This is a genomic window from Streptomyces sp. NPDC051976 (genome assembly GCF_040680795.1).
Lineage (GTDB): Bacteria > Actinomycetota > Actinomycetes > Streptomycetales > Streptomycetaceae > Actinacidiphila.
The window spans coordinates 228,755-280,539 of the sequence record NZ_JBFAXL010000007.1; the positions used below are offsets into that span (position 1 = coordinate 228,755).

44 protein-coding genes and 1 riboswitch are annotated in these 51,785 nt (G+C 69.7%); of the genes, 30 read left to right on the plus strand and 14 right to left on the minus strand.

The annotated features are described in order from the left end of the window. Window positions 1-358: 358 nt before the first annotated feature. Complete coding sequence (locus AB0M29_RS11105; RefSeq protein ID WP_365381904.1) at window positions 359-1,141, plus strand: hypothetical protein; 783 nt, start codon at window positions 359-361, stop codon at window positions 1,139-1,141. A 71-nt stretch (window positions 1,142-1,212) separates the two neighbouring features. Here the strand turns inward: AB0M29_RS11105 and AB0M29_RS11110 are convergent, their stop codons facing one another. Next, window positions 1,213-2,202, minus strand: a complete 990-nt coding sequence (locus AB0M29_RS11110) for a hypothetical protein (RefSeq protein WP_365381905.1) — start codon at window positions 2,200-2,202, stop codon at window positions 1,213-1,215. Window positions 2,203-2,239: 37 nt separating this feature from the next. Further along, on the minus strand, window positions 2,240-2,584 hold the full coding sequence (locus AB0M29_RS11115; protein ID WP_365381906.1) for a hypothetical protein: 345 nt from the start codon (window positions 2,582-2,584) through the stop codon (window positions 2,240-2,242). A gap of 157 nt (window positions 2,585-2,741) precedes the next feature. On the opposite strand from AB0M29_RS11115, the gene AB0M29_RS11120 reads away from it, so the two are divergent. The 14 genes from AB0M29_RS11120 to AB0M29_RS11185 all read left to right on the plus strand — a co-directional run bounded on the left by AB0M29_RS11120 (window position 2,742) and on the right by AB0M29_RS11185 (window position 14,698). Beyond that, window positions 2,742-3,527, plus strand: coding sequence for a glycosyltransferase family 2 protein (locus tag AB0M29_RS11120; protein ID WP_365381907.1), 786 nt, complete (start codon window positions 2,742-2,744; stop codon window positions 3,525-3,527). 520 nt (window positions 3,528-4,047) lie between these two features. Next, window positions 4,048-5,238 (plus strand): hypothetical protein, encoded by a 1,191-nt coding sequence (locus tag AB0M29_RS11125; RefSeq protein ID WP_365381908.1) that lies wholly within the window; start codon window positions 4,048-4,050, stop codon window positions 5,236-5,238. 18 nt (window positions 5,239-5,256) lie between these two features. Continuing rightward, on the plus strand, window positions 5,257-6,525 hold the full coding sequence (locus tag AB0M29_RS11130) for an MFS transporter (RefSeq protein ID WP_365381909.1): 1,269 nt from the start codon (window positions 5,257-5,259) through the stop codon (window positions 6,523-6,525). Between the two features lie 47 nt (window positions 6,526-6,572). Continuing rightward, window positions 6,573-7,070, plus strand: coding sequence for a hypothetical protein (locus AB0M29_RS11135; protein WP_365381910.1), 498 nt, complete (start codon window positions 6,573-6,575; stop codon window positions 7,068-7,070). A 100-nt stretch (window positions 7,071-7,170) separates the two neighbouring features. Further along, entirely contained in the window at window positions 7,171-7,599 is a 429-nt protein-coding gene (locus AB0M29_RS11140; RefSeq protein WP_365381911.1) for a hypothetical protein, read from the plus strand. Continuing rightward, a complete protein-coding gene (locus AB0M29_RS11145; RefSeq protein WP_365381912.1) occupies window positions 7,596-8,441 on the plus strand; it encodes a relaxase/mobilization nuclease in 846 nt (281 codons plus the stop codon). The genes AB0M29_RS11140 and AB0M29_RS11145 overlap by 4 nt, the downstream gene beginning before the upstream one ends. An 11-nt stretch (window positions 8,442-8,452) precedes the next feature. Beyond that, window positions 8,453-9,148, plus strand: coding sequence for a hypothetical protein (locus AB0M29_RS11150; RefSeq protein WP_365381913.1), 696 nt, complete (start codon window positions 8,453-8,455; stop codon window positions 9,146-9,148). A gap of 21 nt (window positions 9,149-9,169) precedes the next feature. Continuing rightward, on the plus strand, window positions 9,170-9,916 hold the full coding sequence (locus AB0M29_RS11155; protein ID WP_365381914.1) for a hypothetical protein: 747 nt from the start codon (window positions 9,170-9,172) through the stop codon (window positions 9,914-9,916). A gap of 73 nt (window positions 9,917-9,989) precedes the next feature. After that, a complete protein-coding gene (locus AB0M29_RS11160; protein ID WP_365381915.1) occupies window positions 9,990-10,397 on the plus strand; it encodes a hypothetical protein in 408 nt (135 codons plus the stop codon). A 274-nt stretch (window positions 10,398-10,671) separates the two neighbouring features. After that, the gene (locus AB0M29_RS11165; RefSeq protein WP_365381916.1) at window positions 10,672-11,055 is read left to right on the plus strand and encodes a hypothetical protein; all 384 of its coding nucleotides are present in this window, start codon (window positions 10,672-10,674) and stop codon (window positions 11,053-11,055) included. Then, the gene (locus AB0M29_RS11170) at window positions 11,052-11,852 is read left to right on the plus strand and encodes a DUF317 domain-containing protein (RefSeq protein WP_365381917.1); all 801 of its coding nucleotides are present in this window, start codon (window positions 11,052-11,054) and stop codon (window positions 11,850-11,852) included. Before AB0M29_RS11165 ends, AB0M29_RS11170 begins: the two co-directional genes overlap by 4 nt. 175 nt (window positions 11,853-12,027) lie before the next feature. Beyond that, entirely contained in the window at window positions 12,028-12,543 is a 516-nt protein-coding gene (locus AB0M29_RS11175) for a hypothetical protein (protein WP_365381918.1), read from the plus strand. A 68-nt stretch (window positions 12,544-12,611) separates the two neighbouring features. After that, window positions 12,612-14,405, plus strand: a complete 1,794-nt coding sequence (locus AB0M29_RS11180) for a TraM recognition domain-containing protein (RefSeq protein WP_365381919.1) — start codon at window positions 12,612-12,614, stop codon at window positions 14,403-14,405. Further along, window positions 14,402-14,698 carry an XF1762 family protein gene (locus tag AB0M29_RS11185; protein WP_365381920.1) on the plus strand — a complete coding sequence of 99 codons (297 nt, stop codon included), beginning with the start codon at window positions 14,402-14,404 and terminating at the stop codon, window positions 14,696-14,698. The genes AB0M29_RS11180 and AB0M29_RS11185 overlap by 4 nt, the downstream gene beginning before the upstream one ends. A gap of 315 nt (window positions 14,699-15,013) precedes the next feature. Here AB0M29_RS11185 and AB0M29_RS11190 read toward each other — a convergent pair whose 3' ends face one another. Next, window positions 15,014-15,178, minus strand: coding sequence for a hypothetical protein (locus tag AB0M29_RS11190; RefSeq protein ID WP_365381921.1), 165 nt, complete (start codon window positions 15,176-15,178; stop codon window positions 15,014-15,016). Window positions 15,179-15,636: 458 nt separating this feature from the next. On the opposite strand from AB0M29_RS11190, the gene AB0M29_RS11195 reads away from it, so the two are divergent. The 7 genes from AB0M29_RS11195 to AB0M29_RS11225 all read left to right on the plus strand — a co-directional run bounded on the left by AB0M29_RS11195 (window position 15,637) and on the right by AB0M29_RS11225 (window position 22,241). Next, window positions 15,637-15,795: a hypothetical protein gene (locus AB0M29_RS11195; RefSeq protein WP_365381922.1), complete on the plus strand. Its 159-nt coding sequence runs from the start codon at window positions 15,637-15,639 to the stop codon at window positions 15,793-15,795. Window positions 15,796-16,276: 481 nt separating this feature from the next. Continuing rightward, window positions 16,277-16,558 carry a hypothetical protein gene (locus AB0M29_RS11200; RefSeq protein WP_365381923.1) on the plus strand — a complete coding sequence of 94 codons (282 nt, stop codon included), beginning with the start codon at window positions 16,277-16,279 and terminating at the stop codon, window positions 16,556-16,558. A 26-nt stretch (window positions 16,559-16,584) separates the two neighbouring features. After that, window positions 16,585-17,037: a hypothetical protein gene (locus tag AB0M29_RS11205; RefSeq protein ID WP_365381924.1), complete on the plus strand. Its 453-nt coding sequence runs from the start codon at window positions 16,585-16,587 to the stop codon at window positions 17,035-17,037. A 426-nt stretch (window positions 17,038-17,463) separates the two neighbouring features. After that, a complete protein-coding gene (locus tag AB0M29_RS11210) occupies window positions 17,464-18,432 on the plus strand; it encodes a hypothetical protein (RefSeq protein WP_365381925.1) in 969 nt (322 codons plus the stop codon). Next, window positions 18,429-19,706 (plus strand): DNA cytosine methyltransferase, encoded by a 1,278-nt coding sequence (locus tag AB0M29_RS11215; RefSeq protein WP_365381926.1) that lies wholly within the window; start codon window positions 18,429-18,431, stop codon window positions 19,704-19,706. The genes AB0M29_RS11210 and AB0M29_RS11215 overlap by 4 nt, the downstream gene beginning before the upstream one ends. Beyond that, window positions 19,706-20,815: a DnaB-like helicase N-terminal domain-containing protein gene (locus tag AB0M29_RS11220; RefSeq protein WP_365381927.1), complete on the plus strand. Its 1,110-nt coding sequence runs from the start codon at window positions 19,706-19,708 to the stop codon at window positions 20,813-20,815. Before AB0M29_RS11215 ends, AB0M29_RS11220 begins: the two co-directional genes overlap by 1 nt. Window positions 20,816-20,885: 70 nt before the next feature. After that, on the plus strand, window positions 20,886-22,241 hold the full coding sequence (locus AB0M29_RS11225) for a DUF317 domain-containing protein (RefSeq protein WP_365381928.1): 1,356 nt from the start codon (window positions 20,886-20,888) through the stop codon (window positions 22,239-22,241). 176 nt (window positions 22,242-22,417) lie between these two features. On the opposite strand, the gene AB0M29_RS11230 is transcribed toward AB0M29_RS11225, so the two are convergent. From AB0M29_RS11230 to AB0M29_RS11245, 4 genes are all read right to left on the minus strand, one after another. Further along, window positions 22,418-23,314, minus strand: coding sequence for a DUF5655 domain-containing protein (locus tag AB0M29_RS11230; protein WP_365381958.1), 897 nt, complete (start codon window positions 23,312-23,314; stop codon window positions 22,418-22,420). A 545-nt stretch (window positions 23,315-23,859) separates the two neighbouring features. After that, window positions 23,860-27,009: a DEAD/DEAH box helicase family protein gene (locus tag AB0M29_RS11235; protein WP_365381929.1), complete on the minus strand. Its 3,150-nt coding sequence runs from the start codon at window positions 27,007-27,009 to the stop codon at window positions 23,860-23,862. After that, window positions 27,009-28,259, minus strand: a complete 1,251-nt coding sequence (locus AB0M29_RS11240) for a restriction endonuclease subunit S (RefSeq protein WP_365381930.1) — start codon at window positions 28,257-28,259, stop codon at window positions 27,009-27,011. Before AB0M29_RS11240 ends, AB0M29_RS11235 begins: the two co-directional genes overlap by 1 nt. After that, window positions 28,256-30,001 (minus strand): class I SAM-dependent DNA methyltransferase, encoded by a 1,746-nt coding sequence (locus AB0M29_RS11245; RefSeq protein WP_365381931.1) that lies wholly within the window; start codon window positions 29,999-30,001, stop codon window positions 28,256-28,258. Before AB0M29_RS11245 ends, AB0M29_RS11240 begins: the two co-directional genes overlap by 4 nt. 566 nt (window positions 30,002-30,567) lie before the next feature. On the opposite strand from AB0M29_RS11245, the gene AB0M29_RS11250 reads away from it, so the two are divergent. After that, on the plus strand, window positions 30,568-32,850 hold the full coding sequence (locus AB0M29_RS11250) for a Piwi domain-containing protein (protein ID WP_365381932.1): 2,283 nt from the start codon (window positions 30,568-30,570) through the stop codon (window positions 32,848-32,850). Continuing rightward, window positions 32,847-34,166, plus strand: coding sequence for a hypothetical protein (locus tag AB0M29_RS11255; protein WP_365381933.1), 1,320 nt, complete (start codon window positions 32,847-32,849; stop codon window positions 34,164-34,166). Before AB0M29_RS11250 ends, AB0M29_RS11255 begins: the two co-directional genes overlap by 4 nt. Here the strand turns inward: AB0M29_RS11255 and AB0M29_RS11260 are convergent, their stop codons facing one another. The 3 genes from AB0M29_RS11260 to cobN form a co-directional block, all read right to left on the minus strand. After that, the gene (locus AB0M29_RS11260; RefSeq protein ID WP_365381934.1) at window positions 34,167-34,643 is read right to left on the minus strand and encodes a GNAT family N-acetyltransferase; all 477 of its coding nucleotides are present in this window, start codon (window positions 34,641-34,643) and stop codon (window positions 34,167-34,169) included. A gap of 447 nt (window positions 34,644-35,090) precedes the next feature. Beyond that, window positions 35,091-36,434, minus strand: a complete 1,344-nt coding sequence (locus AB0M29_RS11265; RefSeq protein ID WP_365381935.1) for a TRAM domain-containing protein — start codon at window positions 36,432-36,434, stop codon at window positions 35,091-35,093. A gap of 151 nt (window positions 36,435-36,585) precedes the next feature. Next, entirely contained in the window at window positions 36,586-40,224 is a 3,639-nt protein-coding gene (cobN, locus tag AB0M29_RS11270; RefSeq protein ID WP_365381936.1) for a cobaltochelatase subunit CobN, read from the minus strand. An 84-nt stretch (window positions 40,225-40,308) separates the two neighbouring features. Then, window positions 40,309-40,385, minus strand: a riboswitch (cobalamin riboswitch). A 105-nt stretch (window positions 40,386-40,490) separates the two neighbouring features. On the opposite strand from cobN, the gene AB0M29_RS11275 reads away from it, so the two are divergent. The 3 genes from AB0M29_RS11275 to AB0M29_RS11285 are packed head-to-tail and all read left to right on the plus strand — an operon-like array spanning window position 40,491 to window position 43,935. Further along, window positions 40,491-41,780 (plus strand): cobalamin biosynthesis protein CobG, encoded by a 1,290-nt coding sequence (locus AB0M29_RS11275; protein ID WP_365381959.1) that lies wholly within the window; start codon window positions 40,491-40,493, stop codon window positions 41,778-41,780. Then, a complete protein-coding gene (locus AB0M29_RS11280; RefSeq protein ID WP_365381937.1) occupies window positions 41,777-42,448 on the plus strand; it encodes a precorrin-8X methylmutase in 672 nt (223 codons plus the stop codon). The genes AB0M29_RS11275 and AB0M29_RS11280 overlap by 4 nt, the downstream gene beginning before the upstream one ends. Further along, on the plus strand, window positions 42,445-43,935 hold the full coding sequence (locus tag AB0M29_RS11285; protein ID WP_365381938.1) for a precorrin-2 C(20)-methyltransferase: 1,491 nt from the start codon (window positions 42,445-42,447) through the stop codon (window positions 43,933-43,935). The genes AB0M29_RS11280 and AB0M29_RS11285 overlap by 4 nt, the downstream gene beginning before the upstream one ends. A 46-nt stretch (window positions 43,936-43,981) precedes the next feature. On the opposite strand, the gene AB0M29_RS11290 is transcribed toward AB0M29_RS11285, so the two are convergent. After that, the gene (locus AB0M29_RS11290) at window positions 43,982-44,743 is read right to left on the minus strand and encodes a cobalt-precorrin-6A reductase (RefSeq protein WP_365381939.1); all 762 of its coding nucleotides are present in this window, start codon (window positions 44,741-44,743) and stop codon (window positions 43,982-43,984) included. A 42-nt stretch (window positions 44,744-44,785) separates the two neighbouring features. Here AB0M29_RS11290 and AB0M29_RS11295 point away from each other — a divergent pair, with 42 nt between their 5' ends. Then, on the plus strand, window positions 44,786-45,940 hold the full coding sequence (locus AB0M29_RS11295) for a cobalt-precorrin-5B (C(1))-methyltransferase (protein ID WP_365381940.1): 1,155 nt from the start codon (window positions 44,786-44,788) through the stop codon (window positions 45,938-45,940). Window positions 45,941-45,946: 6 nt separating this feature from the next. Here the strand turns inward: AB0M29_RS11295 and cobM are convergent, their stop codons facing one another. From cobM to AB0M29_RS11310, 3 genes are all read right to left on the minus strand, one after another. Next, complete coding sequence (gene cobM / locus AB0M29_RS11300; protein ID WP_365381941.1) at window positions 45,947-46,723, minus strand: precorrin-4 C(11)-methyltransferase; 777 nt, start codon at window positions 46,721-46,723, stop codon at window positions 45,947-45,949. Further along, window positions 46,720-47,982 carry a precorrin-6y C5,15-methyltransferase (decarboxylating) subunit CbiE gene (gene cbiE, locus AB0M29_RS11305; RefSeq protein ID WP_365381942.1) on the minus strand — a complete coding sequence of 421 codons (1,263 nt, stop codon included), beginning with the start codon at window positions 47,980-47,982 and terminating at the stop codon, window positions 46,720-46,722. Before cbiE ends, cobM begins: the two co-directional genes overlap by 4 nt. Before the next feature lie 81 nt (window positions 47,983-48,063). Continuing rightward, the gene (locus tag AB0M29_RS11310; RefSeq protein ID WP_365381943.1) at window positions 48,064-50,139 is read right to left on the minus strand and encodes an APC family permease; all 2,076 of its coding nucleotides are present in this window, start codon (window positions 50,137-50,139) and stop codon (window positions 48,064-48,066) included. A gap of 208 nt (window positions 50,140-50,347) precedes the next feature. On the opposite strand from AB0M29_RS11310, the gene AB0M29_RS11315 reads away from it, so the two are divergent. Together AB0M29_RS11315 and AB0M29_RS11320 are read left to right on the plus strand one after the other, a co-directional pair. After that, entirely contained in the window at window positions 50,348-51,013 is a 666-nt protein-coding gene (locus tag AB0M29_RS11315) for a TrkA family potassium uptake protein (RefSeq protein WP_365381944.1), read from the plus strand. After that, a complete protein-coding gene (locus tag AB0M29_RS11320) occupies window positions 51,013-51,690 on the plus strand; it encodes a TrkA family potassium uptake protein (protein WP_365381945.1) in 678 nt (225 codons plus the stop codon). Before AB0M29_RS11315 ends, AB0M29_RS11320 begins: the two co-directional genes overlap by 1 nt. Window positions 51,691-51,785 lie beyond the last annotated feature (95 nt).

A 51,785-nucleotide genomic window follows, 5' to 3' on the forward strand; every position in this document is an offset into this window, starting at 1 on the left:
ACCACCGCGGCCCTTCCGCCGACATCTCCGACGGCAGCGCCCACGACCAGCCGTACTCGCTGAATCCCTTTCCGTCCAGCAGATCCTTGGAGTCCCTATCCGCACCGCCCGCCGTACCCTGCCGCTGCTCACCGGCGCCGTCTGCCTCGCCCTAGCCGTCACCGGCTGTGCCAGCGGAGACCGCCCCGCCCACACCCGACAGACGCCCAGCGCCAGCACCGTCTCCAAACCCCTCCCCGCACTCAGTCCTGCCCAGGCCCGCGACATCATCAGGCACTACTCCCAGGTCAACAACCGGGCCAACGCCCACGACAACGCACGGCTGCTGGACACCGTCGAGAACGACGCGCTGTTCGCGATGTCGGCGGGCGGCTACAAGCAGGACTCCGGCATCCCGGCAAAAGACCGCAAGCCGTACAAGCCCTGGTCATACGACGTGTCCACCGCCCGTCTGTACATCCCGAAGTTCTTGCCCGGTGTCCCGCGGTGGTTCGCCGCCGGGCTCACCCAGACAGGCACCAAGTACCAGAGTCTGGTCGTGTTCGCGCAGCAGCCCGACCACAGCTGGCAGATGGTCCTGGCCCCGGGCCTGGACGGGATGCCGCTGCCGGACATCGCGCTGGACGCCCAGGGCTACGCCACCGCGGTCGCGGCCGACGGCAGCGACCACCCCGCCTTCGACGCCGACAAGCTCCGGACCGGGATCACCGACAACTTCGCCACCGGAGGCAAGAACAGCAGTCTCCAGTTCTTCATCCCCACACCGGCCAGCAAGCGGCAGACCGGCATCCACGACAAGGACATCCACCGGCTCGGCGCGAAGGGCACCACCACCTTCGCCGCGGCGAACAACGTGTGGACGGATGCGTACGGCCTGAAGACCGTCGGCAGCGGAGCCGTCGTGTTGTTCGCGCACACCCACACCCAGACCGACACCCTCACCCCCGGCTGGCAGATCACCCCCGACGCCGCAACACGTGCCTGGCTCGGAAAGACCCCCCGAACCGCGGTCACCGATACCTTCGTCTGCGACGACGCCACCCTGATCCCCGCCCCGACCGCGAAGGCCCAACTCCTGGGCTACAGCTGCGAGCTGACCGGCGCCGACGGCCCGCCCGCAGCCCTCATGATCCGCACGTAGCCGCAACGCCCGCACCCCCGAAGGACTCGCCGCTGGCTGGTCCCTGTGCAGCGATACCCAAGAAGACACGGCTAGTTGGTGCTGGCATTCACCAGGTGGTCTCCAACGTAGCCGATGACGACAGTGCTGCTCGGGGTACCAGTGGCGTCGTGGAAATACAGTCGCGGCGCGGGGGGCTGACCGTCACCAATGCGTACGTGCGCCACCATGAGCATCCGGCCGCTCGGGTCGACATGGTCCGGTACCGGCAAGGTCCTTTGGCTTCGCGCTCGCGGCGCTGTACGAGCCGTCTGGGAGTCGCTCAGTTTGATCTTGTCCGGCGAGATCAGGGGGTTATCACGTGAAGCGCAGTATGCCTGGAAGCTGGCCAGGTCCGAACCAGCTGGCTTTCCCTGGGCCGTGGCGAGAAGCTTGGCCTCGGCATACGACTGCATGGCGGCGAGGGTGTCGCCGAGACGGGCCCGCCACTGCTGGGACTTGGTGTGATGCTCCAGCTCGTCGACATCCGCGATGTCCGCTGTGATCGTCAGCAGAGTGCAGTGCTGCAGCGCCTGCTCCAGAACGCCCCGCATCGATTCCGCGTTCAACAGATCGCGCACGGCCGGTGCGCCCGCAGCTCCAGGCTCCTGATGGGCCCGGAGTCGAACTTCGAGGACATCTCGCATGCGAATGGCTGCATCACGCTCACGTTCGGCCTCCACGAGTAGCCCTCGGACCACCGCCGCTTCGCTCTCCGCATCGGCCAGCCTTGCCTGCAGCGCGCGCACCTCCGGCTGCTCGTGGGCTGCGTCCACGCCTTGTCGGATCTCGGCCAGCACTGACTCCCACTCCGCCTCCAGACCAATCTTGCGGGAGTCGATCTGATCGACGTAGCGGCGCAGCCGAGCCTCGGCCTCCGTTCGCTTGGCCTGCTCCTCTTCCGCCTTGCGCCGGTAGCGGTCGACCAGCCGCAGCGAGGAGTCTTTGAGCTCCTCCATCAAACGGAGGGCCTCCTGGACGGTGATCGCCTCCTGCTCTTGGCGCGCCCGGTCGGCTGCCAGCCCGAAGGGACTCATCGACATCCTGGACACCACTTTCGCTTCGCGACATTGAGACGTCTCAGCCGCACACGATCTCCCGAATTTGCCGGAGCTGTTCCTGGGCCTCGGACGTACCGACAGACCGCAGTGCCTCGTCGCCCTTCGCGTTCGGGCTCAGGACGGCCTTGACGATGTCCGCGATCGGGCTGCCCAGCAGGTAAAGCCGCACCTCGTCGTACTGGTTACTCGGCAACTCGCCCGGAATGTGCCCCATGCCGTGCGATTCAAGCGCCCGAGTGATGGCGTCGCGCACGTGGACGCCCAGCCTGCCGGCTCCCTGCAACTGGCGCAGCGTCCCCATGTCGACCACATGCAGCCCCCCGTTGCCCTCGACCTCGCCGCGCAGCGAATCGAATGCGCTCATTGACCCCACCCTTCTACAAGATTACCTGAGATTCTTTTGTAATCCTGCACGATAGATCCTGATGAGGCTGCCTTGCAAGGGAGTTGGAGACCCCGCGGTCCTCACGTCAGGCCCCTTGAACGTTCCGCTGCCCACCCCACTACCGCCCTGGAGTCCCATGCTGATGTACGCCCTCGACGAACCAGCCGTCGCTGTGATCACCCCAACCGCCCTTCGGTCGAACCGGCTTCCCTTTCTGGATGAGCTCTACGACAGCCTCCTTGCCCAGGAAGACGTGACCTGGGAGTGGATCGTCGCTCCCAACGGCCCCGAGGCCACACCGGACTTGATCCCGTCGGCAATCACCAAGGACCCGCGCGTGCGCGTGGTCACGCGGCCGTGCGGGGGCCCAGGCCCAGCTCGTAATACGGCCTTGAACTACGTACGAGCGCCACGCGTAGCCTTCGCGGACGACGACGACCGGCTGCCGCCGCAGTCCTTGGCCATCCGCAACGATCACGCGATCACCACGGGGTTCCACTGGGTCGCTGGCCGGTCAGCGGACTGGCACGCCGAGTCCGGCAGCCTCACCACCTGGATGTGTCCAACGCCCGTGGGCCGACACGCGGCCGGTGACGTCTGGACGTTCTGGCCCGACCCGATGGCGAGCAAGCCGCCGATGGGCCACTGCATGCTGCTGACCGACACCCGTCTCGCGCGGACGGTCGGTCACGGTGGTCTCCACAAGGGAGAGGATTACAAATTCGCCCTCGGCGTCTGCAGTCGCAGTGACGGCCTCATGCTGAGCGACGTCGTGTACCACCGGAGGTCCCATGATCAGCAGTGGAGTTCGCAGAGCACATACCGGGACCAGATCGAGTTCGATGCGCGGCAGCACGCGTGGCTCGTGGGTCTGGCTGAGCGTGAGCTTCGGGCCGAGCAGTCGGGGGCTCGGGCGGCATGATCTCAGCTGCGAGAGTCGAACGGAGGCTGCCCCCGTCGGGGTGGCTGTGGTCGAGTGGGCAGAAGTCGGACGACGGGATCCGGCGCCGTCAGCTTGGTCCATTTGCCGCAGGGCCTTGAGTTTGACGACCTGCTTGCGAGCCTCACCTCGACGTCCGTGGACTGACCCTGTTCCTTGACCTCGGCGTAGAACTCGTTCTCCAGGGACAGGTGGCGCTGGGTGAGGGTGTTGCGGGGAACGCCGACTTCGGTCGCGAGTGCGACGACGGCCTGCGCCGCCACGGCTCCAGCGTGCAGGCCGACATTAGCCGCGACCCGTCCTTCTCGGCCGACCCGCCACGTCCCGCCCGGCCCAACGGACTCCAAGAGCGCCGCAGCCGTCTCGCCCAGGCCCACGCCGACCGTACGGCGCACCGCTGCGCACCGCCCGCCATCTCCCCATCGGAGGCACGGCCGATCCCGCCGCAGCCCGCTTACCCTCCGACCGTCCGACCGAAGGCCACGACCGGCGGGCGGTCCCGATGACAGCCGCGAACGCCTCCGTCCCCGACAGCCCCGCGCCGGCAGCTCGCGAACTGGCCAACGCAGCACGCACCTTCCGCTTGCGGATGGCGGTCATCGACTGCGAGACCCAGGCCGTGCTCGACACGACACGCGACCGCTACGGGCGCACCGTCCAAGCGGGCGCCGCGGCAGCCGCACGAGCCCACCGCGACGAGGCGGCAGTGGAGGCGTACGCCACCTACCTCGCCCCGCACGCCGAGGCTCTCCTGGACGCCGCCCGTCTCGCGCTCGACGAGCTGCCCCCAGCCCGGCACCTTCCCGGGTGGTGTGCCGTCCTGGACGGCCTGGCCGCCTCCGCCTCCGAGATCCGCCGAACGCTCGACCGGCCGGCCGCCCCCGGTTCTCAGGCCGAACGCGCTCAGCACGCGGCCTTGTGGCCGCGCCTCACCGCCTGGGCGGACCACGGCTTCATCGCCAGCAACCTCGCCGACCAGCGCGACGGCCAGCACCACCAGGCTCCGCTGACCGACGAGGAACAGCAGCTGTGGACCGAGAAGGCCCAGGCCGCGCGGCGGCGCGGCGAGCTGGAGCTGACCGAGTCGTGGTACGCCGCCGACGGGCAGCCGATCACCCTCGCCTACCTGGTCGAGGACGACGACTCCACGGTCGTCGCGCTGCGCGGCGACCCCGATGCACCGGGCTGGCAGGTGATCGGGCACTACGCCTATGAGTACGAGGCGGGGAAGGCACTTCCCGCTCCGGTCCCGCCCGGCGTGCTGCGCGCGGACGTCTCCCGGTTCAACCGCCCGGTTCCGGCGCCGGAGGTGTCCCTTCTGGACCTCATCCGCGACGTTGTCGAGGGCCACAGTGCCGGTGACGCATCGAACGCTCTCCTCGGCGCCGTCCAGCGCGGCTACGACGCAGGCCCCATGATCCGCCTGCAGGAACTACTGGAGACCAGCGGCCAGTTCGCCAGCGCACTGGAGACCGTGCAGGGCCGTCAGATAGCCGCCCGCCTCTCAGCGCTGAGCCGGCAGATCGAACTCCTCACCTGTGAAGTCGAAGAGGCAGCTGAGGACCTCGGCGCGACCGTCGCCGTCCTGCCTCCGCACCGCACCCCCGTGCTGAGCGCCCGCCCGCGCCCGGCCGTGGACGCCACACCGCCCACGGCGGCGCCCCGCGCCGGCACGACCGCCCGCCACCGCTAGACCCCGAGAAAGCTCCCGTTGCCCCCGACCGCACTCCCGGCCCCGGCACCGCGCATCACCTACGGCGCGGTGCTGGGCAGCCCGTACGTCGCCCGCCTCCTCGGCGGCACCCTCACCGGCCGCCTCCCCAACGCCATGGCGCCCGTCGCCATCCTCCTATGGGCCACCACGAGCGGCAGCAGCATCGCCTTCGGCGGACTGCTCAGCGCCCTGTACGGGCTGTCCTCCTCTGTGGTGCAGCCGGTCAAGGGACGCCTCATGGACCGCTACGGCCAGACGGCCGTCCATCTTCCGGCGGCCGTCCTGAACTCGGCCCTCCTGGTGTCTCTTGCGCTGGCCGGGCCGTACGGCGGACCGGGCCTCGCCACCGCCATCGTCGTCGCAGCTGGCCTGACCACCCCCTCTCTCGAGGCCGGGCTGCGGGCCCTGTGGCCGAAGGTGCTGCCCGACCCCCGCCTTCGGCACGCAGCCCTCGCCCTCGATACCGGCACGCAGGGCCTGCTGTACATCGCCGGCCCTCCACTTGTCGCCGCCCTCGCCTGTGCGTACAGCCCCACCGTCGCACTAGCCGCTACCGCCGTGCTCGGCCTCGCCGGCACCACCGTGGTCGCGTTCGCTCCGCCGTCGCGGCACTGGCAACCAGCACCGGAAAACGGCCCTGTGAAGGGTGCCGCCGCCCGGTTGGCGGGCCCCGGCCTGGTGTTCTTGTTCGTCGCGCTCGCGGGAATCGGCTTCGCGCTCGGGGCCATGAACGTGTGGGCGATCGGCATGGCCGAGCACCACGGGCAGGACATGCTCTCGGGCATCATCCCCGCCGCGTTCTCCACCGGCAGCTTCCTGGGCGGCCTCGTCTACGGGCACCGCACCTGGCGGTGCTTCGCCGCGGATCGGCTGATCAGCGCCAGTGCCGCGTTCCTCGCCGGGTGGCTGCCGCTGGCGGTCATGTCGGCACCCTTGGCGGCCACCGCCGCGGTGGCCGTGCCCGGAGCTTTCCTGGCCGTCGTGGTCACCTGCGCCTACGTGACCACCGAGGCCCTCGCCCCGACGGGCCGGACCAGCGAGGCGTACGCGTGGCTGATCCTCTCGATCGGCGTCGGGCAGTCCGCCGGTATCGCCCTGGCCGGACGCCTCGCCGGGCAGCCGCTCGCCAGCGCGGCGCTCCCCGCCGCCGGTGCAGCCTTCGCCCTCGCCGTCCTCCTCGCCGCGCGCCAGCAGCTCCGCCCCGCCGGACACCTGCCGCGCGGCCGGCACCGCCGCCCGCTCCGAGACCGGCACAAGACGCCCTGATCAGGGCGCAACACCCACCTTCAACCCCCTTTTGAGGAGATCGAACTATGGCCGTGCGTACGCACTGGACCGTGGAGCACGCCTGCTCCCACAGCGTGGATCACGATCTGTCCCATCGTCCTGCCGACAAGCGGGCGGGCTTTGCCCGTTGGCTCGCGTCGAAGGACTGCACCGACTGCTGGACGGCGGCGCGCGACGCCGGCTCCGACTCCACGGAGGAGTGGCTCGCGACCCGGCGGGCCGAGGAGCAGGAGGCAGCCGTCGCGTGGGCGAAGCAGTTCGACATGCCGGAACTGGAGGGCCCGCACAAGGCCCTGGACTGGGGCGAGCGCTCCCGCCACCAGCTGATGATCGCCGCGCACACCGCGCTCGTCGTCGAGGGCACGTGGGACGAGGCGGACTGGGCGGAGCTGGAGGAGAAAGCCCGAGACATCACCCGTGCCGGATGGTGGATCGACCAGCGCGACGCCGACGGCACTGACCTGCTCGAACTCCTCGACGCGGCCAGTGAAACGGACCGCGCGACGGACAATCCGTTCCGCTGACGACGGCGCAACATAGCCGCACAACGCCGGTTAGCCAAAACGGCGTTCCTCCGGACCATTGATGCTCCCACCCCGTCACCCCTCGCGTGGAAGGAACCACGTGCTCCCTCCGTCCTGGGACCATCAACCCACCCCCGCAACCCCCGATCCGCTCACTCCCACCCGGGACATCACCCACGCCCACTTCCAGGCCGGTGACACCGTCGTCGTCCTGAAGGGGGTTGCCGGCGGAGAACTCTGGGGCGACGCGATGCGCGTCGTCGCTCCCTCCTGGCACACCCCGACCGACGAGGACGGGTGGCGGCTGCGGGATGCGACCGGCGGCGCCCAGTCCTACGTCACCGCCCACCCCCGCTACCTCGTGCACCTCTCACGCCGCTGCCCGGACTGCCTGGTCCACCTGCGGGCCATGGAGGACACCCTCCTCGCGCGGTTCGCTGGCCGCGACGAGCTGATCGACTGCGGCTGGTACACCACGACCGCCCTGGGCCAGCTCGTGCACATCGCCGACATCCGGGGCGGCCGGTGATCCCCCGCCTGCACGAGCGGACCCACACGCCGCACGACCCGCTCGAAGAAGCGCTGGGCCGTCCGGTCTCACAGCACGAGGGTCTGACGGCGCACACGATCGTCGCCCACTGGCCTGGCCTGGATCACTTCACCCTGGACGACGAGCAGAAGACCTGGACGTCCGTCCAGTGGGCCGAGCACCTCGAAGAAGCCCTTCTGGAGCACCCGTTCGCCGCCAGCCCCGACGACGACCGGCGGGCGATCCTCCACCTCGATGTCCGCCTGCACCCCGACGACCGGGAGTTGCATGGTCCGCAGTGGGCCGAGGTCGCACACCGGCTCGCGCGGGCCGCCGGCATCGAGATCCCCGGTAAGGAGAGCGGCTGCCGGTGGATCGCCGTCCAGGCCCAGCCCGGGCGCCTCGACCTGATCGCCAACCTGATCCACCTCGACGGCGCCTGGCACGCTCCGCCTGCCGACAGCGGGCGGCGCCTGGCGGATGAGGCGCGTCGGATCGAAGAGGACCTCCACCTCGTTCCCGTACGATCCGGCGCCCCGTCGCGGCCTGCCGTCCGCACGGCGCTCACGGCTTCGGCCCAGCTCGCGACCCTCCTCACTCAGCTCGCCGACGAACAGAGCGGTCCGCTGGCCGCGGTGCGCGGTCTCGTCGAGCACACCTCGCACCGGATCGCCCGCCAGCCGGGGGCCGCCAGCACCGATGCGGCACACCGCCTGGAGCTGATCGCCCGCCGCCTCCACGCCATCCAGCAGGACCTGGACACCACCGCAACCCGCCTGGCCCAAACTCGTGCCGTCCCGGTGCCGCCTGCCGTCCGGTACAACGCCCACCGATCGCCGTAGGAGTGGTCTCCTTGCCCCGTACCGACCGCTTCCTGGACATCCGCCGTGACCCGCACTCCGGCGAACTCCTCGCCCGTGGCGGCGACTGCGAGGCACACAGCGTCCTCCAGCGCGCGGGTTTCGTCGCCGTCGCCCGCGTCCACGAGAGGTACCACCGTGTCCCCACCGGCCTGGCCGAGGACGACGAGTCCCGTCTCGCCGCAGACGCCGTCGGCCGCCTGCGGGCAGCCGGGTACCACGTCGACTGTGACGAGGACTTCGACACCGACGCCAGTCCGGCCAGTTACCTGCCGCTGGGCTCTTCCGTCGCCCATCTCGCCCAGCGCATTCGCGAGGCCACCACCACCGACGAGGTGGCCGATGCGCTGACCGAGCTGACCGCCGCCCACGACGGCATCCTCGTCGCCCTGCGCGAAGTCCTCATTGCCACCGCCGAGTTCCACGAAGGGCTCGAAGGAGCCGCCGATCACCACGTCGCTCGGTGCCTGCGCTACCTGGAGGAATGGCGCGTTCGCTCGGTCTTGAGCGAACTCTCGGCCACTCGCAACGCTCTCGCCGACCGGCACGCTCCTCATCCCGGTCGGAGCCCCTGCACCGGACAGGTCCCTGCCACCGAAGGCGAGCGCTCCGCCGTGTGCGCCTGCCCGCCACCGCCGCGCACGCCCCCGGCCCCGCCACCACCGGTCGCGGCCGTACTGCGCCGCTGACTCACCTCACCCAAGGACACCATGCACGACCACGACACCTCCGGGCACCTCGCCTCGTACGCCGACGTCCTCGCCGGCGAACTCCCCGACACCTGGACCAGCACACACCTCCCGCCGGACGCCAAGGACGACCTCACCGAACTCGTCAACCGCATCTGGGACCTGGACCTGGTCGCCGCCTCCCTCGCCGAACACCCCCTCCAGCAGGCCGCCGTCCTCAGCCGCCCCGACGGCGCCCAACTGGTCCTTGTGGACCGGCACGACGAACGCGACGGCTACCTCATCGCCGCCATCGCCCCGCCGGCCCTGCCCGACGAGGCGTACCGCGCCGTCCCCGAGCCCAACGGCATCGCCCTGGCGGACGACCCGTTCCTTGGCGCCGAGCAAGTCGCCAGCGACCTGCTCGCCCGCTACGACAGCGCCCTCGCCCAGGTCCGCCACAACGCCCTGGGCGGCATCCAGCCCTCCCAGCCGGACCGGGTGGTCCTGACCTGGCAGCCGGACGGCAGCATCGCCACCGCCCCCGCCGACGACCGCCCCAGCGCGGTCCTCACCTCCCACGGCTTCGTCCAGGACCCGGGCAGCGGCATCTACCACCTTCGTGGTGACGAGACCCAGGCCCAGGCCCGCGCCCTGCGCGCGATCGGCCCGCGCCTCGACACGCTCGGCATCGGCACCGCTCTGCAGCATCCCGCAGGCCGGAACGCGCCTGGCACCGTGCCGCCCGTCCCGGCCGGTCCCCGTACTCCCGCCACCCGGTCTCGGTGAAGCAGACGGAGCACGATTCCTGGGCGCTGGAGTGCGTCACCCTCACTCCGCCGTTGAACCGGGAGACAACCACATGGCCAATCTGGCCGACGAGTACGGCACGGACGTCGAGATCTATATCAAGGCCCTGACGACGACCATCCACGCCGACACCCCGACCGGTGCCCCCGGCCAGCTCCACGACCTGCTGGAACGCCTCGGCCTGGAGCGCCACTCCTACCCCGCGGACGCGCCGCTCTACATCTGGCACACCGTGCCCGAGCACCTCGACGCCGAAGAGCAGAGGCGGCCGGCAACCCACGCCATCCCCACGCTGCTGGTGGCCGGCTACGAGGTCAACTGCACGCCTGACGTCTTCGATGAACTCGCCTACCAGCAGGCCGTGCAGGACCTGCGCAGCCGAGCGCGCCGCCCTGCCGCGCGGCAACCGGCACCGTCCAGTTCCCCCTCACCTCCGTCCCCGGCCCGCCGCACGCCATAGGCACCCGCGTGGCCCTGGCACCGCGCCAGGGCCACCCGCCTCACCACCCGAAACCCGGAGAAACCCGTAGCAACCCGCATACCCCCACCGATCAGCAACCGGCTCAAACCCCGACTCGCCACGGCCCTCTTCCGCCGCTACCTGCACGCCGCCATTCCGACCGGCCCCGACCGCATCTCCCCGCCGGCCGGTGCCCTCCCGGAGGCCGTCCTGCCCGAGACACAGCCCGTCGGACAGCGCCACCGCCCCTGACCGTCCACCGACCCGGAGGAGCATGTCCCACCCCGCCCCCTACCCGGTGAGGCTGGCCGACGAGATCACCCGCCAGCTCGGCCAGCTCTCCGACCACGTCTCTCAGCTTCCCCCGCCGCAGGCCGCACAGGTCATCGCCCGCGTGCTCGACCCCGACACCGGAGTCCTCGGAGCCGTCACCCATCTCCTCGCCACCGGCAGCGTGTTCGCCAAGGACCAGGCAGAGCGCGGCGTGCTCCCGGCGGAGGTGTGGCTCGCCCTGGGCCGCGCCTGCAACGAACTCGGCGACATCACCCTCGACCTGGACGAACACAAAGACGCCCTCCAACGCGTCGGAGCCCAGCCCGCCGCTACGGCGGTAGAGCCCCCGGCACCCGCACCGCTCGTGATACGGCGCCGCCGGTGAAGAAGACGCAGTGGCAGGGCTGGGGGCCCGGCGAGCAGGCCGAGCAGCACTACCTCGTCCAGCCGCGCGCCCTGGCCGGCGGCGGTGACGTCCGGCACGTCTCGGAGTTCCTGCGCGCCTCCGGCTGGCGGGACAAGTCCAAGGCGGGCGGCCCCCTGCACATGGAGAGCCCGGACCGCACCGTCCGCATCGCCTACGACCCCTACGCCCTGCCCGGCGGATGGACCATTCACAGCCGGGCAGGCGGGGCGATCAGCGAGTGGTCGGCGCATCTGGGCCGGCAAACGCCGGTGGAGATCGTCGCCGGTCTGACCGACGCTCTCACCCGCCCCCGGACCGCCCACGCCCCCAACGTCTGGGCCCCGCTGCAGGAGCAGAACTGGCACACGCGCTTCGAGGGCCCAGACTGCCTGGCGACGAGCCCCGACGGCACCGCGTGGATGCAGTACCGGCACAGTCCTGACGGGGCTGCGATGTGGTGGACCGGAGCGCAGGACAACGGCAACGGTTGGACAGCCAGTTTCACGCCGACCACCCCGATCCACCTGGTGCAAGCCTTCTCCGCCGAACTCGCCAGCCCGGACCCCGTGATGCGCCCACGCGGACGCGTCCCAGCCAGCGCCCGGATCCGTACCTGGTCGGTGTCCGTGATGCCCTCTCAGCTCAGGGCATGGCAGCAGGCCCGCATCACGGCCGCCCGCGCCGCCGCCTGGGCACGCAACAGCGCCCAAAGCGCCCGGCCCCGCGCCAACGCCCGCCCCTACACCCCGGCCGGCCGCGCACGCACCCGCCGCTGACCGCGAGCAATGCGCGCCCAAGCCCGCTCCGCACGCCCCAGCCGAAGAACCCCGTGACCGCCCCGGCCCACGCCAGCACCGCGCAGCGGGCCGCTCGCCGCTGAACGACAGGATCCCTCCCATCTCCCGACACCACCGCGCACACCGCAGCTTCCTGCGCCACCTCGATCACTACGTGCGGGACAGCCAGAAGATCCTCGACGCCTGGGACGCCTACTCCGACGAGCACACCGACCTCGACGGCTGGCCCCACGACGACCACACCTACGGCCTGCGCAAGAGCCAGCGCGACGCCGACACTGCCCAAGCGTTCGAGACCCTCCGCTACGGCGCCCGGCACCTGCTGGCCACGGCCCAGGCACAGCTCACCCGGCTGCCGGAGAACACCGTCCAGAGCCGCTGGGCCTACCAACTCGGCGTCCTGCACACAGCCCTCGACCGGCTCGACGAACTACACGAGCAATGGCTGCTCACCCGCGACGCCCTCCCCGCCACCGCCGAGCCCGGCACCGCCGACTTCGACGACGCCCTCGCCGAACACCACGCCGAATCGTGGAGCTACCTCGACGACTGGGCCACCCACGGCAAAGCGCTCCGAGAAATCAACACCGCAACCCGCAAGGCCGCCCCCTCACAGCCGGTCCCCACACCGGCCCTCGCATCCGCCCAGCGAACCGCGACACGCAAGTGACCACACGCGCCGCCCACCCACAGCCGCAGCCGCTGGCCCTCACCTCCCCGCCCGGAAGCACATAGCCCTTGCCCCCCTCCTCCTCCCGCAGCGACACCGACGGATACGAACTCGTCCTGCGCCTCCTGCTCGGCATGCTCGCCGTCGTCATCCCCATGGCCAACCTGGCCTGGCTGTCTGGCAACATCACCGCCTACCTCACCGGCACCCACTGGGCCCCCTACCAGCCGACCAAGGCCCTGCTCCACCCCGGGCAGGTCTGGCCCACCGCAGGAGCCACGTCCCTGCTGATCGGCGCCCGCATCGTCCCCGTTGTCCTGTTCCTCGCCCTCGGGGCGGCGGCGGGCGCCCTCTGGGCCCGGCACAAGCACCTAAACGGCGACCGGAAGAAGAAGATCACCGGCATGGCCAAGGCCCGGGACATCGAGCCGCTGATGGCCAAGGCGATCACCGACAAAGCCCGCTCCCTGCGCCCCAGCCTGAAGGACACCAAGCACATCGACGCGAAGGACACCGGCATCCTTCTCGGCAACCTGCAGGGCAGCCGCCACGAAGTACGCATGGGGTTCGAGGACGTCGCCGTCGCGATCATGGCACCCCGCTCCGGCAAGACCACCTCGCTCGCCATCCCCTCCATGCTCGGCGCACCCGGCCCGGTCCTGCTGACGTCGAACAAGGCCGCCGGCGACGCCTTCACCACCGTCTACGAGGCAAGGGCCCGGGCGGGGACGGTGTGGACCATGGACCCGCAGCAGATCGCGCACGCCGCACGCGAGATGTGGTGGAACCCCCTCGCGTCCGCGAAAACCCTGGACGGGGCGAACCGGCTCGCCGGACACTTCCTCGCCGCCTCGGTGGACGCCTCCCAGCAGGGCGACTTCTGGTCGAAGGCCGGCAGCAACGTCCTGTCCCAACTGCTGCTGGCCGCAGCGCTCGACGAGCGCCCGATCACCGACATCATGCAGTGGCTCGCCTTCCCCGCCGACCGCACACCGCTCGACATCCTGCGCGACCACAGCTTCGCCGCCGTCGCCGCTCAGCTCAAGGGCACCGTGGAGGGGCCGCCCGAGACCCGGGACGGCATCTACGAGACCGCCCGGCAGTACGCCGCCGCGCTGCTGAACGCGGAGATCTCCGCATGGGTGACCCCGCAGAAGGACATCCCGGAATTCCGGCCCGCCGACTTCGTCACCTCCACGGACACGCTGTTCCTGCTCAGCAAGGACGGCGGAGGCGGAGCCTCGGCGCTGATCGCCGCGTGCGCGGACTCGGTAATGCGGGCCGCCACCGCCCAGGCCGAACGCGCCGGCGGGCGGCTCGACCCGCCGATGCTGGCGATCCTCGACGAGGCCGCCAACGTGTGCAAGATCAGCGACCTGCCCGATCTGTACTCCCACCTCGGCAGCCGCGGAATCATCCCGATCACCATCCTCCAGTCCTACCGCCAGGGCCAGAAGGTGTGGGGAGACGCAGGCATGGACGCCATGTGGAGCGCTTCCACCGTCAAGGTCATCGGCAGCGGCATCGACGACCCCGACTTCGCCGACAAGCTGTCCCGCCTGATCGGTGACCACGACGTAGAGACCACGTCCACGTCGCACTCGGAATCCGGCAAGAGCACGTCGGTGTCGATGCGGCAGGAAAGGATCCTGCCCGCCGACGCGATCCGCGCCCTCCCCAAGGGGACCGCGCTCTGCTTCGCCACCGGCATGCGCGCCGCCATGCTCGACCTTCGGCCGTGGTACCGGGAGTCCAGCGCGGAGGAACTGTCCGCGGCGTCCGCCCGCGCATCGCAGGCGATCACCGCCCGCGCCGTCGCCAAGCACACGCCAACGCAGGCCGACTTCGGGAAGGCCGTGTGAGCACCACCCCGCTGCATCTGGTGCCGGTCCGCTCACGCCAGGCGAAGGAGCTCGTGCGGACCTGGCACCACCACCGCCCGCCGCCCGCCGGGCAAATCTTCGCCGTCAGCGCCGCCGACGAGAACGGCATCTTACGCGCCGTCGCCATCGTGGGCCGGCCGATGGCCCGCCACCTCGACTACGGCACCACCCTCGAAGTCACCCGGACCGCTGCCGACGGCATCCGCAACGCCAACTCGCTGCGCTACGAGGCATCATGGCGCGCGGCGAAGCCCTCGGATACCGGCGCCTGATCACCTTCACCACGGCAGGCGGAAGCGGTGCTTCCCTGCGCGGCGCGGGCTGGCACCTGCTCGCCAACCACCCACCCCGGGCCGGATTGAGCCATTGGTGGACGAGGAGTAACAACTCAAGGTCGAGCATCGCATCTCTCGACTCCTCTCAGAGCGCGCCAAGTTGATGGGCGCATACGCGCCAGCTCAGCTTGAGGTGCAGCACACTGACACCACACAGCTTGACCTCGAAGTCGCTGGGATGCTCGCGTCGTTCAAGGCACGCAAGGCGCTCAGGCCAGAGGTGGAGGAGAGCACTGGCCCCGAGTTTGCTGCCTAGTCGTTGTCGTGCCGGTGGGCCCACTGCCTTCGGTCGTCCAGCCACAGAGCAATGCCACCCACGATGCCCAGCAGCAGCACCGCTCCACCTGCTACGCACATGATCAGCTCAACCCACTGGTGGCCGCTGAGATGGCGCAGCCAGCCGAAAGGGATAGCCAACACAGCAGTCGTGGCCAGAGTGCCGAGCACAGCGATGCCGACGCCCTCAACCCACCGTTCCATCCGAGACATGGCCCCACCCCCTCAGCTCAAGGTAGCGGAGCGTGGCCCCACAGACGGCGGGAACAACCGGACCTCGCCCACCCTCCCCGGATCGGTTGTTCTCGTCCCAACTCCCCCGCGCTACGGGATGCATAGGTATCCGACGCGTATGCACAGGCGCGAGGGATCACACAAACAACACCGTGCGGACCGTCTGCAGAAGGAAGAATTTCGCTACTCAATGAGAACGGATGAAACCGAAGAGTGAGCACTCGATGTGCTGTGTTATCCGAATATCCACGTTACGTGATCGCCGCTGATGGCCAGGTGATCGGGCGCAAAGGTAAGCCTCTTGCCTTGCAGATCGAGAACGGGTATCACCGCGCCACCCTCTTCGGCGTTGACGGACGACGCACTTGACCACCACAGCAGCCTGCGGATCCACCTCGACGGCGCTGGCCAGCCCCTGGCCGCTGCCCGAACAGCACTGGAAGTGCAGCAGCCCGCCGCTGTCGCGAGCGCGCCCGTCCCGGCTCCACGCCATGCCACGCCACGCCCTGACGGTTCGGCGGTGACCATGATGACACCGCTCGATGAGGGTCTCCTGTTCGACGTCGCGGCCCCGCCGACTCCGGTCGAAAGGCTGCTGCTACTCGCCGACCAGTACGTTCAGCACAACGACATGCTCGACCGGCTCCTGAGGGCCGGGGCGCCGCCGTCCGAGCGAGGCGCCCACGTCGCCTCGGCCCAGCAACTCGCCGCCGCGACCGCACTGCCCTCAAAGCGGTCACCGACGAACGCCTCTTCCACAGTCACGACCTGTCGGACGCAGTGGTCCGCCTCCGACAGCTCGCCTTCCTCAGCGCCGCCTCCGCCGATCAGCAGCTCCCCGTGGCGCGCACTCTGACCGCCTTGGCACCTGAAACGGCGATGGGCTGCACGGACACCCTCACCCACGAGATCCGACGCCGCCGGTGGACTGCATGCGACGGTCCGGGCCAACCCCTGACCGCCGCACACCACACCGCCCTGTGGGAAATCGCCTGCGGAAACGTCGTGGCCACCAGCTCCCTGGGACGGCAGTACGTCCACTACCGCGACGAGCGCGTACTCATCGGCACGCTGCGGGCGCTGGAGGCGAAAGGGCTCACGGAACGCGTTCCGCAATCCGCGCCCTCCGCCTACGTCGGCGGGCCGCTCCAAGACCGAGTCCGACTCACCCCTGCCGGCACCACCGCCCTGGCCACCGCCATCAGCAGCCCTCCCGCCCGCAAGACGCCCGGCACGACACCCGCACTGGCACCCACCCCTGCGAAGACGGCCACACGCAGCCGTTGACTGACTTACCGGAGCCACACCAGCCCATGACCTCGCACAGCCCCGCAGAACACGCTGAGCAAATCCGTGCCCTGGCGCGCGACTTCGAAGCCCTTCACGTACGCGTCCGTGACGTCTCCTACACCCCGGGCGCCGACGCGCTGCAGCAGATCAGCCCGCTCCTGCTCAAGGCACAGGACCTCACGGCCACCGCCCTCGTCCGCCTGCGCGCGCTTAATTCCAGCGCGTACACCAGTGTTCCCGGCAGCCGCGCCAGCCTGGAATGCCTGGCCTCGGTCGTCCTCGCCGCCTCCCTCGCCGGCAACGACCTCGCCAGCGCGCTGTCCGCCAATCCCTACGACGGGGCACCGCCCCCCGGCTACCCGGCAGACGACGCCGCGGTGCGTACCGCTCGGCACGCTGAAGCCATCCCGCGGATGAGCGGCCACCTGGCGGACGCCGCGCACCAGCTCGACCTGAGCGCGACCGGTTGCCACTAGGTCGCCAGCGGTATCACCCGCGACCTCGCCGTCACACAACAGGCACCGGCCTCCGCGCGGCCTGCGACTGGGCCAGCCCCGACCAGCGCCCGGCCGGCCATCAGCCCGAGCCCCAACGCCCCACGCGCATCGCCCCGTTGACCGTGCCCCTCGCCTCTTGCCTTGCCGCTAGATCCCGGGCTTCCCGTCCGTCCCCGCGGGCCCGCTGCCGCCCCTCCCGGCTCCGCCCGCCGCGATCGCGACCACGCCCAGCGACATCGCCCTCCTCCGCGACCTCGCCCAGTCCGCTGCGGCCTCGACGTGTTCACTCCCGCCGGACTCGATGCGCGCCGCGCCGAAGCCCGCCAACCCGGCCAGATCGCACGGGCCGGTGCCACTCCATAACCCGCCACCGGCCGGATCCCCCGGCCACTGGCGCGACGTGCGATGTCGGGCACCAGCCCTCCCGTTTCCCTACACCCAGGACGAACCATTTCAGATCAGCCCCGATTCCGCGCGCTCTCTCTCGGCGCGGGAGTTCAATCCAGCACCCTCCTCGCCCTGTCAGCCGAGGGAATTCTCCCCAAGGTCGACTACGCGATTTTCGCCGACACCGGATGGGAGCCAAAGGCGGTATACGCCCACCTTGACCGCCTGGAAGAGGAGATAGCCGAACCGGCGGGAATACCTGTACTCCGGGTATCGGCCGGGAATATCCGCCACGACGCACTGAACCCGGATCACCGGTTCGCGTCCATGACGCTCCACATTCTCAACCAGGACGGTCGGCCTGGGATGACGCGGCGGCAGTGCACCGGAGAATACAAGATGAAACCGATCAAGCACAAAGTGCGCGAACTGCCCGGCTACCCCTACCCCACACGCATCCCCAAGGGGGTTTTCGTCGAGCAGCGGGTGGGAATCTCGACCGATGAATTCCACCGCGCGAAGGACGCGGACGTTAAGTACATGCGCAACCGGCACCCCCTTCTGGACAGGTCCTGGAGCAGGGCCGACTGCGTGCGCTACCTGGCCTCGCTCGGTCTCGCCGATACGCCGAAGTCGAGTTGCCTGGGGTGCCCGTTCCACGGGAATGCGCAGTGGAGGCATATCCGGGACACCTCTCCGTCCGAGTGGGCGGACGTGGTCGAATTCGACGCGGCCATCCGGCAGGGCAATGCTCGTGCAAATGCGTCGGGCAACCCACTGCTCGGTGAGGCGTTCCTGCACCGCTCCCGCGTGCCGCTGAGCCAGGCGCCGATTGACCACGTCACCGCCGCCGAACGGACTGCCCTGCGGCTGAGCGCGGACGAGTCCGACGTTCTGGAGCACGGTGCCGAGGACGGCTGCTCTCCCTGGGCATGCCGCGGCGACGCCGACGCGCTGACGCAGGACGACTTCGGGCTGGCCACGTGATCCTCGACCTCTTCGCGGGGCCGGGCGGCTGGAGCAGGGCACTACAGCTCCTCGGCGTGCGTGACGTCGGGCTGGAATGGGACCAGTGGGCGTGCCAAACCCGCGCCGCTGCGGGACAGTTGACCATCCGGACCGATGTGGCGATGTATCCGACCTGGCCGCTCGTCGGCCGTACCCGCGGTGTGATCGCCTCGCCGCCGTGTCAGGCGTGGAGCATGGCCGGCAAGCGCCTGGGCCTGCTCGACCAGCCGCTGGTGCACGCGGCGGTCGAGGACCTGGCCGCCGGGCGCGACACCCGCGGACGTCTCCTGGCAGCCTGTCGTGACGAGCGCTCCCTGCTCGCCGCCGAGCCGATGCGCTACCTCTACGCACTGAACGCGGCCGGCGAGCCCGACTGGGTCGCCATGGAGGAAGTGCCGGACGTCCTGCCCCTGTGGGCGCAGTACGCGGCCGTCCTGCGCGGGTGGGGGTTCTCCGTCTGGTACGGGATCCTCAACGCGGCCGACTACGGCGTCCCGCAGACCCGGAAGCGAGCGATCCTCCTGGCCTCCCGTATCAGGACGGCGCAGCCGCCCACGCCCACGCACTCCCAACTCGCCGAGCCCGAGTCGCTGTTCGGTCCCGGCCGCGCCCGCTGGGTCAGCATGGCCGAAGCCCTGGGATGGGGAGCGACCGACCGCCCCGTCCCCACCGTCTGCGCGGGTGGCGGGCCCGGCGGCGGACCCGAGCCGTTCCCGTCGGGCTCCCGCAAGACGCTGTCCGACGCCCGGGCGCGCGGCACCTGGACGCCCCGGCCGGGCGGGGTGGTCCTGCAGTCCCGCCGCGAAGCCGCGGGGCGGGCAGCCCAGGACGGCACCCGCGAGAACCGTGCCGCCGACGCTGCGGCAGCGACGTTCCCCGCCGAGGCCCACCGCTGGTCGTGGTCGCTGCGCAGCAACAACCAGGCCAACGCCACCGTCCGTCCCGTGTCCGAGCCGGCCAGCACGCTGTTCTTCGGGCACCGTGCGAATGAGTGCACCTGGGTCGCCGTACCCACCGCACCTTCGGCCAAGGACGCCGACGCGTCGGCCGTTCCGGAGCCGATGCCGATCCGGATCACCGCCCGCGAGGCCAGCCTCCTGCAGACCTTCCCGGCCGACTACCCCTGGGCCGGCAACAAGGGCCAGCAGTTCTCCCAGATCGGCAACGCGGTGCCCCCGTTGCTTGCCGGCCACCTCCTCGCCCCGCACCTCGGCCTCGGCCTCGACCCCGACGACTTCACCCTCGCCGCCTGATGCCCCCCGAACCCGACGAAGACGACCCCGACGCGATTACACCTCCCCAGCCGGTGTTCTACGTCGAGCAGGCCCTCCTCGGCGCCCTCCTCCTCGACCCGCACCGAATGGACGACGTGAGCGGTATCGCCGCCGACTCCTTCTCCACGGCCGCGCACGCCGCCCTCTACGGCGCGATCGCCACCCTGCCGCGGCCCGACCCCGCCGAGCACGCGAAGAACACGCGGTGGCTCGACCGCGTACTCGCCGCGGCCCGGGAGCAGGCTCGCGGGCTGACCGCCTCCTACCTGCACACCCTCGTCCAGGTCTGCCCCTGGCCCAGCCACGCCGCCGCTTATGCCCGGATGGTCGAGGCGGAGCACGCGCGCCGCCGCCTGCAGACGGCCGCCGAACGACTCATCGATACCGTCCACGACGTCTCCCTCCCGCACCCCGTCCAGGCAGTGCTCACCGAGGCTGATGCGCTCGCCACGGTCGTGGACGACATCGCCCACGGCTTCCCGCCCCGCGCAGGCGTGCTGCCCCGCACCACGGCCCCGCCGCCGCCCGCCGCACCCAACCCCGCAGAGGTCGTCGAGGAGGAGCAGATCCTTCTCGCCACCGCCACGGCCTACCCCTGCGACATCGACTCCGTCCGGTGGCTGCTCCCCGACGACCTCGCCCTGCCGCTGCACGCCGGCCTGTGGCAGTGCCTGACGGCCCTGGCCCGCCGCAACGAGCCCGTCGACCCCGTCACGGTCTTGTGGGAGGCCCAGCAGCGCGGCCTGCTGGACGAAGGAGGCGAACCGGGCGAGGTCCTGCGCATGCTGGCCGAACCCGCCGGCTCCGTCGAGCACTGGGGTGAGCGTGCCCTGCAGCGCTCCCTCCTGGCCACAGCAGAGCACACCGCCCAGCGCATAAAGGCGTACACCGGCGACCTGGCGAACACCCCGTTCCAGCTCGTCGCCGGCGCACGCCGCGCCCTCGCCGACATCTCCGCCGTCCGCACCCGCTGGCAGCACGCCACCGGAGCCACCCCGCCACAGCGGCGGCCCGCGCCGCCCACCACTCGCGCCGGGCCGCCGACCACCACGGTCGCGCACGCCGCCCGACCCACACGGGCAACCTGATAGTCCCGAACATCCCGGTGGCCGCCGGACCGGAAGGCCCGGCCACCGGCAGAACAGATGAGACCCCCACGTGACTCCCGCCATCGACGCCCACGTCCGCCTCGACACCCACCCCACCCACCCGAGCGCCGTCCAGGCCATCGTGACCGGAACACAGGCGCACAACGCCCTCGTGGCTCTGGAGGCTGCCGACTGGAGCGTCGCCGCCACCAACGTCCTGGTCTTGGCCCGCATCGATCACGAGGAGCCCTACTGGGCCGACGACGCAGCAAGGCGACTTACCGCCCAGGGCATTACCGTCGAGATCACCCCTCGACTACAGGAGGCCATCGACGAGGAGTGGACCTGGGCGAACTACCCGATGCCGTGGTGCACCCGCAGCGAAATCCGCGAGATCTCTGACCAGGCGCAGAAGATCCACGACGACATCCGCCACGGCCACCTCCTCATCCACGCCCACGCCCACGACGGCCACACCACTGTCGCGGTCGGCACGTACCTCCACCGGGGCGGCAAGTCCGTCTACCTCCACGGTGAGGACCACCTGCGTCAGGTCGCCGACACCTTCGACTCACCCGCGCAAGCACTTGTGGCCTTCGAAGGTGTCCACGCGGCCGAGATGCGCCCAGGTCCGGCTCCCCTGACCGACACCGAAAGCGACGCCAACGCGGCACGCTCCGTCTTCGACGTCACCACGGCCAAGCCACAGCCCTCCCTCCCGGAGCCGGAATCCGTCCCCGTCTACCTGGCCGACGCCGGCGACCACGACGCGCTCCTCGACACCTTCCTCGACACGCACAGCGACTTCGAGAAATGGCGGACCTGGTCGGATGACACGACCCACGCCATCCACGAATCGCAGACCCTGCGCATCGAACGCGTCCACGAACCCACCGCCCACGAGACCGCCTGGACGGTGGCCGCCTACGAGACACCCGTCTCCGACCGCCTGTGGGTCCTCACCGCGACCAGCACCACCCCCGCCCCAGTGCTACAGGATCTCCTGATCCACCTCGCCGACGGCGATGGATGGGACACGGTCATCGGCGCCCCGGTGGACGAGAAGACGGCCACCGCAGCCACTCAGCCGCTCACAGAGGCCGGGTGGAAGCACACCTTGAGCGGGCACGGGATCTGCTGGACGTCCCCCGACGGGGAGGCAGGCGTGGAGTTCGACCCACTGACCGCGCAGCACCCCCAGAACCCAGCCACATGGACCATCTGGGCCGGCACCGGTCCGGACCGCCCCACCTGGGCCATCACCGCATCCCCACACACCCCGAGTTCGCTGCTGGCGAGCCTCTCCGAAGCCCTCGCCCGAGAGACCGGCACGCCCCGGGTCCAGCCACCTGGCAAGCCCCGGACCCGAATCACCGCCAAGGCCCCGACGATCGCCGCCGACCATCCCGCCAGCCGTTCACGCTGACCATCGGCCCGCACGAGCGGGGCAACATAGAGCGGGATCGCCGGTTGGCCAAACCGGCAATCCCACGGACCATAGATTGTCCACTGCCACCCCTGCCCGGGCTTCGAAAGGAAGCGCCCACGACCGCAGTCACGACTCGCAGCGCACCCCGCCAGGTGACGTGCAGCGATATACGTTCACGCCGCCGCGTAGCTTGCCCGGAACAGCTCCTGCGCCCGCTCCACGTCCCTCAGCGTACGGAGCTGGACCTCCAGGTCACCCGTCCCGTGGTGACCGAGACCGGACACGTCCCGGGTAAAGCCCGGAACGGGGTCGACGTCCCTAGGGTTGACCTTCAGGTAGACCAGCAGCTTGCTCCGCTGCGGAGGGCACAGGCAGGCAAAGTTCCGCAGCCGCTGATACGCCCGGTAGGTCTTACGCTCCACGCGGTTCACGCCGTCCCCGAGCCCGAGCAGTACCGCGTCGACCGCGCCCGCCAACTCCGTCATCTCTGCGCCGTGAACGTCGGCCGCTGCCTGGGCAACTGACTGGCGCCGTGCCCGGCGAGCCATCTGCATGCCGCCGCTCACCGAGGCCACGGTCTCAAGTCCGAGCAGGTCGCTGCCGAAGAGCCGGTACCGAACCAAGTCGATCGAGCGCCGGTGCTCGCGCACGGCGTGCACGTCGTAGCGAGTGAAGTCGCCCGCGATACAGATCAGGCGCGGGCCGCTCCACAGGACCTGGGACGCGGCCGTCACCCCGAGCCGGTCACGGACCAGGTGATCGAACTCGGCCCGGTGGTCCATCAGCCAGGCCAAGTAGAACAGACCCTGGTTGATCACACCGGCGTCCATGCCGCGCTTGTACTCCACGATGACGGGCGATCCGTTCTCGTCCAGCCCGAGCGAGTCGATCCTGCCCCCGTGCACCGGCCCGGTGCTGTACTCGCTCGCCAGGAACCGGACGCCCAGCAGCGTCTCCATGTGCTCCTCGACGAGACCCTGCACATCGGCCTCGACCTCAGCAAGACGCGGCATGACCTCAGTCATGCCGCTATTCGTCGTGTCCGTGCGGAACAGTTTCAAGTCGATCACCCCCGTTTCGCGTAGGGGATCAACAACGTCGAGCGGGTCAAGAATTGTTTCCGCAACGGCCATCATGCCTGTTAATTAAGAACGTGTGCCGGGTGGTTCGGTTGCCGGACGTTGGAGCGCCGCAGATGGACGCAGCACGGGAGCTGCGAAGAGGCACGAGAAGGCCCAAGGCAGCGCGGCACCCACGGAGTGCAGAGCTCCCACCGAATCGCTGACCTGCGACTACCCCCTCTTGATCTTCATCAGCGTTCCAACCACGGTCGTCAGCACCCAGAAGATCGAACTTCTGGTGCTCCTGACCGACATCACCCCCGACACCCAACTGGGCGCTCAACGAATGGCCGTCCTACCCGTGGGTGACAGCCCGACTGCCATCCTTCCCGGAGAAGCCGTAGGTCTCTCCAAACGCCAACAAGTACGCCATCTACAGCCTCGTCGCCGATGGCGCTCCGCTCCCCGGCACCCGTCCTCGTAGGACCGCGACGACTGGTCGAAACTGTGCGGGGACCCCGTACAGAGCAAGGACGTCTGACCTCGGCGTCTACTCAGGTTGAGTCCACCTGCTGATCGACTGCCGCTTCGTAGAATGCATCCGCGAGAGCGACAATGATCGCGTTAATTGCCGGCCCGTCGGTGAAGAAGTAGTCAGCCATCGTGTTGTGGGCGTCCTGGTTGTCGGCGACTGCCTCCGTGACGGCGGCTTGGAAGTCCTGTGACTCCAGGAACTGCTTCTTAGAGTTCACCTTGGTTTGCTGGACCAGGTTCGGGTTGGCGAGCAGTCGCTGCACGAGGCCCTGTACGAACTCCCTGATCTGGGAGACAGCGAACGTTTCGGCGCCGAAGAGGTCGTTCATCTTGTCTATGACGACCTGAAGCGCGACGTACTTCGGATCCTTCTTCTCACCCGTACCGGCAGCACTGATGCCCTTCAGTTGTCCATCGCCCACGAGTGAGATGTCGACCGCGATCGCTTTGTTGTGCTTGACCCCGACTAGCACCACGTCGGAGAGGTCCACGTCGGCTGACCAAGCGGACTCGGCAATCACCTTCCCCAGCAGGCGCAGGAAAATCGAGAGCATCTCCATGTAGGGATCGCCGTAGTCAACGATCTGGGACATGAAGTCGTAGAGCCGTACGTAGGTGGAGATGTCCTTTCGGAAAAGGTCGAGCTCTTGAAGCTTTACCTTGTCTTCCTCCTCGATCGCGCGCGCATAGCGGCGCCGGAAATCGTGCTGCGCCGGGCTGATCGCCGCCGAGAGAGCGTTGTTGCCCCTCCTCGTCACCCACAGTTCGGCGACCTTGCGGACATCGTCCTCGGTGTAGATCCCGGCCTGGGCGAGCTTGTTGGCCAGGTGGACAACGACATACGGGTCAGTCTCGGTCTCCAGAGTCGCGTTCTTGAAGTACGGCTCGAAGGCCGTCTTGATGTCCTCTGGCTTGTTGGCAAAGTCGATGACGAAGGTCTTGCGCTTCTGCTCCCCACCGGCGGTGCGGTGGGTACGGTTGAGCCGCGAGAGCGTCTGCACTGCAGTAACGCCCGACAGCTTCTTGTCCACGTACATCGCCGAGAGTAAGGGCTGGTCGAAGCCCGTCTGGAATTTGTTGGCGACCAGCATGATCTTGTAAGCGTCACCTTTGAACGCGGCCGCCAGATCAGCCCCCGCGCCGGGGTTCATATTGGCCTCAGTGAACTCATCGTCCTTCGATGGTTGCCGGCCCCAGTCGCTGTGCCAGGTCTCATCCTCGGGCATCGTTACCCCGCCCGAAAAGGCGACCAGGGTACGGTAGTTGTACGAGGCGTCCTCGGCGCGGCGCTTGGCGATGTAGGCATCTATCCCCAGCTTGTACTTCACAGCCGACTTGCGCGAGTCGGTCACCACCATCGCCTTCGCCTTACCCTCGAGGAGGTAGGCGACGTTGGCGTGGAAGTGCTCGACGATGATCTGCACCTTCTGGCTGACGTTCGTCGGGTGAAGCTGAACCCACCTCATCAGTCCCTTGCGGGCGGCGGCCTCCTCGACCTCTCCCCCCTCACCCCTCTCAGCCTTGCCAGCAATCTTCAACGCGGTGTCGTAGGACTGATAGCCCTTGAGCACGTCGAGGATGTAGCCCTCCTCGATCGCCTGCTTCATCGAGTACAGGTGGAACTCGCACGGCTTCCCGTCGAGCCCCTTGCGGCCGAACAGCTCAAGGGTCTTGTTCTTCGGCGTCGCGGTGAACGCGAAGTACGAAATGTTCTCCGATTCGGCCCGCTCGGTCATCTCCGAGGCCAGCACCGACTCCACATCGACATCCCCGCCCTCCTCGATCTCCTTGAGCTCTTCGGCCGTCAGTACCTGCTTCAGCTTCGAGGAGATCTGCCCCGACTGGGAGGAGTGAGCCTCATCAGCGATAACGGCGAATCGCTTGCCCTTGAGGCCAGCGTCGGTCCGAATCTCTTCCAGCGCATGCGGGAAGGTCTGCACCGTCACCGCGATGATGAGCTCGCCGTTTTTCAACGCCTGCGCCAGTAGGCCCGACTTCGACTTCGCGCCGGCCTTGCGGACGTCCTCGGGGCTGATCGTCGCGACAATCTTCTTGTTCCCGTCGATCTGCCGAATCGCCTCCTGCAGCTGGGAGTCGAGCACGGTACGGTCCACGACCACGATGACGGAGTCGAAGACCTTCTTGTCGTCAGCATCATGCAGTCGAGCCAGCCCGTGGGCAGTCCAAGCGATGGTGTTCGTCTTTCCTGACCCGGCCGAGTGCTCGATCAAGTACCGGTGCCCTACGCCCTCCTCCTTCACTGCGGCGACGATGCTCGTCACGGCCTCCCACTGGTGGAACCGCGGGAAGAGCATGCTCGTACGTCGCACCGAGGTGCCGGTGGTGACGTCCCACTCCTCCTTGGTCTGCACGATCATCAGCCGCCCGATGACGTTCAGCCAAGCGTGCTTCTCCCATACGCGTTCCCATAGGTACGCCGTCGCCGACCCGTCGTCCGCGCCAGGCGGGTTGCCGGCACCACTGTCGAAGCCGATGTTGAAGGGAAGGAAGTGGGTCTTGTCCCCCTCCAGCTTTGTGGTCATGGCTGCTAGGTCGTTGGAGACCGCGAAATGCACCAGCGCCCGGTGACCGAACGACAGCAGCGGCTCCGGGCGCCCGTTCGTCAGCGGGTTGCGGTCGTGCTTGTACTGGTTGATCGCCTCGTCTATCGACTGGGTGAAGTCGGTCTTCAGCTCCACCGTGCCCACCGGGAGACCGTTGACGAAGAACACCAGATCAACGGTGCGCTGGTCGGCAGTCGAGAAGTGCACTTGCCGCACCACCCGCACCCGCATCGACTCGTAATGCGACACGGTGGTCGCATTGAGAGAGGTTTCGGGACGGAACTGCGCCATCTTCAACCGGCCGCCACCGATGTACTGAACCCCGTTGCGCAGGATGTTCAGCGTCCCGCCGCCGTGCTCAAGCGGCTTGTCCAGTGCCGCAGTCAGGACGTCAAGGAACTTCGCCTGCGACCCCGCCGCCTTCAGCGCCTTCTCATACGCCGTCTTCTGCGTCATCGCCAGCCACGCGAAAAGATCCGCCGGGAACAGCGCCCGCTCGCGGTCGTACTCGCCAGCGTCGTGGTCGTTCACCGAGTACAGCCAGCCGCGTGCCTCGAGGTACTCGCAGATCTCCTTCTCGAAGACCGCCTCGTTGTGGTCGGCCATCACGCCGCCTTCCGTACGTCGACCTGCCCCGTGACAGCCTCCGTGATCAGTGCCGATCGGCGTTCGCGAGCAAGCTCGATGAACCGCTCTGATTCTGCGATGAGCACATCGATCTTCGCAGTCCGCTCATCGAGGGATGAAGCGATGCTTCGCTGATCGTCGATTGGCGCGAGTGGCACCCGAAGTCCCCTGATGTCATCGAGCGCCAACTGCATCTTTGCCCCGCCGGCAGCCCCCTCGTTGAGCTGATCCTGGCCGTTGGTCGTCAGCATGAACCACCCAATGAACCTGGGGTCCACATTCTGTGACTCCAAGCGACACAAAGCCACGTGCTGACTGACGTACGCACCGACCCAGTCGCCCCCAACTACGGCGACAGATCCCAAATAGGCGGTGATGGAGAAGAGTAGGTCTCCTGCCTCCAGCATCGTTCGCGAGCCTTCAGTCACATCCGCTGGAAGGTCGACGAACTGGACGTCACCTCGAAGATCGAGGTTGCCTCGCGGCAAGTTTCCGATGCGGACGAAGCGCTCGCCCTGGTCTGCGTAGTAGTCGCCCCACCCGCGGGAGCCACTTGTTAGGAACTGGGTGAACCGGCGCAATTGCACGTGAGGCCCAGCGAGGGTCGAGAAGGCCATATCGATGAGCGCTTGACGCCGCTCCCGGAGCAACTCCACCAGCCGCTGTTGCTCCTCGATAAGCATGTCGATGCGGGCCGTCTCGCGATCGAGGTAGTCGGCGATCGCGCGTTGCTCGTCAGAGGGAGGTACCAACCAGGGAGCGGATGCAAGTTCTTCGCGGTTGACCTTCGGCATCTTCACGCGCAGCGAAGTGACTGACGCGAACGAGTTGAAGGGTCTTGCAAGCATGTAGTAAAGAGCGTATCTCGGCACTACAGGCAAACGGAACGACACGGCATACATGTCCGCGCTGCACAGGCAGTCTTCGACCGCGATAGTGACCTTGTTGAGCGCCGGGCGAATCTTCGAGTACAGAATCTGCCCTGCACGGGCAACGTACTTGCCAGAGTCCGCTCCCTGCTCAGAGGCCGTTTCTCGCCCAAGAATCCGTCCCGTGTCACGCTCGATGTGGTTCGGAGCGACGAGGACCGTTGATGCCCAAGGCTCGTCGCGCGGGTCGACCTGCCCCCCGTTAACCGACGCTTCGTACCCGAACCGGCTGACCCGCCAATGGGAGGGCACGGCCCCAAGCCAGGGCGAGGCCGATTCGACGAGTTCGTAACCTCTCACTTCTCGACCTCCCGCAACAGGTCGAGGATCTTGGCGACCTGCTTCTCCAGGTCTGCATCAATCTCGGCAAGTGGACGAGGCGGAACATATTTGTAGAAGTGCCGTGTGAAGGGGATCTCGTACCCCGTCTTAGTCTTGGCCCAGTCGATCCAGGCGTCGGGAACGTGCGGCTTCACCTCAGCGTCGAAGTACGCCTCGATGACTTCGCGCTCCGTCGCCGCGCCGGGGGTCGAGCCGCCGTAGGTGAAGGGCACGTTCTCGATGTCACGCTTCTTCGTATCGGGCTTCGGGTCACCCTTGCGGTTGACGACAGGATTCCCGCCCTCGTCCAGCAGAGGGCACTCCACCGTGACCGTCCAGTAGCCAAACTCGTCGTTACGCAGCACTTTGGAGAGCTCGGGATCGGCGTCCTCGAAGTCGGCGTACAGCCGCACGACCTTGGCACGGTCGGCGTCGCTGATCACACGTCCCTTGGCACCGAGATTCTTGCGCATCTTGGTCCAGAACGACGTGCCGTCGATCAGCTGTACCTTGCCCCGGCGGTCGGGGTGTTTGGTGTTGTCCAGGATCCAGATGTAGGTGGCGATGCTGGTGTTGAAGAACATGTTAGTCGGCAGGGCGACGATCGCCTCGACGAGGTCGTTCTCCAGCAGCCGCCGGCGGATATTGGAAGGGCCGGATTCGGCGGCACCGTTGAAAAGCGGAGAGCCGTTCATGACGATGCCGACGCGGCCGCCACCATCCTCAGGTGTGCGCATCTTGTGGGCCAGGTGGAGCAGGAAGAGCATCTGCCCGTCGGATGTCGCGGGGAGGCCCGGTGCGAAGCGGCCGTAGGGGCCAGCGGAGTCTCGCTCCTTTTGGACCGCCTTGGCGTACTGCTTCCAGTCCACACCATAGGGCGGGTTGGACATGCAGTAGTCGAACTGGCGGCCTCTGAAAGCGTCGTCGGTGAGCGTGTTACCGAAGGCGATGTTGGTCGCGTCGTGGCCCTTGGCGAGCAGGTCGGACTTGCAGATGGCGTACGACTGCGGGTTGTACTCCTGGCCGTACAGGCTCAGCTTCGCATCGGGGTTCCCAGCAAGCAGGTGCTCTTCTGCCAGTGAGAGCATGCCACCAGTTCCGGCGGTGGGGTCGTACAACGACCGGATGATGCCGCCCTCAGTGAGGTCGACGTCCTTCTCCGCGAAAAGCAGGTCGACCAGCAGCCGGATCGCGTCGCGCGGCGTGTAGTGGTCGCCGGAGGTCTCGTTCGCTGCCTCGTTGAACTTGCGGATGATGTACTCGAAGGCGTCGCCCATATCGGAGTTCGACACCGCATCAGGGTGGAGGTCGACCTTGCCGAAGGACTTGACGATCTCGCGCAGGAGCCCGGCCTTCTCCAGAGCAAGGATCTCCTTCTTGAAGTCGAAGTACTCGAACACGTCCACGTCACCGGAGAACCGGTCGATGTAGTCGGCCAGGTTGTCCGCCAGCCCATCGGCATCAGCCAGCAGATTCGCGAACTCGTAGTTGGAGGTGTTGTAGAACGTTCGCCCCGTGACCTTCTTGACCTCGACCTTGAGCCGGTTCGGGTTCTCGTACTGCGCAGCCAGCTGTCGCACCATCGCGCGATCAGGCTCGAGGATGCAGTCGAGTCGTCTCAGGATCGTGAACGGGAGGATCACGGTCCCGTACTGGTTGGGGCGGTAAGGGCCCCGAAGCTGGTCAGCGATTGACCAGATGAAGCTACCGAGCGTGCTCACAAGTTCCTCACGAGAATCGTCTAGCAGTGACGATCACTTTGCCAGAGCCGACAGCGACCGTCCCACGCTTCGGCCACTCGCGGGGGTGAAACCCAGCACCGGCAGCACATCCACGTCCCAGCACGGCACGGATGACCAGGGATGACGACAGGTGACGAGGCGTTCGGCAGCAGTCTTGAGCGGCAGGCACCGCCCCACGCCCGCCGGTCACACCATTCCGAACATCCGCCCCCCACCGATCAGACCGCCAGCGATGTTCCTAACACAGCTGGTCCGGTCCGGACTGAGGGGACTCCCAGTTCACGCAGAAGATCCTTTGCTGCCTCGGCTTGCCGCCACGGCTTGGCGGCGCGCTCGTCCTGCCACGTTGGCAGGAAGCTCCTCGATGTGTAGCTGCCTGCTCCCGCCCATCGCCCCGTTCCCCGAGGCCATGCGGCTCTTCCTCACACGTTGTCATACCCCGGTGCCACAATGTTCTGAGCGTGAGGGGTGCCCTGGTGAGAGGCTCCATGACGTGTAACCGCCTCAACGCTGTGGAAAATGAGGTTTGGACGCAAGGGGGCCGAATGAATCCGCCGGTGCTGGCTTTCAACTTCCTTCCGGTCCGTTTTTCGGCGGACGACTTCAAGGGTGGACTGATCGAATTCGAGTCGCCCGAGCAACTCGCTGACATCCGAGCCAAGCTTGGCAACAGCCACGTAGTCGCCAAGACGCGAACAGGTATCGCCTGCATTCCAGTGCAGGCCCACAGCGATGCATACGGCACGCCTACAACGTTCCGGACACGCGATCACCGGTCTCTCACCATGCGTCTCGTCCAGGAGGCGTTGCTCCGGTCGGTGCTCGGATGGGGTTACAAGGTTCGTCGGCTCAGCCCACCGGTATTCGTGTCGCGCCTGACGGGCAGGGACCTGCTTGAGCCTTCAATCCGTGGCAGACATCAGGAGTCCCTCGGAAGGCTCCACGTCTATCCGGAATACCGGCTGGACAGCAGGAGCATCGGTCCCTCCAACCGCCCTGGTGTGATCGTTGGAGTGAAGAGCCGCTTCGAGATCGACATGACGGTGGACGAGTTGATCCGCCAGGGCCTTGACGTGCGCGGGCTCTACGTGCTGTGCGAGGACCCGGCGCGCACACCAGACCCACGCATGGACCATCACGCCGCCCGACAGGCGGTGGGTGCCGTCGACCACGTCGACGGCACCCACCTGGTCCTGCGCGATGCCCCCGGTGTGGCCCGCATCTCCGCCACCGACGCGTGGCTGGAGAGCCGACGGGAGACCTTCGACAACGTGGTCCGCGCCCTGGCCAGAGCCGACAGCGCCAGGATCCTCAAGGAACTGAACCAGAAATCGTTCGACCTCCTCGGGGCCTTCGGCCGCTATGACGACGCGATCAGAATCGCCGGTCGCTTGGAGCGACTCGGCCAGCTCCAGGTGGCCAGTGACCTGTCCGTGGCCATCGAGCCACCAGTCGGTTCGACCCGCGGCAAGAAGGTGAACGGGACGTACTTCCAGTCCCCGACGTTCCAGTTCGACCAGGCTGGCGACAAGACGAGCCGGTCCCCCGACCGCGGCCTGGACGAATACGGCCCATTCGACGTGGAATTCTTCGCGAAGAAGAAGCCCAGGATCGCCGTGATTACACCGCGCATACACAAAGGCGTCGTCGAAAACTTCCTGTTCAAGTTCCTCAACGGGATCCAAGGAGAAAGGACGTATGGCCTCGGCTTCATCCGCAAGTATCACCTTTCCGGCTGTGACCTCCTCCTGCACCCCTTCGACGGGGCCACCACCGATGCCAACGCCTACCGTGGGGCATGCCGGAAGGCACTGCTGACCGGGGAGATCGACTTGGCCATCGTCATCACCAGCGAGGACCAGGCTCATCTCGCGGGCGACAGTAGCCCATATCTCGTCGCCAAATCAGCCTTCATGGGACAGGGCGTCCCCGTCCAGGACGTCAGAATCGAAACGGTCCGACTGAGCAAGCTTGCATACCCCCTCAACAGCATCGCCCTGGCGTGCTACGCCAAGCTGGGCGGCATCCCCTTCGTGATTGCCGCACCACGCTCACTCACCCATGAACTGGTCATCGGCATCGGAAGCGCGCACGTCAAAGAGAGCCGGCTCACCGCGCCGGAACGTGTAGTGGGCATCACCACCGTGTTCAGCTCGGACGGCAACTACCTTCTCTCGAACACGTCCCGGGAGGCCGACTACGACGACTACCCGCGCGAACTCTTGCGCTCCCTGAAAGAATGCATCGATGCGATCAAGATCCGCAACGCCTGGCAGAAGGGCGACGAACTGCGGCTCGTCTTCCATGTGTTCAAGCCGCTCAAAGATGTTGAGGCGGCCGCGGTGAAGGAACTGGTCGAGGACCTCACTCGGAGTTACGCCAAGGTCGAGTTCGCCTTCGTGCACGTGAGCACCGACCACGACTGGGTCATGTTCGACCGGGCCAGCGCGGGAGTGGACCGGGGAGCTGGCGGCCGAGCCAAGGGCCACTACGTCCCGGAGCGTGGCCACGCCGTGCCCATCGGCCAGCGCGAGCTGCTCGTGGCCGTCAGCGGGCCCATGGATCTCAAGAGCGCACTGCACGGCGCCCCCAAACCTCTCCTGCTCAAACTCCACCGCCATTCGACCTTCACCGACATCGAATACCTGGGACGGCAAGCGTTCCGGTTCACAGCGATGTCTTGGCGGACAATGTACCCGTCACGCATCCCTGTGACGATCTTGTACTCGGACCTGATCGCTGAGCTGCTCGGACAGCTGCGCCACGTGCGGAACTGGAACGCCGATGCGGTGGCAACGAAGCTGCGCTCCAGCCGGTGGTTCCTGTGACCGAGACCGAAGAACCCGCAAGAACCGTGCACACCGGACCCCTACTCGCCGCGCAAACCGCCCGTCTGGAGGAATTCATCCGACGCGCGAACACGCCCGGCAATCTCGACGGCCTGCTCGCCCATCACATCCTCAGCCGACGACACCTCAGGTTCGACTGGGACGTCGACCCCATGACGCCAGCATGGCTCGCCGACAACCAGCACCGCTTCACCCACTCCCACGGCCTGGCCGTCCTCGGCTACGGCCTCGCCGGATTCCGTTCAACAACCGCCTCCCAGTCCGCCTCCCGGAAGCACCTGACCGATGGCCTGGCTGCCCTCATGCGGAAGAACCCCTTCCAGGACGACGGAGTCACCTTCGTAAACGACCCCAGACAGGTCATCGGACTCGCGCTCGCCGTCAACACGGTGCACGATGACACTCCGCAAGCACACACATGGCTGACCGAGGTGCTACAAGACCCAAGGCTGCGCCCTGCCAACATCCTCCTGAGCCTGTTCCAAGAGCACGCTCGGCGCATCCTCGGCACCGCAACCACCGTTGCGATGGACACCCACAGCGTCCGAGATCCGGCTGAAGTCGCCTGCATTCACTGGCTGACCGTCTCAGCCACAGACGCACGGCTCACGGACCAGGACAAGCTGCGGCGGCTGCAGTCCCGGCTGCTCAGCGACGTCCTCCTGACCGAGACCGCGCAGCCGGACGCGCCTCGGGCAGCACTGCTCCTCGAGGCGATCTCCCAGATAGTGACCGCCAGCATCGATGAAACACTCCTGAGCCGCACCCATGTAGGCGTTGTCCTGAGCCGTTTCGAGGCTGCGATGCGGCAATGGCGCTACGACGGTGACCACCTCGACAACCCCATCAAATGGCCCATCACCTCGGAACGCGAGATCCAGAACATCCTCTGGCTCATGCTCCGACCAGCGTTCGACGACCTCGTCGAGGAGGAAACCCTCCGGCGGCTCGGCCACAGCACCTACCGCGCGGATTTCGGTATCCCGTCGCTCTCTCTACTCATCGAGGTCAAGTACGCGCGCAAAGCTGCTGATTTCAAGACCTTCGAGAAGGAGATCTACGAAGACTACGTTGGCTACCTGTCCGGAGACTCGACCTACCGGCATATGACCGTATTCATATACGACGAGTCCTCATCGGTCCAGGAACACGAGACCACCCGCAGCGCTCTCCTGAAGCTTCCAAACATCACCGATGTGGTCATCGTCTCCCGACCCAGTCACATCCCAAAACCCGAACGAACACCGCGGCGGCACAGCAGAAATCAACCGGCCGACGACGGTCCCACTGGATGATTACCCGTCGAGGACAGCATCCACCGGAGCCCCCCAGGCGGGATCGCCTGGGGAGCTAGCCAATCCCCGCATACCGAGGCTCTCGAAGAATCGCGCACGACGCGAACCGTCCTCGCCCAGCTCCTCCTGTACGGCCAGCGCAAGGAGTGTGACGCCGTCAGCCTTGGCCTGTTGGGCTACATAGCGAACGAGTTGTGCCCCAACGCCTCGGCCGCGCCACACGTCCTGCACAGCCAGGCTGAAGATCCACGCCTGCTTGCCCGGATGCTCGAGCCGCTCCGATGCGCGGCCCAGGTCATACGACAGATCGAACTCAACAACCCCCACGACACTCTGCGCACAACAGGCGACGGCGACGGCCGGATACTCGGGGAGTGTGGTTTCTTCCCCACCGACTTCAGCAGCAGCAAGGATGTCCGTGACCGCCGGATAGTCATCGGCTGCCGCGGCGCGCACGGTGATCGAAACATGAGACATCTGTGCATTGTCACCTGTTGAATGCTGGGCAACACTGGCAACCGGCTCGCGACCCGGAACGCCTACTGGGAACGGCTTGCCGATGTAGACACGCAACCATGGCCCACGGCCAAGTGCCCAGCCTGCTGGAGCAGTTGGCTTCCACGTGATGTCCTACAGCGCCGTCCGTCACCAAGGCGTCCACCCTGCCTGGCTTCTTCTACGCGCGACCTCCGGGACATCTGACCAGCCAGACTCAGCGGGGCTGCCCTCAGCGTCACCTGCCATCGGCGCCCCGTCATGGCTCGCCACCTTGACAGGATCTGAGCTGCCCTTTGAGGCACCTGACAACCCATCAGGACGGGCGTCAAATGAGCGTCAATACACCTCGGAGAGCGTCATTCGAGCGTCAAGATATCGCCCGTAACGCCCATAGCGCACATCATGCCCATCGACTAAAGCCGCAGGTCAGGCGCCCTTCCCCGTCGGCACCAGGATCGCCACGCACTCCACGTGGTGCGTCACCGGGAAGAGGTCGAAGGCCCGGAGGGTCACCGGGCGGTAGCCCTGCTCGGCGAAGTAGCCGAGGTCGCGGGCGAGGGCGGCCGGGTCGCAGGCGACATAGGCGATCCGGCGGGCGCCCAGGGCGGCGAGTTGGCCCACGGTCTGGCGGCCGGCGCCGGCGCGCGGCGGGTCGAGCACGATGAGGTCGGCCTCGGTGATCCGGGTGCGCGGCAGCACCTGCTCGACCTTGCCGTGCTCGATCCTGACCCGCTCCAGGTCCTGGAGGTTGTGCCGGGCGTCCTCGACCGCGCGCTTGCCGGACTCGATGCCCAGCACCGCGCCCTGGTCGCCGACCCGCTCGCCGAGCGCGCCCGCGAACAGGCCGACACCGCAGTAGAGGTCCAGCGCCATGTCGCCCTTGCGGGGCATCAGCCCGCGCATGACCGCCTCGACCAGCACGTCGGCGGCCTTCGGGTGGCCTTGCCAGAAGCCGCCCTCGCCGACCCGCCAGGTGCGGTCGGCGGCCCGCTCCCGGACGAAGGGGCGGCCGTGCACCCGGTGCACCTGCTTGACCGGCTCGCGCCCGCCGGTCTCCGCGATCCGCTGGACCGAGACCGGCTTGTCCAGCTCGACGATCGGCAGCCGCCCGCCCGGCCGCGGGGTGAGGATCACCTGGCGGTCGTGGGAGCCGGTGGCGGCGATCGCCTCGACGGTGGCCATGTCGGGCCACAGCCGCTTCTCGACGCCCAGCTCGCTGACGCCCGGCGCCGCGATCAGGCACTCGTCGATCACCTCGACCTCGTGCGAGCGGTGCTTGCGCAAGCCCACGCGGCCGTCGGGGTCCACCGCGTACTGCACCCGGGTGCGCCACTGGGGCACCTCGCCCTTGGCGACCTTGTCGCCGGGGGCGGGCTCGACCGTGCCGTCCCAGCCCGCTTCCTCGGGGGTGAGCCCGGCGAGCCGTTCGAGCTGCTCGGCGACGACCGCGGCCTTCAGCCTCCGCTGGGCGCCCGGCGCCGCGTGCTGCCAGTCGCAGCCGCCGCAGCGGCCGGGACCCGAGAACGGGCAGGGCGGCTCGACCCGGTCCTTGGACGCGGTCAGCACCCGTACGGCGTCGGCGCGCAGGAACCGCGCGCCCTCCTCGCCCTCGGTGACCCGGGCCACGACCCGCTCGCCGGGCAGGGTGTGCCGGACGAAGAGCACCTGTCCTGCGTCCGTGCGGGCGACGCAGTGGCCGCCGTGCGCCACCTGGCCGACCTCGACCTCGTACTCCTGGCCGACCAGCGAGGGGGCGGATTCGCTCTGCATGTGGGTGGTGCTCCTGTGCTTCTGGCGGGCGCGGGGCGGGTGGACGGACCGGCCGACCGGCGGGGTGGGACGGGGTCTCGACGGGTGGACGGGCGGCAAGCCCTCCAGTCTACGTCCCCGCGCCCGCCGGTCACGGACCGGCCGTGCTCCCTCACTCCTCGCTCTCGAGGTCGCCCTCCGTCTCCAGGAACACCTGGCGCAGCTGCTCCAGCACCGCCGGGTCCGGCTTCTCCCACATCCCCCGCGACTCCGCCTCCAGCAGCCGCTCGGCGATGCCGTGCAGCGCCCAGGGGTTGGCCTGCTGGAGGAACTCGCGGTTCGTCGGATCCAGCACATACGTCTCGGTGAGCTTGTCGTACATCCAGTCGGCGACCACACCGGTCGTGGCGTCGTAGCCGAACAGGTAGTCGACGGTGGCGGCCAGCTCGAAGGCGCCCTTGTAGCCGTGGCGGCGCATGGCCTCGATCCACCGGGGGTTGACCACCCGGGCCCGGAAGACCCGGGAGGTCTCCTCGACCAGGCTGCGGGTGCGGACCGTCTCGGGGCGGGTGGAGTCGCCGATGTACGCCTCGGGCGCGGTGCCGCGCAGGGCGCGGACGGTGGCCACCATGCCGCCGTGGTACTGGTAGTAGTCGTCGGAGTCGGCGATGTCGTGTTCGCGGGTGTCGGTGTTCTTCGCCGCGACCGCGATCCGCCGGTACGCCGTCTCCATCTCCTCGCGGGCCGGGCGGCCGTCGAGCTCGCGGCCGTACGCGTAGCCGCCCCAGACCGTGTAGACCTCGGCGAGGTCCGCGTCGGTGCGCCAGTCGCGGGAGTCGATCAGCTGCAGCAGCCCGGCGCCGTAGGTACCGGGGCGGGAGCCGAAGATGCGGGTGGTGGCACGGCGTTCGTCGCCGTGCGCCGCGAGGTCCGCCTGGACGTGCGTGCGGACGTGGTTGGCCTCGGCGGGTTCGTCCAGGGAGGCGGCCAGGCGTACGGCGTCGTCCAGCAGGCCGATGGTGTGCGGGAAGGCGTCCCGGAAGAAGCCGGAGATGCGCAGGGTGACGTCGATACGGGGGCGGCCCAACTCCTCGGCGGGGATGGCCTCCAGCCCGGTCACCCGGCGGGAGGCGTCGTCCCAGACCGGGCGGACGCCGAGCAGCGCGAGGGCCTCGGCCACGTCGTCGCCCGCGGTGCGCATCGCGCTGGTGCCCCACAGGGACAGGCCGACCGAGGTGGGCCAGTCGCCGTTGTCGGCGCGGTAGCGCTGCACCAGGGAGTCGGCGAGGGCCTGGCCCGTCTCCCAGGCGAGGCGGGAGGGGACGGCCTTGGGATCGACGGAGTAGAAGTTGCGTCCCGTCGGCAGCACGTTGACCAGTCCGCGCAGTGGCGACCCCGAGGGGCCGGCGGGGACGAAGCCGCCGTTCAGCGCGTGGACGGTGTGGTCGAGTTCCGCGGTGGTGGCGGCGAGGCGGGGGACGACCTCACGGGCGGCGAAGTCCAGGACCGCGGCGACCTGGGGGCCGTGCTCGGTGGGTACGGCGGCCGGGTCCCAGCCCGCGTCGTCCATCGCCTGGACCAGCGCGCGGGCCCGCGCCTCGGCGGCGTCGGCCGCGGTGCGGGTCGCGGCGGACTCGTCCAGGCCGAGTGCCTCGCGCAGCCCGGGGAGCGCCTGGGCGCCGCCCCAGATCTGCCGGGCGCGCAGGACGGCGAGCACCAGGTTGACGCGGTTCTCGCCGGTGGGCGGGGCGCCGAGGACGTGCAGACCGTCGCGGATCTGGGCGTCCTTGACCTCGCACAGCCAGCCGTCGACGTGCAGCAGGAAGTCGTCGAAGCCGCTGTCGTCGGGGCGGTCGTCCAGGCCGAGGTCGTGGTCGAGGCGGGCGGCCTGGATGAGGGTCCAGATCTGGGCGCGGATGGCCGGGAGCTTGGCCGGGTCCATGGCGGCGATCTGGGCGTGCTCGTCCAGGAGTTGTTCCAGGCGCGCGATGTCGCCGTACGAGTCGGCGCGGGCCATCGGCGGCACCAGGTGGTCGACCAGGGTGGCGTGGACGCGGCGCTTGGCCTGGGTGCCCTCGCCGGGGTCGTTGACCAGGAAGGGGTAGATCAGCGGCAGGTCGCCGAGGGCCGCGTCGGGGCCGCAGGAGGCGGACAGTCCCGCGTTCTTGCCCGGCAGCCATTCCAGGTTGCCGTGCTTGCCCAGGTGGATCATCGCGTCCGCGCCGAAGCCGCCCTCGGAGCGCGGTGCGGCGAGCCAGCGGTAGGCGGCCAGGTAGTGGTGGGAGGGCGGCAGGTCCGGGTCGTGGTAGATGGCGATCGGGTTCTCGCCGAAGCCGCGCGGCGGCTGGATGAGGACGATCAGGTTGCCGAACCGCAGGGCGGCCAGGACGATGTCGCCCTCCGGGTTGCGGCTGCGGTCGACGAACATCTCGCCCGGCGCCGGACCCCAGTGCTCCTCCACCGCCGCCCGCAGGTCCTCCGGGAGGCCGCCGAACCAGCGGCGGTAGTCGGCGGCCGCGACACGGACGGGGTTGCGGGCCAACTGCTCCTCGGTGAGCCAGTCCTGGTCGTGGCCGCCCGCGTCGATGAGGGCGCGGATCAGCTCGTCGCCGTCGCCCGACTCCAGTCCCGGCACCGCGGTGTGGCCGAAGTCATAGCCCTCCGCGAGCAGCCGCCGCAGCAGGGCGACGGCGCTGGCGGGGGTGTCGAGGCCGACCGCGTTGCCGATGCGGGAGTGCTTGGTGGGGTAGGCGGACAGCACCAGGGCCAGCCGCTTGTCGGCGGCCGGGATGTGCCGAAGTCGCGCGTGGCGTACGGCGATTCCGGCGACGCGGGCCGCGCGCTCGGGGTCGGCGACATAGGCGGGCAGGCCGTCGGCGTCGATCTCCTTGAACGAGAACGGCACGGTGATCAGCCGCCCGTCGAACTCGGGGACCGCGATCTGGCTGGCCGCGTCCAGCGGCGAGACGCCCTCGTCGCGCTCCTCCCAGGTCGTACGGGAGCCGGTCAGGCACAGCGCCTGGAGGATGGGGACGTCCAGCGCGGTGAGCGCGCCCGCGTCCCAGGACTCGTCGTCGCCGCCCGCCGACGCCTCGGCGGGCTTGGTGCCACCGGCCGCCAGCACGGTGGTGACGATCGCGTCGGCGGCCCGCAGCACCTCGACCAGTTCGGGCTCGGGGGCCCGCAGCGAGGCGACGTACAGCGGCAGCGGTACGGCCCCGGCGTCCTCGATCGCGTCGCACAGGGCGTGCACGAAGGCGGTGTTGCCGCTCATGTGGTGGGCGCGGTAGTAGAGCACGGCGACGGTCGGGCGGCCGTCCGCGGGGCGGTCGGTCCGCTCGGGGCGGGCCAGCGGTCCCCAGGTGGGCGCGGACGCGGGCGCGTCGAAGCCGTGGCCGGTGAGCAGGACGGTGTCCGACAGGAACCGGGCGAGCTGTTCGAGGTTGGCCGGGCCGCCGTGCGCGAGGTAGGCGTGGGCCTCGGCGGCGATGCCGACGGGGACGGTGGAGGCGGCCATCAGCTGGGCGTCGGGGGCCTGTTCACCGGTCAGCACGATCACCGGGCGCCCGTCGGCGAGCAGCAGGTCCAGGCCGTCCTGCCAGGCCCGCAGGCCGCCGAGGAGTCGTACGACCACCAGCGCGACGCCGTCGAGGAGGGCGGGCAGCTCCGCCAGGTCGAGGCGGGCGGGGTTGGCGAAGCGGAAGCCGACCGGGCCGCCTGCCGCGCGGGCGCTCAGCAGGTCGGTGTCGGATGTCGACAGCAGCAGGATCTCGCGGGCGTGCGGGTCGCGCTCCCCGGACGGAGTGGGCATGCGTCGCCTGGCCTTCCTCGGGGTCCGCGCCCCGGGCGGTGTGAGAGTGGTCTCCCCTCGGCCGAAGCCGACTGCGGGGAAAGGGAGTTCCTGGCTCACCCGCCCCCTGGGGGCCGGGTTCACAGTGGCGGGACCGCGCCGGGTTCACACCGGGCTTCCTCCCCTGAGCGCCCTACGGCGTTCGTGGACCGGATGGTCCAGTGGTGAGCATAGTAAGGGCCTTGGGAAGAGCATGGGGCATACGTCCGTCCCAGATGAGCGTGGGTATGCTCACCGCCATGCCCACGGCAACCCCTCCACCGTCGTCCCAGGCCGCACCGGCCGCGCGGGAACGCGGTGACGCCTGCCCCGGGGCGCTGCGGCTGCACGCGGCGGACGACGGGGCGCTGGCCCGTGTCCGGCTCCCCGGCGGTGTGCTGACCGCCGGCCAGGCGCGGGTGCTCGGGGCCGCCGCCGCACAGTTGGGCGACGGCGACCTGCATCTGACGTCCCGCGGCAATGTGCAGTTGCGCGGGCTGGCGGACGGCTGCGGTACGGAACTCGCCGAGGCGCTGGACGCGGCGGGCCTGCTGCCCTCGCGGTCGCACGAGCGGGTACGCAACATCGTCGCCTCACCCCTGTCCGGCCTCGACGGCGTCGCGCCGGGCGACATCCGGCCGTGGCTGACCGCGCTGGACGCCGCGTTGTGCGCGAGCGAGGCGGCCGCGGAGCTGTCGGGGCGGTTCCTCTTCGCCCTGGACGACGGCCGCGGCGACATGACCGGACTCGGCGCGGACGTGATCCTGCGCACGCTGCCGGACGGTGGCGCCTGGCTGGCTCCCGGTGCGGTGCGGGTGACCGCCGGGGATGCGCCGCGCGCCGCGCTGGCCGCCGCCGAGGCGTTCCTGGACGCCGCGCGGTCCCATGGCACGCGCGCCTGGCGGATCCGCGAACTCGGCCTGCCGGAAGCCGAGACGGCCCGGCTGGTCCGCGACCGGCTGACGGCCGAGGGGATCGGCCACGCGGCACATCCCGAGCCGCCGGGCACCTCGGACGGTCCCGCGCCCGGCGTCGTCGGCGACGCCCTTTCCGTCCACGTCCCGCTGGGCCGGATCTCGGCCGCGCAGTGGGCGGAGCTGACCGCCGTCGGCGCCACCGAACTGCGGCTGACCCCGTGGCGCGGTGTGGTCGTCCCCACCGCGGACGCGGCAGGGGCGGCCGGGGCGCTCGCCCGGCTGGGCGCGGCGGGCCTGGTCACCGACCCGGCGTCACCCTGGCTCCGGGTGGGCGCCTGCATCGGCCGCCCCGGCTGCGCCAAGGCGCTCGCGGACGTACGGGCGGACGCGGCGCGCACCCTCGAGCACACCCGCGAGCAGCCGTCCCGGCAGCCGCGCGGCACCCTCCCCCTCTACTGGTCCGGGTGCGAACGGCGCTGCGGGCACCCCCGCGGCGACCATGTCGACCTGGTCGCGGCACCCGGCGGTGGATACCGTCTCTCGTCCGGCGGGGACGCACGGACCGTCCCCACGGCAGACCCCTCCGCGATCCGCGCCGCCCTGACGGCGATCACCCCATGAGCGTCAAGCCGACAGAGAGCAGCGAGAAGAACACCGTGACCACCCACGTCTACGAGAAGGACGGCGCGGCGATCTACCGCCAGTCCTTCGCCACCATCCGCGCAGAGGCGGACCTGGCGGGACTGCCCGCCGACGTCAGCCAGGTCGCGGTGCGCATGATCCACGCCTGCGGGATGGTCGACCTCGTCCGTGATCTCGGCTACACCCCCACGGTGGTGGACCGCGCCCGCACGGCACTGCGCGCCGGTGCGCCGATCCTGTGCGACGTGCAGATGGTGGCCAGCGGTGTCACCCGCAAGCGGCTGCCCGCCGGGAACGACGTGCTGTGCACGCTGTCCGACCCGGCCGTCCCCGCACTCGCGGCACGGCTGGGCACCACCCGCAGCGCCGCCGCGCTGGAACTGTGGCGGGACCGGCTGGAGGGCGCGGTCGTCGCGGTCGGCAACGCGCCCACCGCGCTGTTCCGCCTGCTGGAGATGATCGAGGAGGGCGCGCCCCGGCCCGCCGCCGTCATCGGCGTGCCCGTCGGCTTCGTCGGCGCCGCCGAGTCCAAGGACGCGCTGGCCGCGCATCCGTCCGGTCTGGAGTACCTGGTGGTGCGCGGCCGTCGAGGTGGCAGCGCCATCGCCGCCGCCGCCCTCAACGCGATCGCGAGCGAGGAAGAGTGAACGGCAAGCTGTACGGGGTGGGCCTCGGACCCGGTGACCCCTCCCTGATGACCGTGCGGGCCGTCGAGGTCATCGCCGAGGCGGATGTGATCGCGTATCACAGCGCCCGGCACGGCCGGTCGATCGCCCGGTCGATCGCGGCGCGGCACCTGCGCGAGGACCATGTCGAGGAGCCGCTGGTCTACCCGGTCACGACCGAGACCACCGACCACCCCGGCGGCTACAAGGGCGCCATGGAGGAGTTCTACGCCGAGGCGTCGGCGCGGCTGGCGGCGCATCTCGACGCGGGCCGGACCGTGGCGGTGCTCGCCGAGGGCGATCCGCTCTTCTACGGCTCCTACATGCACATGCACAAGCGGCTGGCCGGCCGCTACGACACCGAGGTGATCCCCGGTGTCACCTCCGTCTCCGCCGCGGCGGCCCGGCTGGGCGCGCCGCTGGCCGAGGGCGAGGAGGTGCTGACCATCCTGCCGGGCACGCTGCCCGAGGAGGAGCTGACCGCGCGGCTGGCCGCCACCGACGTGGCGGTGGTGATGAAGCTGGGCCGTACCTTCGGCAAGGTCCGCCGGGCGCTGGAGGGTTCGGGGCGGCTGGGCCAGGCCCGGTACGTGGAGCGGGCCAGCATGAGCGGGGAGCGGATCGCCGAACTGGCGGACGTGGACGAGGAGTCGGTGCCGTACTTCGCGGTGGCCGTGCTGCCGAGCCAGGTGGACGCGGAGCGGCCCGCCGCGCGGGAGCGGGGCGAGGTGGTCGTGGTCGGCACCGGCCCCGCGGGTCCGCTGTGGCTGACACCCGAGACGCGGGGCGCGCTGGCCGCCGCCGATGACCTGGTGGGATACACCACCTATCTCGACCGGGTGCCGCAGCGGCCCGGCCAGATCCGGCACGGCTCGGACAACCGGGTGGAGGCCGAGCGCGCCGAGTTCGCGCTCCAACTGGCCCGGCGGGGACGGAGGGTGGCCGTGGTCTCCGGCGGCGACCCCGGCGTCTTCGCGATGGCCACCGCGGTGCTGGAGGCGGCCTCCGAGCCCGAGTACCTGGACGTCCCGGTGCGCGTGCTGCCGGGGGTGACCGCCGCGAACGCCGCCGCGGCCCGCGTCGGCGCCCCGCTCGGCCACGACTACGCGACCCTTTCGCTCTCCGACCGGCTCAAGCCGTGGGAGGTCATCGCGGAGCGGCTGCGCGCCACGGCCGCGGCCGATCTCGTCCTGGCCCTGTACAACCCGGGCTCCCGCAGCCGCACCTGGCAGGTGGGCAAGGCCAGGGACCTGCTGCTGGAGTTCCGGTCGCCGCAGACGCCGGTGGTGGTCGCCCGCGACGTGGGCGGCCCTGCCGAGTCGGTGCGGATCGTGACGCTCGGCGAGCTGGACCCGGTGGAGGTCGACATGCGGACGATCCTGCTGGTCGGCTCCTCGCAGACCCGGGTGGTACGGCGGGCGGACGGCGAGGAGATCGTCTGGACCCCGCGCCGGTACCCGGAAGCCTGAGGGTGGGCGGCGCCGCACCGCTCACGGCGCCCCTCCCCCCGGCCCGTCAGCGACCGGGAAGGCCCTGCTGCCCGAAGCGCTCCGCCAGCCACCCGGCCGCTCCCTCGGGGTCGGCCACGACGGTGACGCCCTCGGGCGCCGGGGGCCTGCGGACCACGACGACCGGGAGCCCGGCCTCGCGGGCGGCGGCCAGTTTCGGTGCGGTGGCCGCTCCCCCGCTGTCCTTGGTGACGACGACGTCCACGCGGGTCCGGCGCAGCAGCTCGCGCTCCCCGTCCAGGGTGAAGGGGCCGCGGTCGAGCAGCACCTCCATCCGGGACGGGTGCGGGGGTTCGGGGGCGTCCACCGACCGGACGAGGAACCACAGATCGTCCAGGCCGGCGAAGGCCGACAGCCCCATGCGGCCGGTGGTGAGGAACACCCGCCGGCCCAGCGCGGGCAGCGCCGCCGCGGCCTCCTCCAGCGACCCGACCTCGTGCCAGCGGTCGCCCATGACGGGGACCCAGCCGGGCCGCCGCAGCGCGAGCAGGGGAACATGGGTGACGGAAGCGGCCCGGGCCGCGTTGAAGCTGATGGTCCCGGCGAAGGGATGGGTGGCGTCGATGACCGCGTCGACCGCGTGCGCGCGCAGCCACGCCGCCAGCCCCTCCGCGCCGCCGAAGCCGCCGACCCGGGTCTCGCCGGGCGGCAGCCGGGGACTGGCCACCCGTCCGGCCAGCGAGCTGGTCAGCCGCAGCCCGGGAGCGCCGTGCAGCAGCTCGGCGAGCCGGCGGGCCTCCGTGGTGCCGCCGAGGATCAGTACGTGCATGGGAGTCCGGGTCCGTTCATGAGGAGCAGTGAGGGTCGGGACATGGGTGCGGCGGGCGGCGCCGGCGGGGCGCCGGGTGCCGGCCCGGCCAAGGGCGGGCGCCGTGGCCAGCTCGAACACACCGGGCTGCGGTCCGGCTGGACCACCGGCGCCTGTGCGACGGCGGCCACGACGGCCGCGTACACGGCGCTGCTGACCGGTACGTTTCCCGACCCGGTGACGATCACGCTACCCAAGGGGCAGACTCCGGCGTTCGCGCTGGCCGTGGAGGAGCTGACCGCGGGCGCCGCGACGGCGGGGATCGTCAAGGACGCGGGCGACGACCCGGACGTCACCCACGGAGCGCTGGTCAGGGCCACGGTACGGCCGCTGCCCGCGGGCAGCGGCGTCGTCTTCAGGGCGGGCCCCGGGGTGGGGACCGTCACCCGGCCGGGACTGCCGCTGGCCGTCGGTGAACCGGCGATCAACCCGGTCCCGCGCCAGATGATGCGCGAGCACGTCGCCGAGGTGGCCGCCCGGCACGGCGGCAGCGGCGACGTGGAGATCACCGTCTCCGTCGACCACGGCGAGGAGATCGCCCGCTCCACCTGGAACCCCCGGCTCGGCATCCTCGGCGGGCTGTCGATCCTCGGCACCACCGGCATCGTGGTGCCGTACTCCTGCTCGGCGTGGATCGACTCGATCCGGCGGGGTGTGGACGTGGCCCGGGCGGCCGGGCGCACCCATGTCGCCGGGTGCACCGGGTCGACGTCGGAGAAGACGGTGGTCGCCGAGTACGGCCTGCCCGAGGACGCCCTGCTCGACATGGGCGACTTCGCGGGCGCCGTGCTGAAGTACCTGCTGCGGCACCCGGTGGACCGCCTCACGATCTGCGGCGGCTTCGCCAAGCTCTCCAAGCTCGCCGCGGGCCATCTCGATCTGCACTCCGGCCGCTCGCAGGTGGACAAGGGCTTCCTGGCGGAACTGGCCAGGCGTGGTGGCGCGGACGACGCGCTCGCGGCCGAGGTGGCCGCCGCCAACACCGGTCTCGCCGCGCTGCAGCTGTGCCAGGCCGCGGGTGTGCCGCTCGGCGATCTGGTGGCCGAGGCGGCCCGGGACGCGGCGCTCGCCGTCCTGCGGGGCGCGCCGGTCGCGGTGGACGTGCTGTGCATCGACCGCGCGGGCACGGTCGTGGGACGCGGCGCGGTCAAGCCCTGAGTCCCGCTACGACCCGGAGGGCGTCCGGCAGTCGTCGTGCCGTTCCCGCTCGCGCTGCGGCGAGTACAGATGGCTGTCGCCGAACTGCTCCGCCCCCAGGGTCCGCCCGACCATGATCACCGCGGTGCGCAGCACGCCCGCCTCCTTCACCCGCCCGGCGATCTCGTCGAGGGTGCCCCGGAGGATCAGCTCCTCGGGGCGTGAGGCGAAGGCGACCACGGCGGCGGGGCAGTCGGCGCCGTAGTGCGGCAGGAGTTCGGCGACGACGCGGTCCACGTACTGGGCGGCCAGGTGCAGCACGATCAGCGCGCCGCTGCGGCCGAGGGTGGCCAGGTCCTCGCCCTCGGGCATGGCGGTGGCCCGCTGGGCGACCCGGGTGAGGATGACCGTCTGGCCGACGGTCGGCACGGTCAGCTCCCGTTTGAGGGCGGCCGCAGCCGCGGCGAACGCCGGTACGCCCGGCACCACTTCGTACGGCACCCCGGCCGCGTCGAGCCGCCGCATCTGCTCGGCGACCGCGCTGAACACCGACGGGTCGCCGGAGTGCAGCCGGGCCACGTCGGCGCCGCGCTCGTGGGCGCGGACCAGTTCGGCGGTGATCTCGTCCAGGTCGAGCTGGGCGGTGTCCACCAGGGTCGCGTCCGGCGGGCACTCGGCGAGCAGTTCGCGCGGCACCAGGCTGCCCGCGTACAGGCAGACCTGGCAGGAGGCGAGCGTCCGGGCGCCGCGCACCGTGATCAGGTCGGCGGCGCCGGGGCCGGCGCCGATGAAGTACACGGTCATCTGTCTGCTCCTGGAGAGGGGTTGACGGCCTTCTGTACGGCCCACTGGGTGACGGGCATCGCCTGGCGCCAGCCGGTGAAGCCGCCCACGGGTACGGCGTGCGCCACCGCGATCCTGACCAGCTCGCCGCCGTGGCGGCGGCAGGCGGCGGCGAGCAGTGCCTCGGACTCCAGCGTGACCGTGTTGGCCACCAGCCGTCCGCCGGGCGGCAGCGCCTCCCAGCAGGTGTCGAGGAGGCCGGGGGCGGTGAGCCCGCCGCCGACGAAGACGGCGTCGGGGGTGGGCAGGCCGGCCAGCGCGGCGGGCGCGGGGCCGGTGACCACGCCGAGTCCCGGCACGCCGAGGCGTTCGGCGTTGCGGGCGATGCGCGCGGCGCGCACCGGGTCGCGTTCGACGGTGAAGGCCCGGCAGGAGGGGTGGGTGCGCATCCACTCGACGGCGATCGATCCCGAGCCGCCGCCGACGTCCCACAGCAGCTCGCCCGGCGCGGGGGCGAGGGCGGCGAGGGTGGCGGCGCGGATGTGCCGCTTGGTGAGCTGCCCGTCGTGCTCGTACGCCTCGTCGGGCAGGCCCGGCACCGCGCCCAGCCGCGGTGCGCCCGGTGCCCTGCGGCACTCGACGGCCACGATGTTGAGCGGGTCGCCGGGCGGGTGCGTGCGTGCCCAGTCGTCGGCGGTGGTCTCGGCGGTGGTGTGTTCCCGGCCGCCGCCGAGCTGTTCCAGGACCCGCATCCGGCTCGGCCCGAAACCGCGGTCGCACAGCAGCGCGGCGACCTCACCGGGAGTTCCGGCGTCGGCGCTGAGCACCAGGACGCGCCGCCCCTCGTGCAGATGGGCGGCGAGCCGCGCGGCGGGCCGGCCGACGAGCGTCACGACCTCGACGTCCTCCAGCGGCCAGCCGAGGCGGGCGGCGGCGTAGGACACCGACGAGGGGTGCGGCAGCACCCGCGGTGCCCCGGTCTCCTCGGCCAGGGCGCGCCCGATGCCGTAGAACATCGGGTCGCCGCTGGCCAGTACCGCGATCCTGCGCCCGGCGTGCGCGGCGAGCAGCCGGGGGACGGCGGGGCGCAGCGGCGAGGGCCAGGCGACGCGCTCCCCCGCGCACTCGGGCGGCAGCAGTTCCAGCTGGCGCGGGCCGCCGATGAGCACCTCGGCCGCGCGCAGTTCCGTACGGGAGGACTCGGGGAGGCCGTCCCAGCCGTCGGCTCCGATCCCGACGACGGTGACGGCGGCGGGCGGAGCGGGTCTGGCGGGGGTCACGCTGGGCTTCCTCGCGGTTCGGTGGGGCGACAGGAGCGCACTCTACTGGGCGGTCACCCGCGCTCCCGTGCCCGGTCCGCCCTACTTCTGGCCGTTGCCCTGACCGCTGCCCTGCCCGGTGGACTCCTTGTCCCGGCGCGGCGGTCCGACCGGGCCGCGGCGGATCGAGCCGGGCGCGTTCCACTCGGCCCGCTTGCGGGCCCGCAGCTTGGCGGCCTCGGAGGACTCCAGCTGCCACGGCACCGAGGTGACCATCACCCCGGGGGTGAACAGCAGGCGGCCCTTGAGCCGCAGCGCGCTCTGGTTGTGCAGCAGGTGCTCGTACCAGTGGCCGACCACGTACTCGGGGATGTAGACGCTCACCACATCCCGCGGGCTGCTGCGGCGCAGGCCCCTGACGTACTCGATGATCGGCCGGGTGATCTCGCGGTACGGCGAGTCCAGCACCTTCAGCGGTACGTCGATGGCCCGCTCCTGCCACTCGGCCTGGAGGGCCTTGGTGTCGGCGGGGTCGACGTTGATGCTGAGCGCCTCCAGGGTGTCGGAGCGCATCAGCTTGGCGTACGACAGGGCGCGCAGGGTCGGCTTGTGCAGCTTGGAGACCAGCACGATGGAGTGCACCCGGGACGGGCGGACGTAGTCGTCGCCGGGCTGCTCGTCGGCGGCGATCTCGTCGGCGACCCGGGTGTAGTGGCGGCGGATCGCGGTCATCAGGGCGTAGAAGCAGATCATGCCCAGCACCGCGACCCAGGCGCCGTGGGTGAACTTCGTCAGCAGCACGATCACCAGCACCAGGCCGGTGAAGAAGGCGCCGAAGGCGTTGATCGCCCGGGACTTGTGCATGTGGCGGCGCTTGGCCTGGTCGGTCTCGGTGCGCAGGTGGCGGTTCCAGTGCCGGACCATGCCGGTCTGGCTGAGCGTGAAGGAGACGAACACGCCGACGATGTAGAGCTGGATCAGCCGGGTGGAGTCGGCGCCGTAGATGAAGACCAGGACGGCGGCGAAGCCGGCGAGCAGCACGATGCCGTTGGAGAAGGCCAGCCGGTCGCCGCGGGTGTGCAGCTGGCGCGGCAGGTAGCGGTCCTGGGCGAGGATCGAGCCGAGCACCGGGAAGCCGTTGTAGGCGGTGTTGGCGGCCAGGAACAGCACCAGCGCGGTGACGGCGGCCAGGAAGATGAACGGGATCGAGTTGTGCCCGAAGACCGCCTCGGCGACCTGCGCGATCACCGGGTCCTGGGTGTAGCTCGGGCCGACCGGCTTGCCGTGGTTGAGCAGGTCGGTGGCCGGGTTCTCGGCCATCCGCACCTTGGTGTTTATCGCCAGCGCGATGATGCCGCAGAACATGGTGACGGCCAGCAGGCCCATCGCCGCCAGCGTGGTGGCGGCGTTCTTGGACTTGGGCTTCTTGAACGCCGGGACGCCGTTGCTGATCGCCTCGACACCGGTGAGCGCCGCACAGCCGGAGGAGAAGGCGCGCAGCAGCAGGAAGAACAGGGCGAAGCCGCCGATGCCCGCGTGTTCCGCGTGGATGGTGTAGCCCGCGGTGGGCGCGTGCATGTCGTGGCCGGTGGCGATCTTGATGATGCCCCAGGCGATCATGCAGAAGACGCCGAAGACGAAGGCGTACGTCGGGATGGCGAAGACCGTGCCCGACTCGCGCACCCCGCGCAGGTTCATCACCATGAGCAGGAAGATCATGCCGACCGCGCCGAGCACCTTGTGGCTGACGAAGAACGGCACCGCCGAGCCGAGGTTCTCGATACCGGAGGCGACCGACACCGCGACCGTGAGGACGTAGTCGACCAGCAGCGCGCTGGCCACGGTGAGTCCGGCCCGCGGCCCCAGGTTGGTGGTGGCGACCTCGTAGTCACCGCCGCCCGAGGGGTACGCGTGGACGTTCTGCCGGTAGGAGGCGACCACGGTGAACATCAGCACGACGACCGCGACCGCGATCCACGGGCTGAAGTGGTACGCCGAGGCCCCCGCGATGGACAGCACCAGCAGGACTTCACCGGGTGCGTAAGCGACGGAGGACAGCGGGTCGGATGCGAAGACGGGTAGCGCGAGCCGCTTGGGGAGCAGCGTTTCCCCCAGCTTGTCGCTGCGCAACGCCCGGCCGATCAGGATCCGTTTCGGCAGGTCGGTCAGTTTGGACACCCCGCGATGTTAAGGGATCGTCAATACCGACGCTCCCCCCACTGCCCTACGGAGTGTGGCGAACTTGTGCGTCCGGTGGACGCAACCTTCTGGCTCCCTCCGCGCGTGTGTAGCTTTGGCCGCGGTCTGAGACGCTTGGTACGACGCACAGGGAACATCCAGGATTTCGGCGGTAACGCCAGGAACGCTGTCAGGCGGAAGGACGGTCGTGCACGTCGTGATTATGGGATGCGGGCGAGTGGGCTCCACTCTCGCGCACTCTCTCGAACAGCAAGGTCATACGGTCGCGGTGGTCGACCAGGACCCGACGGCCTTCCGTCGTCTGGGCTCCGGGTTCGGCGGGCGGCGGGTGACCGGAGTCGGGTTCGACCAGGACACGCTGCGCGAGGCCGGAATCGAAGAGGCCGGGGCCTTCGCGGCCGTCAGCAGCGGCGACAACTCCAACATCATCGCGGCCCGGGTGGCCCGCGAGATGTTCGGCATCGAGAACGTGGCGGCGAGGATCTACGACCCGCGCCGCGCCGAGGTGTACCAGCGCCTCGGCATCCCCACGGTGGCCACGGTGCGATGGACCGCCGACCAGATGCTGCGCAGGCTGCTGCCCTCGGGCGCGGAGCCGCTGTGGCGCGACCCCAGCGGCGGGGTGCAGCTCGCCGAGGTGCACACCTCGGCGGCGTGGATCGGCCACAAGGTCAGCAGGCTGCAGGACGAGACGGGTGTGCGTGTGGCATTCCTCACCAGGCTGGGCGAGGCGATGGTGCCGACGTCCCAGACCGTCCTGCAGGAGGGCGACCTGGTGCATGTGATGATGCGCACGGACGCCGTCGAAGAGGTCGAGGCGGCGTTCGCCAAGGGTCCCGAGGAGGCGCACTGATGAGAGTCGCCATTGCCGGGGCAGGGGCCGTCGGCCGGTCGATCGCCGCCGAGCTGCTGGAGAACGGGCACGAGGTGCTGCTCGTCGACAAGAACCCCACCTCCATCTCGGTGGAGCGGGTCCCGCAGGCCGAGTGGCTGCTCGCCGACGCCTGCGAGATCACCTCGCTGGACGAGGCGGCGCTGCAGCGCTGCAACGTGGTGATCGCCGCCACGGGTGACGACAAGGTCAACCTGGTCGTCTCGCTGCTGGCCAAGACCGAGTACGGCGTCCCGCGGGTCGTCGCCCGGGTGAACAACCCGAAGAACGAATGGCTCTTCAACGAGTCCTGGGGTGTGGACGTCGCCGTCTCCACCCCGCGGCTGATGTCGGCGCTGGTCGAGGAGGCCGTGAGCGTCGGCGACCTGGTGCGCCTGCTCAGGTTCAGCCAGGGCGACGCGAACCTGGTGGAGCTGACGCTGCCGGAGGAGGCCGCGCTGGTCGGCACCCGGGTCGGCGACGTGGAGTGGCCGCAGGACACCTCGCTGGTCACGATCATCCGCGGCAACCGGGTGCTCACGCCGTCCAAGGACGACGCTCTGGAGGCCGGTGACGAGCTGCTGTTCGTGGCCGCGCCACACCGCGAGGAGCAGTTGGAGGACCTGCTGTCCGTACAGGGCGGCGAGACGGCGGGCTGACGCCCTCGGTGCCGGAACGGCGTGTGGGCCCCGACCACGGGTGGGGGGCCCACCCCGGTGCCGTTGAGGGGGGGGGGGTGGGGGGCGTAAGGGCC

Coding starts and splice junctions, on each gene's coding strand:
- AB0M29_RS11155 (WP_365381914.1), top strand. CDS start 9,170: ATGCACGACCACGACACCTCCGGGCACCTCGCCTCGTACGCCGACGTC.
- cobN (WP_365381936.1), bottom strand. CDS start 40,224: ATGCCCACTCCGTCCGGGGAGCGCGACCCGCACGCCCGCGAGATCCTG.
- AB0M29_RS11165 (WP_365381916.1), top strand. CDS start 10,672: ATGTCCCACCCCGCCCCCTACCCGGTGAGGCTGGCCGACGAGATCACC.
- AB0M29_RS11115 (WP_365381906.1), bottom strand. CDS start 2,584: ATGAGCGCATTCGATTCGCTGCGCGGCGAGGTCGAGGGCAACGGGGGG.
- AB0M29_RS11110 (WP_365381905.1), bottom strand. CDS start 2,202: ATGTCGATGAGTCCCTTCGGGCTGGCAGCCGACCGGGCGCGCCAAGAG.
- AB0M29_RS11280 (WP_365381937.1), top strand. CDS start 41,777: ATGAGCGTCAAGCCGACAGAGAGCAGCGAGAAGAACACCGTGACCACC.
- AB0M29_RS11235 (WP_365381929.1), bottom strand. CDS start 27,009: ATGGCCGACCACAACGAGGCGGTCTTCGAGAAGGAGATCTGCGAGTAC.
- AB0M29_RS11120 (WP_365381907.1), top strand. CDS start 2,742: ATGCTGATGTACGCCCTCGACGAACCAGCCGTCGCTGTGATCACCCCA.
- AB0M29_RS11295 (WP_365381940.1), top strand. CDS start 44,786: ATGGGTGCGGCGGGCGGCGCCGGCGGGGCGCCGGGTGCCGGCCCGGCC.
- AB0M29_RS11125 (WP_365381908.1), top strand. CDS start 4,048: ATGACAGCCGCGAACGCCTCCGTCCCCGACAGCCCCGCGCCGGCAGCT.
- cobM (WP_365381941.1), bottom strand. CDS start 46,723: ATGACCGTGTACTTCATCGGCGCCGGCCCCGGCGCCGCCGACCTGATC.
- AB0M29_RS11210 (WP_365381925.1), top strand. CDS start 17,464: ATGTCGGGCACCAGCCCTCCCGTTTCCCTACACCCAGGACGAACCATT.
- AB0M29_RS11105 (WP_365381904.1), top strand. CDS start 359: ATGTCGGCGGGCGGCTACAAGCAGGACTCCGGCATCCCGGCAAAAGAC.
- AB0M29_RS11265 (WP_365381935.1), bottom strand. CDS start 36,434: ATGCAGAGCGAATCCGCCCCCTCGCTGGTCGGCCAGGAGTACGAGGTC.
- AB0M29_RS11320 (WP_365381945.1), top strand. CDS start 51,013: ATGAGAGTCGCCATTGCCGGGGCAGGGGCCGTCGGCCGGTCGATCGCC.
- AB0M29_RS11275 (WP_365381959.1), top strand. CDS start 40,491: ATGCTCACCGCCATGCCCACGGCAACCCCTCCACCGTCGTCCCAGGCC.
- AB0M29_RS11135 (WP_365381910.1), top strand. CDS start 6,573: ATGGCCGTGCGTACGCACTGGACCGTGGAGCACGCCTGCTCCCACAGC.
- AB0M29_RS11250 (WP_365381932.1), top strand. CDS start 30,568: ATGAATCCGCCGGTGCTGGCTTTCAACTTCCTTCCGGTCCGTTTTTCG.
- AB0M29_RS11290 (WP_365381939.1), bottom strand. CDS start 44,743: ATGCACGTACTGATCCTCGGCGGCACCACGGAGGCCCGCCGGCTCGCC.
- AB0M29_RS11160 (WP_365381915.1), top strand. CDS start 9,990: ATGGCCAATCTGGCCGACGAGTACGGCACGGACGTCGAGATCTATATC.
- AB0M29_RS11205 (WP_365381924.1), top strand. CDS start 16,585: ATGACCTCGCACAGCCCCGCAGAACACGCTGAGCAAATCCGTGCCCTG.
- AB0M29_RS11260 (WP_365381934.1), bottom strand. CDS start 34,643: ATGTCTCATGTTTCGATCACCGTGCGCGCCGCGGCAGCCGATGACTAT.
- AB0M29_RS11220 (WP_365381927.1), top strand. CDS start 19,706: ATGCCCCCCGAACCCGACGAAGACGACCCCGACGCGATTACACCTCCC.